Annotated in this window: 42 protein-coding genes (2 of these 42 cut by a window edge); 26 read left to right on the top strand and 16 right to left on the bottom strand. The window is 75.6% G+C overall.

From position 1 onward, the window contains the following. Both ACFWP2_RS18845 and ACFWP2_RS18840 read right to left on the bottom strand, forming a co-directional pair. On the bottom strand, positions 1-189 hold the beginning of the coding sequence (locus ACFWP2_RS18845; RefSeq protein ID WP_380452625.1) for a protein phosphatase. 267 nt of this gene lie to the left of the window's left edge; only the first 189 of its 456 coding nucleotides appear in the window; the start codon lies at positions 187-189; the stop codon falls past the left edge of the window. Between the two features lie 23 nt (positions 190-212). After that, positions 213-1,691 (bottom strand): LuxR C-terminal-related transcriptional regulator, encoded by a 1,479-nt coding sequence (locus ACFWP2_RS18840; RefSeq protein WP_380452623.1) that lies wholly within the window; start codon positions 1,689-1,691, stop codon positions 213-215. A 149-nt stretch (positions 1,692-1,840) separates the two neighbouring features. Between ACFWP2_RS18840 and ACFWP2_RS18835 the strand changes: the two genes are divergently transcribed. The 5 genes from ACFWP2_RS18835 (at position 1,841) to ACFWP2_RS18815 (ending at position 6,833) form a co-directional block, all read left to right on the top strand. Then, positions 1,841-2,773, top strand: coding sequence for an NADP-dependent oxidoreductase (locus ACFWP2_RS18835; RefSeq protein WP_380452621.1), 933 nt, complete (start codon positions 1,841-1,843; stop codon positions 2,771-2,773). A 228-nt stretch (positions 2,774-3,001) separates the two neighbouring features. Then, complete coding sequence (locus tag ACFWP2_RS18830; protein WP_380452619.1) at positions 3,002-3,733, top strand: MIP family channel protein; 732 nt, start codon at positions 3,002-3,004, stop codon at positions 3,731-3,733. A 323-nt stretch (positions 3,734-4,056) separates the two neighbouring features. Beyond that, positions 4,057-4,845 carry an SDR family NAD(P)-dependent oxidoreductase gene (locus tag ACFWP2_RS18825; protein WP_380452617.1) on the top strand — a complete coding sequence of 263 codons (789 nt, stop codon included), beginning with the start codon at positions 4,057-4,059 and terminating at the stop codon, positions 4,843-4,845. Between the two features lie 676 nt (positions 4,846-5,521). Then, entirely contained in the window at positions 5,522-6,295 is a 774-nt protein-coding gene (locus ACFWP2_RS18820; RefSeq protein ID WP_380452614.1) for a GNAT family N-acetyltransferase, read from the top strand. A gap of 109 nt (positions 6,296-6,404) precedes the next feature. After that, positions 6,405-6,833 (top strand): hypothetical protein, encoded by a 429-nt coding sequence (locus ACFWP2_RS18815; protein WP_380452612.1) that lies wholly within the window; start codon positions 6,405-6,407, stop codon positions 6,831-6,833. 330 nt (positions 6,834-7,163) lie between these two features. Here ACFWP2_RS18815 and ACFWP2_RS18810 read toward each other — a convergent pair whose 3' ends face one another. From ACFWP2_RS18810 to ACFWP2_RS18795, 4 genes are all read right to left on the bottom strand, one after another. After that, a complete protein-coding gene (locus tag ACFWP2_RS18810) occupies positions 7,164-7,835 on the bottom strand; it encodes an ABC transporter ATP-binding protein (protein ID WP_380452610.1) in 672 nt (223 codons plus the stop codon). A gap of 31 nt (positions 7,836-7,866) precedes the next feature. Further along, positions 7,867-8,604 carry an ABC transporter ATP-binding protein gene (locus tag ACFWP2_RS18805; protein WP_380452608.1) on the bottom strand — a complete coding sequence of 246 codons (738 nt, stop codon included), beginning with the start codon at positions 8,602-8,604 and terminating at the stop codon, positions 7,867-7,869. A 468-nt stretch (positions 8,605-9,072) separates the two neighbouring features. Continuing rightward, positions 9,073-11,214 (bottom strand): ABC transporter permease, encoded by a 2,142-nt coding sequence (locus tag ACFWP2_RS18800; protein WP_380452606.1) that lies wholly within the window; start codon positions 11,212-11,214, stop codon positions 9,073-9,075. Between the two features lie 6 nt (positions 11,215-11,220). After that, positions 11,221-11,919, bottom strand: coding sequence for a hypothetical protein (locus tag ACFWP2_RS18795; RefSeq protein WP_380452604.1), 699 nt, complete (start codon positions 11,917-11,919; stop codon positions 11,221-11,223). Between the two features lie 39 nt (positions 11,920-11,958). Here ACFWP2_RS18795 and ACFWP2_RS18790 point away from each other — a divergent pair, with 39 nt between their 5' ends. Further along, complete coding sequence (locus ACFWP2_RS18790) at positions 11,959-12,627, top strand: hypothetical protein (RefSeq protein ID WP_380452602.1); 669 nt, start codon at positions 11,959-11,961, stop codon at positions 12,625-12,627. Positions 12,628-12,733: 106 nt separating this feature from the next. Next, entirely contained in the window at positions 12,734-14,125 is a 1,392-nt protein-coding gene (locus tag ACFWP2_RS18785) for an ABC transporter substrate-binding protein (protein ID WP_380452600.1), read from the top strand. A gap of 133 nt (positions 14,126-14,258) precedes the next feature. Here the strand turns inward: ACFWP2_RS18785 and ACFWP2_RS18780 are convergent, their stop codons facing one another. The 4 genes from ACFWP2_RS18780 to ACFWP2_RS18765 form a co-directional block, all read right to left on the bottom strand. Continuing rightward, on the bottom strand, positions 14,259-15,410 hold the full coding sequence (locus tag ACFWP2_RS18780) for a PP2C family protein-serine/threonine phosphatase (protein ID WP_380452738.1): 1,152 nt from the start codon (positions 15,408-15,410) through the stop codon (positions 14,259-14,261). A 246-nt stretch (positions 15,411-15,656) separates the two neighbouring features. Beyond that, a complete protein-coding gene (locus ACFWP2_RS18775; RefSeq protein ID WP_049651037.1) occupies positions 15,657-16,079 on the bottom strand; it encodes a MarR family winged helix-turn-helix transcriptional regulator in 423 nt (140 codons plus the stop codon). 30 nt (positions 16,080-16,109) lie between these two features. Beyond that, positions 16,110-17,348 carry a M48 family metalloprotease gene (locus ACFWP2_RS18770; RefSeq protein WP_380452597.1) on the bottom strand — a complete coding sequence of 413 codons (1,239 nt, stop codon included), beginning with the start codon at positions 17,346-17,348 and terminating at the stop codon, positions 16,110-16,112. Positions 17,349-17,524: 176 nt separating this feature from the next. Next, positions 17,525-18,301, bottom strand: coding sequence for a universal stress protein (locus tag ACFWP2_RS18765; protein ID WP_380452595.1), 777 nt, complete (start codon positions 18,299-18,301; stop codon positions 17,525-17,527). A 418-nt stretch (positions 18,302-18,719) separates the two neighbouring features. Here ACFWP2_RS18765 and ACFWP2_RS18760 point away from each other — a divergent pair, with 418 nt between their 5' ends. The 8 genes from ACFWP2_RS18760 to ACFWP2_RS18725 all read left to right on the top strand — a co-directional run bounded on the left by ACFWP2_RS18760 (position 18,720) and on the right by ACFWP2_RS18725 (position 26,460). Then, complete coding sequence (locus ACFWP2_RS18760) at positions 18,720-19,970, top strand: CapA family protein (protein ID WP_380452593.1); 1,251 nt, start codon at positions 18,720-18,722, stop codon at positions 19,968-19,970. Between the two features lie 263 nt (positions 19,971-20,233). After that, on the top strand, positions 20,234-20,449 hold the full coding sequence (locus ACFWP2_RS18755; RefSeq protein ID WP_380452591.1) for an acetyltransferase: 216 nt from the start codon (positions 20,234-20,236) through the stop codon (positions 20,447-20,449). Between the two features lie 249 nt (positions 20,450-20,698). Further along, positions 20,699-21,481 (top strand): 2,3-dihydro-2,3-dihydroxybenzoate dehydrogenase, encoded by a 783-nt coding sequence (locus tag ACFWP2_RS18750; RefSeq protein WP_380452589.1) that lies wholly within the window; start codon positions 20,699-20,701, stop codon positions 21,479-21,481. Positions 21,482-21,655: 174 nt separating this feature from the next. Beyond that, on the top strand, positions 21,656-22,867 hold the full coding sequence (gene dhbC / locus ACFWP2_RS18745) for an isochorismate synthase DhbC (protein ID WP_380452736.1): 1,212 nt from the start codon (positions 21,656-21,658) through the stop codon (positions 22,865-22,867). Continuing rightward, positions 22,864-24,531, top strand: coding sequence for a (2,3-dihydroxybenzoyl)adenylate synthase (locus tag ACFWP2_RS18740; RefSeq protein WP_380452587.1), 1,668 nt, complete (start codon positions 22,864-22,866; stop codon positions 24,529-24,531). The genes dhbC and ACFWP2_RS18740 overlap by 4 nt, the downstream gene beginning before the upstream one ends. Before the next feature lie 137 nt (positions 24,532-24,668). Then, on the top strand, positions 24,669-25,400 hold the full coding sequence (locus ACFWP2_RS18735) for an isochorismatase family protein (protein ID WP_380452585.1): 732 nt from the start codon (positions 24,669-24,671) through the stop codon (positions 25,398-25,400). A gap of 5 nt (positions 25,401-25,405) precedes the next feature. Beyond that, the gene (locus ACFWP2_RS18730) at positions 25,406-25,630 is read left to right on the top strand and encodes a phosphopantetheine-binding protein (RefSeq protein WP_380452583.1); all 225 of its coding nucleotides are present in this window, start codon (positions 25,406-25,408) and stop codon (positions 25,628-25,630) included. Beyond that, positions 25,630-26,460, top strand: a complete 831-nt coding sequence (locus tag ACFWP2_RS18725) for an AMP-binding protein (protein ID WP_380452581.1) — start codon at positions 25,630-25,632, stop codon at positions 26,458-26,460. The genes ACFWP2_RS18730 and ACFWP2_RS18725 overlap by 1 nt, the downstream gene beginning before the upstream one ends. 58 nt (positions 26,461-26,518) lie before the next feature. Here the strand turns inward: ACFWP2_RS18725 and ACFWP2_RS18720 are convergent, their stop codons facing one another. Next, positions 26,519-27,715, bottom strand: coding sequence for an amidohydrolase (locus ACFWP2_RS18720; RefSeq protein ID WP_380452579.1), 1,197 nt, complete (start codon positions 27,713-27,715; stop codon positions 26,519-26,521). Between the two features lie 119 nt (positions 27,716-27,834). Here ACFWP2_RS18720 and ACFWP2_RS18715 point away from each other — a divergent pair, with 119 nt between their 5' ends. The 3 genes from ACFWP2_RS18715 to ACFWP2_RS18705 are packed head-to-tail and all read left to right on the top strand — an operon-like array spanning position 27,835 to position 36,712. Further along, on the top strand, positions 27,835-35,127 hold the full coding sequence (locus ACFWP2_RS18715; protein ID WP_380452577.1) for an amino acid adenylation domain-containing protein: 7,293 nt from the start codon (positions 27,835-27,837) through the stop codon (positions 35,125-35,127). Beyond that, the gene (locus ACFWP2_RS18710) at positions 35,124-35,309 is read left to right on the top strand and encodes an MbtH family protein (RefSeq protein WP_380452575.1); all 186 of its coding nucleotides are present in this window, start codon (positions 35,124-35,126) and stop codon (positions 35,307-35,309) included. The genes ACFWP2_RS18715 and ACFWP2_RS18710 overlap by 4 nt, the downstream gene beginning before the upstream one ends. Next, a complete protein-coding gene (locus ACFWP2_RS18705) occupies positions 35,306-36,712 on the top strand; it encodes a DHA2 family efflux MFS transporter permease subunit (protein ID WP_380452573.1) in 1,407 nt (468 codons plus the stop codon). The genes ACFWP2_RS18710 and ACFWP2_RS18705 overlap by 4 nt, the downstream gene beginning before the upstream one ends. Here the strand turns inward: ACFWP2_RS18705 and ACFWP2_RS18700 are convergent. From ACFWP2_RS18700 to fhuB, 5 genes are all read right to left on the bottom strand, one after another. Next, entirely contained in the window at positions 36,610-37,257 is a 648-nt protein-coding gene (locus ACFWP2_RS18700) for a hypothetical protein (RefSeq protein WP_380452571.1), read from the bottom strand. The two genes, ACFWP2_RS18705 and ACFWP2_RS18700, sit on opposite strands and share 103 nt — an antisense overlap. A 122-nt stretch (positions 37,258-37,379) precedes the next feature. Beyond that, positions 37,380-37,586 (bottom strand): DUF397 domain-containing protein, encoded by a 207-nt coding sequence (locus tag ACFWP2_RS18695; RefSeq protein ID WP_380452569.1) that lies wholly within the window; start codon positions 37,584-37,586, stop codon positions 37,380-37,382. After that, a complete protein-coding gene (locus ACFWP2_RS18690) occupies positions 37,583-38,398 on the bottom strand; it encodes a Scr1 family TA system antitoxin-like transcriptional regulator (protein WP_380452567.1) in 816 nt (271 codons plus the stop codon). Before ACFWP2_RS18690 ends, ACFWP2_RS18695 begins: the two co-directional genes overlap by 4 nt. A 67-nt stretch (positions 38,399-38,465) precedes the next feature. Continuing rightward, positions 38,466-39,590, bottom strand: coding sequence for an enterochelin esterase (gene fes, locus ACFWP2_RS18685; protein ID WP_380452565.1), 1,125 nt, complete (start codon positions 39,588-39,590; stop codon positions 38,466-38,468). 19 nt (positions 39,591-39,609) lie between these two features. Beyond that, entirely contained in the window at positions 39,610-41,787 is a 2,178-nt protein-coding gene (gene fhuB, locus ACFWP2_RS18680) for a Fe(3+)-hydroxamate ABC transporter permease FhuB (RefSeq protein WP_380452563.1), read from the bottom strand. Positions 41,788-41,893: 106 nt separating this feature from the next. On the opposite strand from fhuB, the gene ACFWP2_RS18675 reads away from it, so the two are divergent. The 8 genes from ACFWP2_RS18675 to ACFWP2_RS18640 all read left to right on the top strand — a co-directional run. Beyond that, on the top strand, positions 41,894-42,928 hold the full coding sequence (locus ACFWP2_RS18675; protein WP_380452561.1) for an ABC transporter substrate-binding protein: 1,035 nt from the start codon (positions 41,894-41,896) through the stop codon (positions 42,926-42,928). A gap of 27 nt (positions 42,929-42,955) precedes the next feature. Continuing rightward, positions 42,956-43,738 carry an ABC transporter ATP-binding protein gene (locus ACFWP2_RS18670; protein WP_380452559.1) on the top strand — a complete coding sequence of 261 codons (783 nt, stop codon included), beginning with the start codon at positions 42,956-42,958 and terminating at the stop codon, positions 43,736-43,738. 209 nt (positions 43,739-43,947) lie between these two features. Further along, positions 43,948-44,805 (top strand): DUF4132 domain-containing protein, encoded by an 858-nt coding sequence (locus tag ACFWP2_RS18665; protein ID WP_380452557.1) that lies wholly within the window; start codon positions 43,948-43,950, stop codon positions 44,803-44,805. Further along, on the top strand, positions 44,802-49,892 hold the full coding sequence (locus ACFWP2_RS18660) for a hypothetical protein (protein ID WP_380452555.1): 5,091 nt from the start codon (positions 44,802-44,804) through the stop codon (positions 49,890-49,892). The genes ACFWP2_RS18665 and ACFWP2_RS18660 overlap by 4 nt, the downstream gene beginning before the upstream one ends. Beyond that, positions 49,889-51,082 (top strand): AAA family ATPase, encoded by a 1,194-nt coding sequence (locus ACFWP2_RS18655; RefSeq protein ID WP_380452553.1) that lies wholly within the window; start codon positions 49,889-49,891, stop codon positions 51,080-51,082. Before ACFWP2_RS18660 ends, ACFWP2_RS18655 begins: the two co-directional genes overlap by 4 nt. Positions 51,083-51,086: 4 nt before the next feature. Further along, entirely contained in the window at positions 51,087-55,160 is a 4,074-nt protein-coding gene (locus ACFWP2_RS18650) for a DUF5682 family protein (protein WP_380452551.1), read from the top strand. Beyond that, positions 55,157-57,121: a hypothetical protein gene (locus ACFWP2_RS18645; RefSeq protein ID WP_380452549.1), complete on the top strand. Its 1,965-nt coding sequence runs from the start codon at positions 55,157-55,159 to the stop codon at positions 57,119-57,121. Before ACFWP2_RS18650 ends, ACFWP2_RS18645 begins: the two co-directional genes overlap by 4 nt. 198 nt (positions 57,122-57,319) lie before the next feature. Continuing rightward, positions 57,320-57,671, top strand: partial view of a MarR family winged helix-turn-helix transcriptional regulator gene (locus ACFWP2_RS18640; RefSeq protein ID WP_380452547.1) — the 5' portion only. Its footprint extends 107 nt past the window's final position; 352 of the gene's 459 nt are visible here — the first part of the coding sequence; its start codon is at positions 57,320-57,322; the stop codon falls past the right edge of the window.

The following is a 57,671-nucleotide window of genomic DNA, read 5'->3' as shown; positions in this document are numbered from 1 at the left end:
GATCGGCCAGGCGACGTGCGGCGGGCGGCCCAACAGGTAGAGGCCGAAGTCCGGTCGGGGGCCGGGCGGCAGCGGGCGGCTGAGGCCGCGGCCGCGCAGCAGGCGGCCGGAGGGCAGCCGCAGGATGCCGGGGGCGGTCGGGTCCCAGGTGGTGGGGGCGGTCGGGTCCCAGGCGGTGGGGGCGTTCACGGGATCTTCTTTCAGGAGGTTGCTCAGGACGCCGCGTGCAGCCCCACCGGCCCGCGCGGGTGGCCGGCGCGGTGGGCGAGGGCGGCGGCCTCGCCGCGCGAGGATACGTCGAGTTTGGCGAGGATGTTGGCGACGTGGAACTTCACCGTCGACTCGCTGATGTGCAGCGCCGCCGCGATGTCCCGGTTGCGGCGGCCGCGCGCGAGCTGGTCGAGGACCTCCCGCTCGCGCGGCTGGAGGCCGTCCAACGGGTCGGTGACGTGGGCGGGTTCGGGCAGGGCGAGCGGGAGGTCGACGGTCACCGTGGTGCCCCAGCCGGGGACGGCCTCGACGCCGTGGTGTCCGCCGAGGGCGGTGATGCGGTCGGCGGTGCGGTGGACGGTGAGGGCGTCGGCGGGGAGGGTGCCGAGGCCGTCGCCGCGCACGACGGCGCGCAGCAGGCCGTCCGCCGTGAGCTGCCAGCTCACGTGCAGCCGGGTCGGCTTCTCCCGGTCCAGCATCAGCAGCACGGCCACCCGGACGGCGTCGCGGGCGGTGTGCGCGGCGTCCGCCGGCACGGAGCGGTCGGCCTGCGCCGGGGGCGCCACGTCGAGGTGGACCCTGGTGTGCCGCAGCAGCGGGCGCAGCTCGCGCACCAGCCGGGCGAAGGCGGCGTCGGCGGGTTGTTCGCTGAGCGCGCGGTCGAGTTCGGCGCCCTGGCGCAGGTCGAGCAGGGCGGTGACGGCCAGCTCGGTGGCGCTGCGGCGGGCCGCGGCGTCGTCCAGGTCGGCCGAGCGCAGCGGCGCCAGGATCGCGGTGAGCGCGGCGCTGTGGGTGCCGGTGAACTCGGCGATGGCGCGGGCGCGGGCGTTGGCGGAGGCGCGGGAGGCGGCTGTCTGGGTGGGGGCGGCGTCGGTGGCGCGGTGGTCGGAGTGGGCGATCACCAGGTCCCACAGCTGTTGCAGGACGGCGAGTGCCCCGGGTGCCACCGGCTCGGTGCCCGCCCGGACGAGGACCAGGACGGCGCCGCCGTCGTCGCCCGGGGTGGTGGCGACGACCACCACCGGGCGGGACCGTCCGGCGAGTTCGGCCTCGCCCTGCCAGGGGCGGCCGGCCGGGGTGGTCGCGGCCGCGCGTTCGGCCAGCCGGGACAGGTCCCGGGTGCTGAGGGCCGCGGTGAGCTCGGGCGAGCCGTGGCTGTGCGCGGGGTTGAAGGTGCACACGCCGCTGAGCTGCGCGAGCGCCGTGTGCGGGACGAGGGTGTCGAGCACCTCGGACAGGCGGGGCAGGAGGTCCGGCCGGGGGGCGCGCAGCACCTCGACGGCCCGCGCCAGCGCGTCCTCGGGGCGGCCCCAGTGCTGCCGCCAGGCCTCGTCCGTTCCGGCGGCGTCCGCTGGGCCGTCCGATCCGCCAGCGTCCGCTGCGCCGTCCGATCCGGCGGCGTCCGCTGTGCCGTCCGCGCCCGCGGCGTCCGCTGCGCCGTCCTTGCCGGTCATCTCGCCCCTGCCGTCCGTGCGGTCCATGCGGTCCAGCCTAGTTCGGGTGCCGCCGCCGCGGCCTGGCCGTTCGGACAGGTCGAACCGTCCGAAGGGCCAGCCGGGCCGCCGCCGTCCCCGGCACAGGATGGAAGGCGTCGGGAGCGACCAGCTCCACTGGAACCGAAGGACCTTCCATGACCAAGGCGATCACCTTCTCCGAGTTCGGCGGCACGGACGTGCTGCGCCTGACCGACATCGAGCTGCCCGCACCCGGGCCCGGCCAGGTGCGGGTCGCGGTTCGCGCCGCCGGCGTCAACCCGGTGGACCGCAGGCTGCGCACCGGTGAGCTGGCGGGGCTCATCCCGGTCGTCTTCCCCTATGTGCCGGGTGTCGAGGTGTCCGGCGTGGTCGAGGCCGTCGGCGCCGGGGTGAGCGGCTTCGCGCCCGGCGACGAGGTGTTCGGCAGCATGATGGGCGGCGCCTACGCGGAACACGCGCTGGTGGACGCGGCGGCGCTGGCCCACAAGCCCGCCGGGCTGGGCTGGGAGGAGGCCGCCGCGCTCCCGACGGCGGCCGAGACCTCCGAGCGGGCCCTGGACCTCCTCGGTGCCCGGTCGGGCGAGACGCTGCTGGTGCACGGCGCCGCCGGCGGGGTGGGGACCCTGCTGCTCCAGTTCGCCCGGGCACGCGGGATCAGCGTGGTCGGCACCGCGAGCGAGGCGAACCATGACTACCTGCGGGAACTCGGCGCGATCCCGGTGACGTACGGCGAGGGCCTGGCCGAGCGGGTGCGGGCCGCCGCCCCGGGAGGGGTGGACCGGGCGCTGGACGCGGCCGGGCGGGGCGGGGTGCTGCCGCTGTCGATCGAGCTGACGGGCAGCGCGGACCGGGTGCTGACGATCGCCGACTTCGCGGGAGCGCAGGAGCACGGCGTGCGCTTCAACGGCGGTGTCGAGGGCGTGGAGCCGTACCACCGGCGCGCCTACGCGGCCGCGCTCGCCCTGCACGAGGCCGGCACCCTGCGGCTGCCGCTGCACCGGGTGTTCCCGCTGGCGGAGGCCGCCGAGGCGCAGAGGGTCAGTGAGGCCGGACACCTGCGCGGCAAGATCGTGCTGACGGTCCGATAGGCGTGGGAAGCCCGTCCTGTCCGCGTCTGCCCGTTTTGCCTCCGTTTTGCATTGGGCTTGCCATTTTCGTACGGTTTCATCCGTTCGGAGTAATTCGGCAGGCGGACGCGCCGTGAACACGGTGGTAGGCCGTTCGGCCGACATGCGGTCCCTCGAACGGTCGACCAGGGTTGGCCGGGCGTGGGCGGCACCGGACCGCCTGCCCTGACGGTCAGGAGGACCAGGCGCATGGGTGGAACGGACAGGCGGGCGGTGATCGGCGAGTTCCTCGGGACCCTGCTGCTGGTGCTGCTGGCGGTGGGCGCGGCGGTGCTCGCGGGGGAGGCGATCGGTCCGGTGGGCATCGCGTTCGCGTTCGGCTTCGTGCTGCTCGCGCTGGCGTACGCGCTCGGCCCGATCTCCGGCTGCCACGTCAACCCGGCGGTGACGCTCGGCTTCCTGCTGGCCCGCCGGATCGACGGCCGCACGGCGGTGTCGTACTGGGTGGCGCAGGTGCTCGGCGGCATCGCGGGCGCGGCGCTCGTCCTGCTGCTGGCGAAGCAGATACCGGGGCTGGAGACCCACGGCAAGCTCGGCACCAACGGCTGGGGCGAGCGCTCCCAGATGCACATCAACGCCGGCGGCGCGTTCCTGACCGAGGTCGTCCTCACCTTCCTGCTGGTGTACGTCGTGCTGGCGGTCACCCACCGGCTGGCCGCGGTCGGCTTCGACGGGCTGCCGATCGGCGTCGCGCTGGTGGTCGTCCACCTGGTCGGCATCCCGCTGACCGGCACCTCGGTCAACCCGGCGCGCAGCCTCGGCCCGGCGCTGTTCGCGGGCGGCGACGCGCTGTCGCAGCTGTGGCTGTTCCTGCTCGCCCCGCTGGTCGGCGGCGCGCTGGCGGCGGGCGTGCACCTGCTGACCCACCCGCAGCCCAACCTCCCGGTGGCGCAGGCCCTGGCCACCGACGCGCGGGCGTAGTCCCCGCAGTCGATCCGGCGCGGCGGCCGGGGCCGTACCGACGGTCCCGGCCGCCGTCGTCGTTGCCGTCGTCGTCCTTGGTGGTGTCGCGGCCCGGGCCCGCCTGCTCGGGGCGCCTCGGCTTCCCTCCGCGCCGGTTGAGGTCTGCTCCGCGCCGGTTGGGTTCTGCTCCGCGCCGCTTCGGATGCCTTCCGTGCCGCTTCCGGTCCCTTCCGCGTCGCTTCGCGTCCCCTTCGGACCGCTTTTGCGTCACCGACCGCCCGGATCCGGCGCACTGGCCGAAGAGTCCCGGCCCCCGCCCGCCGGCTGGGTAGAGTCCCGCCATGGTGACTGAGAACGCGGGGAGTCCGGCGGGCGGGCGGCTGGCCGGCCGCTCCTGTGTGGTGACGGGCGCGGCCAACGGCATCGGGCGGTCCGTCGCCGAACGCTTCGTCCGGGAGGGCGCGTCGGTGGTCGCCACCGATGTGGACGCGGCCGGGCTGGACCGGCTGGTCGAGCAATTCCCGGGCGCCGTCAGCGCGGTGGTCGGAGACGTGGCCAGGGACGAGGACGCCCACCGGATGGTGGCGGCCGCCGTCGAGCGGCACGGGCGACTGGACGTCCTGGTGGCCAACGCCGGGATCATCCCGCTGATGGAGATCACCGAGGCCACCGTCGAGGACTGGGACCACGTGATGGCGGTGGACGGTCGCGGCATGTTCCTCACCTGCAAGTACGCGATCGAGGCGATGACGGCGCAGGACCGGCCCGGCGGCTCGATCGTCTGCCTGTCCTCCATCTCCGGCGAGGCCGGCCAGCGCGGCCAAGCGGTGTACGGGCCCGCCAAGTTCGTCGCCTCCGGCCTCACCAAGCACCTCGCCGTCGAATGGGCCGACCGCGGCATCCGGGTCAACGCCGTCGCCCCCGGCACCATCACCACCGCGCGCGTCGCCCGGCTCTACGACGAGCCCGGCGGCCCCGAATACCTCGAGGCGATCGAGAAGCGGCACCCGATGGGACGGCTCGGCGCCCCGGCCGAGGTCGCGGCGGCCGTCCTCTTCCTCGCCTCCGACGACGCGTCCTTCGTCACGGGGGTCGTGCTGCCGGTGGACGGCGGGTACATGGCGCAGTAGGGCCGCGGGGCGTCGGCGAGCGGCTCGACCGGCATCGACACCCCGTCCGCGCCGCGCCTGGACGAGTGGTTCCGAAGCCGGCCGGGTTCGCGGATCCCGCTCCGGTCATGCGGGAAGGGTGTCCAGCAGCGGGTTGTGACGACCGAAGCGCTGGACACCCTCGTGACGGCACTCTACGGGCGATCGGTGATCAACCGCCCCGGACACGCTGGTTGGGGCGCCCGCAGCGGCTGACGGACTCCGGTCCGGTCCGCCCGGCCGCGGCGCAGGTCCTGCCGGGCGGACCGGACCGAAGCACGCCGGGGCCGCCTCGCCCGTGCTCACCCGCGCGGCCTGCTCCCGGGCCTGCCGGACCGGCCCGCCGACAACGAGCGCCCGCGCGCCGCCCGGTGGCAACGAGCGCCCGCGCGCCGCCCGGCTGCTGCTGCAATCGGCGATCCGCGATCCGGCCAACGCACCGACCGCCCCGGCTCGGCCCGCGCCGAGCTGCGCGCCGGCCTGGCCGGTGAGCGCGCTGGGGCGCCCGGAGGATGCGCGAACTCTCCGAGCCCCGAGGCCTGTTGGGTGCCACCACGGGCACGGAGGCGCCGCGCGCGGGGATCCGGTCCGGCCGGTTCGTGGTCGGGGGCGCGGAAACCCGATGGCGTTCGGTCCCGGGCCGTGCTGGAGTGAGCGGATGAACCATGACGAGGTGCTCGCCCTGTTCGACGACCGGCTCCGGCGCACCGCACCGCCCGACCCCGGCTGCCGCGTCGAACGCGACGGTGCCGTGGTTCGACAGGTGGGCCCGGAGCACAGCTGGAACGGTGTGGTCTGGTCGGGCCTGGACGAGGCCGGGGCGGACGCGGCGATCGCCGCGCAGGTGCGCCACTTCGCCGGACTGGGGCTGGAGTTCGAGTGGAAGGCGTACTCCCACGACCGTCCCGCGGACCTCGGCGCCAGGCTGCTGGCGGCCGGCTTCACCCCGGAGCCGGACGAGGCGCTGATGCTCGCCAGGATCGCGGACCTGCCCACCGACGACGCCCTGCCCGAGGGCGTCCGGCTGCTCCCGGTGACCGACCCGGCCGGGGTGGACCTGCTGATGGAGGCCCACGAACAGGCCTTCGGCTCCGAGCACCCCGGCCTGCGCGCGCGGATGCTCGACCACCTGCGGCACGGCGCCGAGACGGTCAGCATGGTCGTCGCGATGGCCGGCGACCGCCCGGTCAGCGGTGCCCGGATGGAGCTGATCCCGGGCACCGGGTTCGCCGGCCTCTGGGGCGGCGGCACCGCACCGGACTGGCGCGGCCGGGGCATCTACCGCGCCCTCGTCGCCCACCGGGCCCGCCTCGCGGCCGAACTCGGTTACGAGTACCTCCAGGTCGACGCGAGCGACCAGAGCCGGCCCATCCTCCAGCGGCTCGGCTTCGCCTGGGTGAGCACGACGACTCCGTACGTCCACCAGCCGTAGGCCCCGCCGAGGAGCGGGCCAGGCCGAGAGGCCCTGCCGGCGCCGGCGTGTCGGGGCGGGCGTGTCGGAGCGGGCGTGTCGGGGCGGGCGTGTCGGGGCGGACGTCTCGGTGCCCTTCGCGGACGGCCCGCGAACCCTCACCCTGGAGGTCGAGACGGCAGGCCCGGCTCGCGTCGGCAGGGAGACGACGGTCGAGTACGCGCCCGGTGCCCCGGCCTTGGGGGCCCAGCCGCACGCATACGCCACGGTCGACGGTCTCGCGCTGCCGTGGATCCTGGCCCTCGCCTTCGCCGGCCTGGTCTTCGTCCCGGTGGTGCTGGCCGACGGACGTCGCGGTGTGCACGCGTCGCGGCGGTTCCGACCGGCCGTGCACCTGCCGGCGGCCGCCGTCCTGCTGGTCGGCGCGGGACTCGCGGCGTACGTCGGGTTGGCCCTGCCGTCCCCGTCCGCCGGCTGGCCGCTGGCGGTGATCTCCTCGGCGACCCCGTGGCTGGCCCTCGGGCTGGGGGCGGCGCGGTCCGGCCGTGCCCGGTCCTGAAGGCCCCCGGGCGGCCGGTGCCGATGGCCGTCCGCCGCTGTCGCTCAGTCGCTTCGCTGCTCAGTCGCTTTGCGCCCCCTGCCGATCGGCAGGGGGCGCGCGGGGCGTAGCTGTTCAGGTTGTGCCGTTCGGTACATGTGCGGGAGGGGCGGCCGGGGTCATCGTTGAGGCACCACGAGCGGGGGCCGTCCGGGTCCCCGGGGAAGGAGCCTCGGCATGTTCGACCTCTGCCACCCGCGCGTCCTCGGAGCGACGGCCGTCGTCCCCGCGGCCCTCCTCGGCCTCGGCCTCGCTTGCGGCCTTGTTTTCTGTCTGACTGGGGGCCGCCCGTCATGGGGGGATCGTCAACCGTCCGGGGACGGTCTCCCCGGGCTCGCCGGAGAACACCACCTCGCCCCGGTGCAGCACGTGCACCACCGCCGCCCCGGCCAGGGTGCGCGGCAGCGACCGCGCGGCGAGCACGACGGTACGGCCGTCGGTGGCGCCCGCCAACAGGTGAGCGTGCAGCCGCGCGGCGACGGCGGGGGCCAGCCCGCGCTCGGGCTCGTCCAGCAGCAGCAGTGCAGGCCGCGAAGCCAAGGCCCGCCCGACGGCGACGAGTTGCTGCTGACCGCCGGACAGGAATCCGGCCCGGCGGTCCAGCAGGGAGATCAGCTCGGGGAACAGCTCCAGCACCTCGGCGCGGCCGGGCCCGCCCAGGGTCAGGTTCTCGGCCACGGTCAGCGAACCGAACACCCCGCGCTCGGCCGGGACCAGGGCCAGGCCCCGCCGCACCCGCTGGTGCACCGACAGCCCGCCGATGTCCCGGCCCCGCCAGAGCGCCCGCCCGCCCGCCAACGGCACCACCCCGGCCAGGGCGTGCAGCGCGCTGGTCCGCCCGGCCCCGTTGCGGCCGAGCAGGACCGTGACGGCGGCGGAGGGGAAGTCCAGGTCGACGCCGTGCAGCGCCTCCAGCGGGCCGTAGCGGACCCGGGCGGCCCGGAGGGAGGCTTCGACGGGCATCAACCCACCTCCGGGGTACGGCGGTTCGGCCTCACGTGGCGGCTCCCCAGGCCGCCGTGACCCGGGGATCGGCGAGAACGGCCGCGGCCGGTCCGGCGGTGACCACCCGGCCCTGCGCCATGGCGTAGACGGCGTCGGCGAGTTCGGCGACCAGCTCGGCGTCGTGCTCGACCAGCAGCAGCGCCATGCCGCGCTCGGCGAGTCCGCGCAGCACGGACACCAGTCGGGCCGTCTGCGCGGCATCGAGGCCCGCCGCCGGTTCGTCCAGCAGAAGCACCCGGGGCCCGCCCGCCAGTGCCCGCGCCAGCTCCACCAGCCGCAGCACCCCTGTGGGCTGCCCACCGGCCGGCTCGGCGGCCAGCTCCTGCAAGCCGAACAGCCGCAGCGCGCGGGCCGTCTGCTCGGCGGCCGTCCGGGCGTCCACCCGTCGGGCGTACTGCTCGGCGCCCACCCGGACGTTGTCGGCCACCGAGAGGGTCGGAAAGACGGCGATCTGCTGGAAGGTCCGCCCCAGCCCCAGCCGCACCCGCCGGTGCGCGGGCAACCCGGTGACGTCCCGGCCCCCGAGCAGCACCCGCCCGCCGTCGAGCCGCACCGTCCCGGCCAGACAGTCGAACAGGGTGCTCTTCCCCGCCCCGTTGGGTCCGATCAACGCGGTGATCCGCCCCGCCCGCGCCACCAGGTCCACCCCGCCCACCGCCTCGATGCCCCCGTACCGGCGCACGATTCCCCGTGCGGTGAGCCGGGCGGGGGGAGGGGTTGTGGTCACGGTCGGTCCTCGTGTGTGGGGGTGTCGCCGGGCGCGTGTCGTGGTCCGTGCCGGTCGTGTCGTCAGGTTCGCCTCGCGCATGGCTGTCCCTCGTGCGGTACGTGGCGGCCTGCTGTCGCGCTCGTTCGGCCCGGCGTTCTCGCGGTCGGCCCGTCCGCGGCACCACCCGCTGCATCTCGCGGCCGTGGCACTGCTGTTGCAGCGCACGGGGGCCACCACCGGCCGGTGGGTGTCGCTGGCCGGCCACGGCACAGCACACCTTGCCCGGTCTGGCCGTGGCCCGCTCCGGCGATCCGCGGACGGCCGTTGTCCGTGGCCGTGAGGGTGGGGCGGCTCGTGCCGTCTCGGGGTGCTGTGCGGGAGCCCGGCCGGCCGCACTTCCTCCCGCCGCTTCCGTGGGCAAGGCGATGTGCCCGGTCCGTGGCCGTGGCGGCTCGATGGTCCTCGCCGCGACAGGGGGCTTGGCGGTCATCGCTGTCCGTACCGTGCGATGAGGGTCTCCCGTAGACGGCGGCCCGTCGGGGTGAGGCGGGACGGCGGGAGAGGGGACGTCGGGGGTGGGCGGCGGCGGGGGAGGGGGAGGGCGGTGAGGCCGCCGGGCAGGCGGCCGATGGTGGCGGCGAGGAAGCCGACGGCGACGGCGGAGACTCCGGCGACGGTGCCCGCGTCGAGGCCGATGAGGAGGGCGGCGGCGAGGACGGCGGTGAGGGCGTTGTCGGCGCCGGCGACCACCACGGCGGCGAACCAGAGGAGGCCGCGCACCGGGTCGAAGGCGGTGGGGTCGAAGGCGCGTCCGGCGAGGCCCATCAGCCCGCCGCCGAGGGCCGCCAGCGCCGCTCCCGCGACGAAGGCGAGGAGCTTGAGACCGGGGACGTCCACACCGGACGCGACGGCGCCCGGTTCGTGGTCCCGCATGGCGGTCAGTGCCCGGCCGAGGCGGCCCCGGTGCAGGGCGCGGACGGTGAGCAGGCCGAGGCCGAGGAGAAGGAGTTCGGCGAGGTAGAAGACGCGGTCCCCGGCGAGGAAGGCGGGGCGGTCGAGCACGAGCCCGGTGGTGGCGTACGGCTGCTCGAAGACGAACCGGCTCATCGCCGTCCCCACCGCGAAGGTGACCAGCGCGAGGGCGAGTCCGCGTCGGCGGATCGCGGGCCAGCCGGTGAGCAGGCCGAGCGGGGCGGTGGCGAGGACGGCGAGCAGCAGCGCCGGTACGGCGGGCAGTGGCGGGAGGCCGGGGATCCGGCCGGACATCAGCAGTGCGGTGCCGAGCGCGCCGAGGCCCGCGTAGCCGGCCTGGCCGAGCGAGATCTGCCCGCCGTAGCCGGTGACCACGACGATGGACAGCAGGACGAGCGCGAGCGCGGGTACGAGCAGGGCGTCGCGCAGGTCGTTGCCCCGGAAGCCGAGCGGCAGCAGGAGCAGTACCAGGCAGACGGCGCCCGCCAGTCGTCCGCCGCCTTCTCCTGCTCCTGCTCCCGTTCCGACTCCCGTTCCCGCTCCCGCCCTGGCTCCGGCTCGGCCACTGCCCCGGCCTCCGGCTCCGCCTGCGCCGCGTCCTCCGCCCGCGTGCCCCGTACGGCGGGTGGCCGGCGTGGCCCCGGCCCTTACCCCGACCCCGGACCCGGTCCGTTCCCCGGTGATGCCCGGCCCGGCGAGCAGGGCGGTGGCGAGCAGCGCGATCACGAACAGGTTGGACTGCACGGCCTGGACCAGCGGCAGCAGTTGCCCGGACGGCCGCAGCCGGGTGAGCTCGGCCTGGGCGATGCCGAGCGCGAGCCCGGTGGCGACCGCGACCGGGATGCTGCGCAGCCGGGCGGCGACCGCGACGGCCATGGTCTCCATCACCAGCAGCGGCAGACCGTACGGGTCGAGCAGCAGGTACGGCGCGAGGGCGACGCCGACCAGCCCGGCGGTGAAGGTGCCGAAGGCCCAGCCGGCGGCGGAGACCCGGTCGGCGTCGACCCCGGTGAGGGCGGCGAGGCGGCGGTCGTCGACGACGGCGCGCAGCCGGAGACCGAAGCCGGTCCACCGGGTGGCGGCGAGGACGGCGACGCCGAGCACGAGGATGGCGGCGAGCTGGGCGACGGTGTCCGGCCGCAGGCTGTGCCCGCCGGGCAGCCGGATCGGGGCGCCGCCGAGCGGGGAGGGCGCGCCGGCCAGTGGCGCCGAGCCCCACAGCAGGACGGCCAGGCCGATGAGCAGCACGAACACGCCGATCCCGGCGACCATGGTCTCGGCCGGGCCGGCTCCACGCCGTTGCAGCGGGCGGTAGACCAGGAGGTCGAGCAGCACCCCGAGCGCGGGGGCCACGACCAGCAGGCAGCAGGCGACGGCGGGCCACACCGGCCAGTGCCGCACCACGACGAGGTCGCGCAGCAGGTAGGCGATGGCCATGGCCTGGGCGCCCTGGGCGATGTTGAGCACGCCGGTGGCGCGGTAGCAGACGACCAGGCCGATACCGCTGAGCGCGGCGGCGGCGCCGACGGTGAGCCCGGCGAGCGCGAGGTCGACGGTGAGGTCGAACGAGCCGGGGGACGCGAACGAGCCGGGGGACGCGAACCAGCCGGGGGAGGACGTGAGGGCGCTGATGGCACCGAGGGGCGAGGAGCTCATGGGCGGTCAGCCGCTCGCCGGGGAGGATCCGCCCGGCCGGGTGGGGCCCGGTCCGGCGGCGGAAGGTGAGCAGAGCGGGCAGGGCGTCAGCCCCCGGGCCCGGACGGCGTTCGCGTCCACCGGTGCGGCCCGCTCCTTGCCGGTGACCAGTGAGCAGTCCGGCCGGTGGTAGCGGGTGCCCTCGGGGACGGCCAGCCACCCGGCGTCACCGGCGTCACCGGCGTCACCGGAGCCATCCGCGTCATCCGCGATGCCGGTCTCGCCGGCTTGTCCGGGCGGGTGGGCCGCGTCCGGCGGAGCGGGCCCGGCGTCCGGTTCGACCAGCAGGTCGTACAGCCGCTCCACCCGTCGGTCGGTCAGGTCCGCGCGCTCCGGCGGGGACGACGGCGGCCGCAGCGCGACCAGGAGGGTCCCGGACACGATCAGCGCCGCGCCGGGGATGGTGGACGAGGCCAGGTAGGGGACCTGCTGCTCGACGAAGCGCTCACCGGAGGTCCCGTACCAGCCGAGCACGCACAACACGGCGCCGGCCGCGGCGAGCAGCCAGCCCGCCCACTCCCGGCCGGTCCGGAGCGGCCGGGACCGACGGAGCCCGTCCCGACGGAGCCCGTCCCGGACGTCCCGCAGCGCCCGGCCGGCGCGCCGGACGGGCGAACCCTCCAGGGCGTTACGGGTGATTTCTCCGTCTGATTGCGATTCGTCCATGGATCCGCCTTCATGGTGTCACTTGAGACGTTTCCAGGAATGGCCTGGAACAGCATCCGGGACACCGAGAGCGGGGCCCGGGCGGCGCAGTCGAGAGGGAAGACCACCATGCACGTGACGCGAAGCGGCACCCCCGAGGACGGCGGACGGGCCCGGCGGGCGGCGAGCGTGCTGCTCGCCCTGCTGCTCGCGGGTACGGCGGCCGCGTGCGGCAGCAACGGCAAGTCCGGCTCCGCGGCCACGTCCCCGGCGGCGACGGGCGCCACCGCCACGGCAACCGCCACCGAATCCGCCCCCGCGACGGTCACCGCCACTGCCACCGCCACCGGTACGGCCCCCGCCGACCCGGCCGCCGCCAAGGCGGAGATCACCACCAACTGGGAGAAGTTCTTCGACCCCAACACCCCGATCGCCGACAAGGCCAAGCTGCTCCAGGGCGGCGAGGAGCTGCTCCCGGTGCTCGAGGGCTTCGCCCAGGACCCGCGGGTCGGCCAGGTGCAGGCGAAGGTCGACGACGTCACGTTCACCGACGCGAGCGACGCGACCGTCACCTACGCGCTCTCGCTCCAGGGCAACGTGGTGGAGCCGAGCGCGACCGGCCAGTCCGTCCTCGACAACGGCACCTGGAAGGTGTCCCGCTCGACCCTGTGCGGTCTGCTCACCCAGGCCGGTGGCGCCACCGCCACCCCGATCCCCGGCTGCAGCTGACCGGATGCGGCCGACCGCCCCGCCGCGCTGCCGGGCCGGTGACGCGCTCCCGCGTCGCCGGCCCGGCCGTGTCCAGCCGTCGGCCCGTTCGAACCGTTCGAGCCGTTTGAACCCTTCCCTCGGCGCCCTCACCGTCCGCTCCACCGTCCTCCTGCTGTCCCTCGCCGCGCTGCTCCCCGGCTGCGGCACCCGGCTGCCCGGCGAGGCCTTCACGGTCCGCCCCACTCTCGCCTCCCCTGCCGCCGGTGCGACCAGTGCGGCCGGTACGACCGGGAACGGCAACCCCGCCTCCGACACCGGGGTCACCGCAACCGAGATCAGGATCGGCGTCGTCACCTCGGTCACCAGCCCGGTCGGCAGCGAGGTGTTCAGCGGCCCGCGCTACGGCGCCCAGGCCTTCTTTCAGGCCCTCAACGACCGCGGCGGCCTGCACGGGCGCACCGTCCGGCTGGTGACCTGCGACGACGGCGGCAGCGGGGTCGGCAACCAGGACTGCGTGCACCGGCTGATCGACCAGGCACACGTCTTCGCCTTCGTCAGCGGCAGCGTCCTCGACTACGCGGGCGCCCCGTACGTGAGCGGCAAGGCGGTGCCGGACATCGGCGGCCAGCCGATCGGCACGGAGTACGACCGGTGGCCGCACCTGTACGGGATCTACGGCAGCGCGGCCCCGCGCGACGGGCGGTCGGTCGGCTGGAACGGGACGCTCTACCAGAGCACCGAGGTGTTCCGGTTCTTCAAACAGCGACTGAGCGCGACCAGCGCCGCCGTGGTCGCCTACAACCAGGCCGACTCGACCCGTTACGCCGGACAGCTGAAGGCCGGGCTGGAGGCCGAGGGATACCGGGTGCTGCTCCAGACGGTGGACTTCGCGCTGCCGAACTTCCAGGCGGTGGCCGCGGCGGTGCGCGCCGACGGCTCGCAGCTGCTGTTCGACGCGATGGACTCCCGGGGCAACGCGGCGCTGTGCAGGGCGCTGGACGAGGCCGGGGTGACGGTGGCGGCGAAGGTCACCAACGTGCAGAACTGGTCGGAGACGGTGCGTACCGACTACGCCTCCTCGCCGAACTGCCGCAACGCGCTGTGGGCGACCTCGTCGAGCCTGAACTACGAGGACGAGCAGTACCCGGCGGTGCACGACTTCCGGACGGCGATGGCCCGTTACTACCCGGACCGGGCCGCGCGGATGTCCGCCTGGGAGCTGGAGGGCTGGGCGGGCGCACAGTGGCTGACCGACGCGCTGGACTCCTGCGGCGCCGCGCCGACCCGCTCCTGCGTCGAGGCGTTCATGAACCGCGCCGAGCCGTACGACGCGCACGGCCTGATCCTGCCCGCCTCCTTCGTCCCGCAGCCGCCGCCGACCGGACCGACCCGGGCCTGCCTGAACGCCGCCCGCTGGCAGGACTCGGCCCAGGGCGGGCAGGGTGGCTGGGTCACCCAGGTGTCGTCGATGACCACGACCTGCTTCGACGTACCGCAACTGCCGTACAAGCCGTAGCGCAGGGTCCGGGCGACAGCCGACAGCTGACCGGTAACAGATTTCAGATAACAGAGTTCGAAATCTGTCATCTGAAATCTGTCATCTGTTACTTGTCGGCTGTCCGGTGCCCGTTGTCCGTCGCCCGCCCTCCTCACGGCAGCCGCTCGACCACGACCATGGCCGCGTCGTCGTCCAGCCTGCCGCCGACGTGCGCGAGCAGGTCGCGGCGCAGGTGCTGGAGCAGGGTGGTGGGGCGCTCGGCCCGCCAGGCGGTGACGCGTTCGGTGAGCGGGTAGAAGCGCCGCTGGGCGTCGCGGGCCTCGATCACGCCGTCGGTGTAGATCAGCAGCCGGTCGCCGGGTCGGAACGGGAAGGTCTCCGTCTCGTACCGCACCGGCGCGAGCTCGCCGAGGCCCAGCGGCGGGGAGGGGTGGCGGGCGGCGAGGGTGGTGATGCCGCCGGGGCGCAGCAGCAGCGGGGGCGGGTGGCCGCAGTCGATCAGGCGGACCGGGGAGCCGTCGTCGGGGATGTCGAGCAGGACGGCGGTGATGAAGGATTCGCCGGCCTCGCCGCTCTCCTCGGGGGGTTCCTCGGGCGAGGGGAGGGGCAGCGCGGACAGCGCCTGTCGGAGCTGGCGGTCACGCCGGTCCCGGCGGGACTGTTCGGCGAGCTGGGCGAGGTCCCAGCTGACGCTGCCGTCCAGGTAGGCGGCCAGGTCGGGCAGTTCGGCGTGCAGGTGGGCGGCGGCCCGGAAGGCGCCGAGCAGCAGCGCCGCGTCGCCGAGCGAGGACAGGCCCTTGCCGCGTACGTCGCCGACCAGCAGCCGGGTGCCGGTGGCGGTGCGGGCGGCCGCGTACAGGTCGCCGCCGACCTGCGCCTCGGCCTCGGCGGCCAGGTAGACGGAGGCCAGGTGCAGTGGTCCGATCCGCTCCGGCAGCGGGCGCAGCAGTACCCGCTGGGCGGCCTCGGACACCGAGCGCACCCGGGCCAGCTCGCGCTCGTGCCGCTCGCGCAGCACCCGCAGGCCGACGATCAGCACCGAGACGATCAGCTGCGCGCTCAGCTGGGTCTCGATGTTCGCGCTGGTCAGGCTGTCGCGGACGGCGCCGATGACGGTCAGCGCGGCGAACGCGAGTGCGGCGACCCCGGCCGTGGCCCGGGGGCCGGCGAAGGAGGCGGTGAGGGCGGGGGCGACGATCAACAGCGGGCCGAGGTGGATCTCCGGCGGGGAGAGGACGTCGACCACGGCGATCAGCACGATCAGCGCGAGGGTGAGCGCCGTCAGCACCCGGCGGTCGGGCAGCCAGGTGCGGCGGCGGTCGGGGGGATGCGGCGCGGTCGGCGGGCGCGGCGCATCGGGGCGCTGCCGGAGGGGCACTCCTCCTCTGTACACCGTGGAGGCGGCGGGGCGCACCCGGAAGGGCTCGACCGGTTCTGTGGCCGACTCTGCGGCCGGTTCTCTGGCCGGTTCTGCGGCCGACTCTCCGGTCGGCTCTCCGACGGGCCCTGTGGCCGGCTCTCCGGCTGCCCCCGCCGTCGGTCGACCCGGTCAGCCCTCCTGGCCGTAGCGGGCCAGGTAGTCGGCGAAGCGGGCGACGTCCTCGTCGGACCAGTCGGTGAAGCGCGCGGTGAACGAGAGCCGCCGCTGCTCGTTGGCGTCCCGCAGCAGGGTGAGGCCGGCCTCGGTGGCGCGCAGGATCTGGCCGCGCTGGTCGTCCGGGTCGGTCTCGCGGGCCAGCAGGCCGAGCTTCTCCAGGGCGGTGACCTGGCGGCTGACGGTGGACTTGTCGAGCATGAAGTACGCGGCCACGTCGGCGGCCCGGCAGCCGCCGCGCTCGGTGATCAGGTCGAGGATGCTGTAGGTGACCAGGGAGAGGTCGGGGTGCAGCTGGGAGGCCTTGTGCCGGGCGCGGCGGGCGAAGGCGGTCAGCTCGCGCTGGATGGTCTCGATGGACGACTGGCGGCCGGGCACGGCGTTCCTATCTCCTCGAATTTTGTTGCACTATACAACGGATTCGCCCGGGGTTGCGCGTCGCTCCGGTCCCCGCTGCTCCGGCGCGGCCTGCCAGGCGCGGGCGGCGGCGATCCGCCTGGTCGCACTCGGGTGAGTGGCGAACAGTAGCTCAAGCACCCTCGGCGGGTCGACATCGGAGACGTTCGCCACCGCCAGTCTGCGCTGCATGGCCACGAACTGCTCGACGTCCCCGGTCAGTTCGAGCGCGTGCCGGTCCGCCCTGGCCTCGATCCGGCGGCTCACCGCGCACTGCGGCGGCCCCGACAGCGCGCCCAGCAGCGCCGCGAGCGCCGCCAGCAGCGGCAGCGCCCGGGGGTCCGCCGGGTCCGTCGCCCCGGCGGCGTCCAGCAGCGGCCGCCAGGCCGCGAGCAGGCCGAGGACGGCCACCGCGACGGCCGCGCCGACCGCGCCCAGCGCGGTGCCGACCGGCACGTCCCGGTGCTTGACGTGGCCCAGCTCGTGCGCGACCACCAGCTCCACCTCGCGCGGTTCGGCGGTGGTCAGCAGCGTGTCGTACGCGACGATCCGGCGCGTCGCCCCGAACCCGGAGACGTACGCGTTGAGCGCGGTGGTGCGGCGGGAGGCGTCCGCGACCAGGACGTCCCGTACCCGGACGCCGTCCCGATCGGCCAGCGCGAGCAGTGCGGAGCGCAGCTCCCCCGGAGGCATCGGGGAGAAGCGGTTGAAGACCGGCTCGATCAGCAGCGGATGGAGGAAGGAGAGCGCGGCCGTCAGCAGCGCCGCCGCGCCCGCCGCCGGCAGCCACCAGTACTGCGGCGACCAGGCGGTCAGCACGAACAGGCCGAGCGCGATCGGGAGGACGAGGGTGAGGGTCAGCGCGAGGCCGCGTACGGCGTCCAGCGCCCAGCCGGCCCACCCCTGGGTCACCAGCCCGTACCGGGCCCGGACGGTCCGCGCCCCGGCGCCGAACGGCAGTTGCAGCGCCTGGCCGAGCAGCACCAGGGCCGCCGCCCCGGCCAGCACCCCGGCCGTCCGGGAGCCGCCGAACCAGCCGCCGACGGCGGTCACCAGAGCGGCGCCGATCGGGGTGAGTCCGAGCAGCAGGGTCAGGGCCAGGCCCGCCAGCCGCCCGCCCAGTGCCCACGGCAGCTGGGCGCGGCGCAGCGCGCGGCCCCGGGCGCGCTCGGCAGGGGTGAAGGGGGTGAAGTCGGGAGTGACGTCCGGAGACCGGGGGGCCGGGGTGTCGGGGGCAGGCGTGGCGTCCATGGCGAGGTGCGGCTCTCCCGGTCGGGTCGCGGGGCGGGGTCGGTACGCGGTTCAGCGGGGTTCAGTGCGGTTCGGCGGGGTTCAGCGGTGATCCAGCATGGCGCACCCGACCGGCCGGTGCCCACGCCACGGCCAGGGGCTCACGCTGCGGACCGGTGCCCGCCCGTGGGTGGGGCTCACTCCTCGGTGGGCCCGGTGGCGCCGTGGACGCCGGCGCGCAGCAGCTGGTGGCCGAGGTCCACCAGGGCGCGGCCGACCGCGAACTCGTCACCGACGGCAGGGGCCGGGGCGTCGCGCGGGTTGCGGCGGGCGCGGGCGTCACTGTGCAGCACGTTGCCGTCGGCGTCCAGCACGGCGTGCACCCGGGTGGTGTCCTCGTCCTCGACCACGTGCAGGCTGAGTTGCCAGTCCTTGGTGCGCACGGCGTCGGCGGCCTGCTGGTCGGCGCCTTCGGCCACGGCTGCCGACGGGGCGGCCGCCGTTCCGTCGGCGCGGACGATCACCACCGGGCAGGCGCCGTGCACCGCGCAGCGGGTGGACACCGAGCCGAGCAGCGTCCGGGCGAAGGTGCCCCGGCCCCGGCTGCCCAGCACCAGCAGGTCGGCCCCCTCGGCCGCCTCCAGCAGCACCTCGGCGGCGTGGCCGAGCACCAGGCTCTCCTGGACCTCCACCGGGCGGTCCGGGCCGAGGATCTCGTTGATCTCGGCGGTCAGCGTGCGGCGGGCGGTCCGCTCGAAGCCGTCGTCCACCATCGGCGCGAACCACCCGTACAGCGAGGGGTACTCCCAGGCCGCCACCGCGTGCACCGTCGCACCGGTCAGCACGGCCTGGTCGACCGCCCAGCGCAGCGCTGCCTTCGACGGCCCGGAGCCGTCGATCCCGACCACGATCCGGCGCTCCCGGGCGGGGGAGGGTCGACTGCCGCCCACGGAAGAGAGCTGGTTGCTGTCCATCACGTCACACCTCCCGGCCCTTCGGCGCGGAACTCCGCCCATCGGCACGGAACCCGCTCCCTCTCCACCACGCTGCGCGCCCCGCCCGCCCCGCGCCAGGGACGCGGTGGCCGGGTCGGCGGGGGCGATTGGGACGGGCGGGCCAGGGGCGCCGTCCGGCGACCGGCCGTCGCTGCTCGGCCGTTGATGCCTTGATGCCGTGATGCCGTGATGCCTTGATGCGTTGATGTGGTGATGCCGTTGATGCCCGGCTTGTTCAGGCCCGGCCGTCGATGCCCGCCTGCCTGCCCGCGTGTCGCCGCCCGGCCGGGTCCGGAGGTGCCCTTCGTGGCCGGAATGTTGCGGACTCGCGTCCGGGCGGTGGTGATTCGGTGGCGTAGGCTGACCGTTCTCGCATCATCCTCGGGGGGATCCACTCATGCGCCGTGTCGCGGCCGCCGTCGCGCTGCTCGTCGGAATGACCGCCGTCGCCGCCTGCGGGCCGGACGACCCCGACCCGGCCCCGGCCTCGGCCGCCCCCGCCCCGCCGTCCTCCGCGCCGGACGGCTCGCCCTCCGGCACGGCCCCGGGCAAGAGCGCCCCGCCCCGGCCCGACGGCACCATCACCGTCGCCTTCGCCGGGGACGTCCACTTCGAGGGCCGTACCGAGGCGCGGCTGGCCGTCCAGACGCCCGAGCCCGCGCTCGGCCCGATCTCCCGCACCCTCGCCGACGCCGACCTGTCCGTCCTCAACCTGGAGACCGCGATCACCGGGCGCGGCGCCCCGGAACCGAAGACGTACACCTTCCGCACCTCGCCCAAGGCGCTGTCGGTGCTCAAGGACTCGGGCGTCGACGTCGTCTCGATGGCCAACAACCACGCCGTGGACTTCGGCGCCGACGGGCTCACCGACACCCTCGCCGCCAAGGACTCCTCGCCGATCCCGGTGGTCGGTGTCGGGCGCAACGCCAAGGAGGCGTACGCCCCGTACGTCACCACCGTGCGCGGGGTGAAGGTCGCCGTGGTCGCCGCCAGCCAGGTCGAGGACCTCACCAACCAGAAGTGGCGGGCCGGCGCCGACAAGCCGGGAATCGCCTCGGCCCTGGACGTTCCGGCGCTGGTCAAGGCGGTGGAGACGGCCAAGCAGCAGGCCCCGGTGGTGCTCGTGTACCTGCACTGGGGCGACGAGGGCAAGGCCTGCCCGACCGGGCCGCAGACCACCATCGCCAAGAAGCTCGCCACCGCGGGCGCCACCGCCGTGGTCGGCACCCACGCCCACACCATGGTCGGCTCGGGCATGCTCGGCAACACCTACATCGGCTACGGCTTCGGCAACTTCCTCTGGTACGGAACCTCCAACTATCCCAACTCCAACGAGACCGGCGTCACCACCCTCACCCTCACCGCCGACGGCAAGGTGACCGGCGAGGCCTTCACCCCGGCCACCATCGACGACAAGGGCGTCCCGGAGCCGGTCAGCGGCGCCACCGCCGAGGCCGCCCTCAAGCGCCGCGACGGCCTGCGCGGCTGCACCGGCCTCTCCCCGGCACCGGCCGCCCCGGGCGGCGCCCCCGCTCCCGCCGCTCCCGCCCCCACCGCTCCCGCTTCCGCCACTCCCGGTTCCACGCCTCCCGCCAAGGCTCCTTCGGGCTCCACGAAGGCGTCGACCACCCCTGCCGCACCGCGTTAGGGTGCCCGCCACGGGCGGACACGAGGAACTGCCGACCGACTCTCCCTGCTGCGCCGACCGAGGGCGACGTCGACGCCATCCTCGCCATCCACCGCGACCCGACCACCTTCGTCCACAACCCCTCGGACGCCCTCGCCACCTGTGCCGAGGCCGAGGAGCTGTACGGCCGCTGGAACGCGGTCCGGGAGCGCCACGGTTGCGGGAACTGGACCGTCCGCGAGCACAACTCCCCGGCGGCGCCGGGCTTCTGCGGCGTCAAGCCGATGGCGCCGGCGGGTCTGCCGGTCCTCAACCTCTTCTACCGGCTCGCCCCCGCCGTCACCGCCTGGGCGTCCGCCCGCGTTGCCGACCTCCCTCTGACCGCCCGGGTCCGCCCGGAGAACCTCGCCTCCCGGCGCGTCGCCCTGCACCGCGCGGAGCACCTCGACGGTGAGGGCTGCGACGGCTTCGCCCCGATCTTCGCGAGCCGCCTGCCGTAGCGGCCCGCCGGACGCACCACCACTGCCGACAGGCCGTCGACGCGGTCGAGGCCGCCCATGCCGTTGAGGCTGCCGAGGCCGCCCACCCCAACCGGGGTCGGGCGGCCTTGTCGTGTCCGGGCGCCGCTCTGGTGGCGGGGTGTCCGGCGGGGGCAGTGGGGCGAGTTGACGTTCGCACAGGCTCTCGGTGTAGGCGAACAGCTGTGTTAGGTTAGGCTTGCCTAATCTTGCTGGTCGGAGGGATGTCCTGTGCAGCAACAGTCCGAATTCGCCGGTGCCGTCGCGATGGTCACCGGGGCCGGGCAGGGCATCGGCGCGGCCGTGGTGCGGGCGCTGGTGGCCGAGGGGGCCGTCGTCGCGGCGGCGGACCGCAGGCGCGGCGGGCTCGATGCCCTGGCGGCCGAGCTGCCGGGCGTGCGGCCGTACGTGCTGGACGTCTCCGACGGCCAGGCCGTGGACGGTGCCGTCGAGTTGATCGAGCGTCAACTCGGGCCGATCGGCGTGCTGGTGAACGTCGCGGGAATCCTGCGCACCGCTCCGGTCGTCGAACTCACCGACGGGGACTGGGCGGACACCTTCGCCGTCAACACCACCGGCGTCTTCCACACCGGCCGTGCCGTCGGTCGCCGGATGGCGGCGCGCGGGCGCGGGGCGATCGTGACCGTAGGATCCAACGCCGCCGGAGTGCCGCGGGCCGGGATGGCCGCCTACGCGGCCTCCAAGGCGGCGGCCACCATGTTCACCCGCTGCCTGGGGCTGGAGCTCGCCCGGTCCGGGGTGCGGTGCAACGTGGTGTCGCCCGGTTCGACCGACACCGAGATGCAGCGCGCACTGTGGGGCGAGGACGCCGAGGCGGCCGAACGCCGGGTGATCGAGGGCGACTTGGGTGCCTGGCGGGTCGGCATCCCGCTCGGGCGGATCGCCGCGCCCGCCGACATCGCGGAGGCGGTGGTGTTCCTGGCCTCCGACCGTGCGCGACACATCACCATGCACGACCTGTACGTCGACGGCGGCGCGACCCTGCGCGCCTGAGCGGCGCGGGGTGGTGCCGGGTGACGCCGGGCGGTGCCGATCGGCGCTCCGCCCGTCGTTCCGCCGTGCCCTCCCGCTCCCTCCTCCTCCTCCCGTTGCTCCTCGTCCCCCGTAGAACCGTCCCAGACTGGAGAAACCGCCGTGACCACGGTGCACCACGCCCCTGCCGGGCCGATACCCGCCGGGGCCGACGCCTCGGCGACCGCCCTCGTCGAGGGACCGGACCACGCCGTCATCGGCGCGGCCAGCGGACTGCTCGGCCAGTACCGGGCCGGCTCCGACGAGGCGTTCCTCGCCTCGCCGACCCGCACCCTGCTCGGCTCCGGCGTGCACGCCCGGGTGCCGCAGGACGGTCGGCCGCTGCCGGTGCGGGTCGCCGAGACGCTGGCCGAGGCGGGCCGGGCCGGGGTCGAACGGCCGCTGGTGGTCGGCGCGGTGGCGTTCGACCGGGACAGCCGGGTCGAGCTCGCCGTGCCCGCCCGGGTCCGGACCGCCGGACCGCTGCGCGACGACCCGCTGGTCGCCCTGCCCGCGCCGGCCGCCGAGCGGACCGACTGGCGGATCGCCCAGGTGCCCGCGCCGGAGGCGTACGGCGCCGGCGTCGCGGCGGCCGTCGAGCGGCTGCGCGGCGGGGAGTTGAGCAAGGTGGTGCTGGCCCGGACGCTGGAGCTGAGCGCCGCCGAGCCGCTCGACCTGCCCGCCATCCTGCAGCGCCTCGCCCGGCGCGACCCGGGCGGCTACACCTTCGCCGTCCCGTCCGGCGGTGGCCGCACCCTGATCGGCGCCAGCCCCGAACTCCTGCTCTCCCGGCGGGGAACGGCCGTGCTGGCCAACCCGCTGGCCGGCTCGGTCCCGCGCAGCGAGGACCTCGGCGAGGACGTCCGGCGCGCCGCCGCGCTGCTGGAGTCGCCCAAGGACCTGCACGAGCACGCCGTCGTGGTGGACGCGATCCGCGAGGCGCTGGCGCCGTACTGCCGCACCCTGGAGGTGCCCGAACGGCCCACCCTGGTACGGACGGCCGCGATGTGGCACCTGGCCACCACGATCCGCGGCGAGCTGGCCGACCCCGCGGTCTCCGCCCTGGAGCTCGCCTGCGCACTGCACCCCACCCCGGCGGTCTGCGGCACGCCGACGGACGTCGCGCGCCGGGTGATCGGCGAGGTCGAGCCCTTCGACCGCGGCCTCTACACCGGCATGGTCGGCTGGGAGGACGCGACCGGCGACGGCGAGTGGGTGGTCACCATCCGCTGCGCCGAGGCGGAGGAGCGGACGTTGCGGGTGTACGCCGGTGCGGGCGTGGTCGAGCAGTCCCGGCCGGAGGCCGAACTCGCCGAGACCAGCGCCAAGTTCCGCACCTTCCTGGACGCCGCGGGGGTGGCCCGGTGACGCCGCGGGACGGGTTCACCCCGTACCCCGCCGAGTTCGCCGAGCGCTACCGGGCCGCCGGGTACTGGCGCGGCGAGACCTTCGGGCGGATGCTGCGCGAACGCGCCGCCGCGCACGGCGAGCGGACCGCCGTCGTCGACCCGGGCGGCCACTCGGTGGCGGCCGTCGAGCGGCGCTGGACGTACGCCGAACTCGACCGCCGGGCCGACCGGATGGCCGCCGGGCTGCTCGCCCGTGGCATCCGGGCCGGGGACCGGGTCGTGGTCCAACTGCCCAACGCCGCCGAGTTCTTCGAGGTCGTCTTCGCGCTGTTCCGGATCGGCGCGCTGCCGGTCTTCGCGCTGCCCGCCCACCGGTACGCCGAGATCGGGTACTTCTGCTCCTTCACCGAGGCCTCCGCCTACGTGGTGCCGGCCGTCGAGGGCGGCTTCGACTACCGCGAACTCGCCGGCCGGGTCCAGGCGGAGAACCCGGCGCTGCGGCTGGTGCTGGTGGCCGGCGACGACCCGGGGGAGCACATCCGGCTCGCGGACGTGCCCTGCGACGGGCCCGGCCCGGAGGCCTTCGACGGGGAGCCCCGGCCCGGGGACGTCGCCTTCCTCCAGCTCTCCGGCGGCAGCACCGGCGTGCCGAAGCTGATCCCGCGCACCCACGACGACTACATCTACTCACTGCGCGGTTCGGTCGAGCTCTGCGGGCAGGACCGGGACAGCGTGTACCTGTGCGTGCTGCCCGCCGCCCACAACTTCCCGCTCAGCTCACCGGGTTCGCTCGGCACGCTGTACGCCGGCGGCCGGGTGGTGCTCTGCCCGCAGCCCGCCCCGGAGACGGCCTTCCCGCTGATCGAGCGCGAGGGCGTGACCATCACCGGGCTGGTGCCGCCGCTCGCCCTGCTCTGGCTGGACGCCGCCGAGCGCGGCGCCCGCGGGTACGAGAGCCTGGAGGTGCTGCTGGTCGGCGGCGCCAAGTTCAGCGAGGAAGCGGCCCGCAGGGTGGGACCGGTGCTGGGCTGCACGCTCCAGCAGGCGTTCGGGATGGCCGAGGGACTGGTCAACTACACCCGACTGGACGACCCGGAGGAGCTGATCACCACCACCCAGGGCCGGCCGATCTCGCCGGACGACGAGGTCCGGGTGGTGGACGACCAGGACCGGGACCTGCCCGACGGCACCACCGGCCACCTGCTGACCCGGGGCCCGTACACCATCCGCGGCTACTGGAACGCGCCCGAGCACAACGCCCACTCCTTCACCGCGGACGGGTTCTACCGCACCGGCGACCTGGTCCGGCGCACCCCGACCGGCCACCTGGTGGTCGAGGGGCGGGCCAAGGACCAGATCAACCGCGGCGGCGAGAAGGTCGCCGCGGAGGAGATCGAGAACCACCTGCTCGCACACCCGGCGGTGCACGACGCGGCGGTGGTGTCGATGCCCGACCCGTACCTGGGCGAGCGCACCTGCGCCTACGTGGTGCTGCGCGCCGGGCATCGCGAAGACCCCCCGAAGAGCGTCGAGTTGAAGAGGTTCGTGCGGCAGCGCGGGCTCGCCGAGTACAAGGTGCCGGACCGCGTCGAGTTCGTCGCCGCCTTCCCGGCCACCGGGATCGGGAAGGTCAGCAAGAAGGACCTGCGCGCCGCGATCGCGGCTTCGCTGAACGGGCGCTGAGCGCACGCCGATCGGCGATCGCCGGCCGCCCGCCCGCCTCCCGATCCCGCGTACCGCCAGAGCGCCAGACCGCCACACCGCCACACCGCCACACCGCCACACCGCCACACCGCCACATCGAGTTAAGGAACACCGCCGTGGGCCTGCCCCGCATTCCCCGCTATCCCATGCCCGCCGCCGAGGAGCTGCCCGCCAACCGGGTCTCCTGGACCGTGGACCCGGCGCGCGCCGTGCTGCTGGTGCACGACCTGCAGAACCACTTCCTGGACGCCTTCGACGCCGAGGCCGCGCCGGTGCCCGAACTCCTCGGCAACGTCTCGGCGTTGGCCGGGGCGGCGCGCGCCGCCGGCGTCCCCGTCGTGTACTCGGCGCAGCTCGGCGGGCAGAGCCCGGCCGAACGCGGTCTGCAGCAGGACTTCTGGGGGCCGGGCATCCCGAACGACCCGCGGGCCACCGCGATCGCCGAGGCCGTCGCCCCGGAGCCGGCCGACACCGTGCTCACCAAGTGGAAGTACAGCGCCTTCGTGCGCACCGAGTTGGAGCGGCTGCTGCGCGAGCAGGGGCGGGACCAGCTGGTGATCACCGGCGTCTACGCGCACATCGGCGTGCAGGCCACCGCCTGTGACGCCTGGATGCGGGACGTGCAGGCCTTCGTGGTGGCCGACGCGGTCGCCGACTTCGGCCCGGCGGAGCACCGTGGCGCGCTGGCCTGGGTGGCCGGGCGCTGCGGGGTGGTCACGACGGCGGAGGCCGTGCTCGGGGCGCTGGGTTCGACCGCGCGGTCGGCGGCCGCCCCCGGCCTCGTGGGTGCTTCGGACGCCGCGGGCGTGCCGGATGCCGCGGTACTCGAAGGGGTGAGCGGGAAGTGACGGGCATGGGCTTCACCGTGGAGCGGATCCGGGCCGAGGTCGCCGACCTGCTCGGCGAGGACCCGGCGGAGATCCCGCTGGACGAGAACCTGGTCGACTGGGGACTGGACTCCATCCGGCTGATGGCCCTGGCCGCGCGCTGGCAGGAGGCGGGCGCCGAGGTGGCGTTCGTCCAGCTGGCGGAGCGCCCGGCGATCGAGGCCTGGGCCGAGCTGCTGGGCGTGGAGTGATGGCGCCGGAGCTGATGGCGCCGGAGCTGCGGACGGCGGGGGTGCGGACAGCGGGGGTGGGCGTGGCGGTCCGGGACGCGGCCCGCGGGGCGGTGCTGCCCGCGGTGCCCGAACTGCCCGCGCTGCCTCGCCGCGAGGTGCGGTACCCGGCGACCACCGTGGTGGGTCCGGTCGAGGCGCAGGCGGCCCGGACGCCGGACGCGCCGGCTCTGGTGCTCGCGGGCGGGGAGACCGTCGGCTACCGGGAGTTGAACGCCTCGGCCAACCGGTTGGCGCGCGCCCTGGCCGCCCGCGGGGCCCGCCCGGGCGCGGTGGTCGGCCTGGCGGGCCTGAGACGTCCGGTGGAGCTGCTGACGGCGCTGCTGGCGGTGGTGAAGTCGGGTGCGGCGTACCTCCCGCTGGACCCGGCGGACACGCCCGGGCGGCGGGAGCGGCTGCTCGCGGAGAACGCTCCGGTCTGCGTGTTGGGGGAGGGGGTGCCGGGGGCGCTGGCCGGGCTGGAGACGGACGGCGAGCTGTCGACCGACCCGCCCCGGGCCCTGACCCCGCAGCACCCGCTCTGCCTCGGGTACGGACCGGGCGGGCGCCCGACCGCCGTCCGGCTCACCCATGCCGAGGCGGACCGCCGGGTGCGCGAGCTACAGGCGGAGCACCCGCTCGGGCCGGGCGACCGGGTGCTGCACCTGGGCCTGCCGCTCTGGGAGTACCTGTGGCCGCTGCGGACGGGTGCCGCCGTGGTGCTCGCCGACCCGTGGCAGGAGGGCGAGGTCGGGGCGCTGGTGCGGAACCTGGGCGTGACGGCGGTGCGGGTGGCGCCGGGGGTCGGGTGACAGAGGACAACTTTCAGCGAACAGATTTCGTTATCTGTTCGCTGAACGTTGTCGGCTGTCATTCGTTCGCCGCCTCCGACCCCGCTTCCGTCGCCAGGTCCCCCGCCGCCCACCCCGCCGCCAGGTCCGCCGCCGTCCAGGCCATCGCCACCGCGCCGTCCAGCACCGCCCGCTCCGCCTCCACGCCCAGTGCCGCCTCGGCGAACGCCGCCTCGTGCGGGGCGCAGGCGCCGCCCGTGATGTCCAGCACCGGATGGATCGACGGCACCGCGTGCGACACGTTCCCCATGTCCGTACAGGCGAAGGGTCCGCTCTCGACCGGTCCCGGTCGGCCGAGTGCCGCCGCGTTGGCCCGCCACAGCGTCAGCAGTCGGGGGTCGGAGCGCATGTCCAGGTAGTCCGGCTCCGGCCGGGTCAGCTCCACCTCGCAGCCGGTGGCGAGCGCGCCGGCACGGAAGCAGTCCTCGACCCGGGAGCGCAGCTCGGCGAGGTCCTCGGCGACCGAGGCCCGGATCTCGTACTCGGCGCTCGCGCTGTCCGGTATCAGGTTCGGCGCCGTCCCGGCCGCCGTGGTGATGCCGTGCACCCGCCACTGCGGCGGGAGTTGCTGGCGCAGCAGTCCGATCGCGACCTGGGCGACGGTGAGCGCGTCGGCGGCGTTGCGCCCCCGGTGGGGGTCGAGGCTCGGGTGGGCGGCGCGGCCGGTGTAGCGGACGGACAGCGTGCCGAGCGCGAAGGAGTGGAAGTCGGCGACCTCGATGGGGCAGGGGTGGACCATCATCGCCGCGTCCACCCCGTCGAACGCCCCGGCCTCCAGGAGCAGCGCCTTGCCGGCCCCGCGCTCCTCGGCCGGCGCGCCGATCACCCGGACGGTGAGCCCGAGTTCGTCCGCGTACGGGGCGAGCCCGATCGCCGCGCCGATCCCGGCGGCGGCGATCAGGTTGTGCCCGCAGGCGTGGCCGAGTCCGGGCAGTGCGTCGTACTCGCAGACCAGCGCGACGGTGACCGGTCCGCTGCCGAGGCGTGCGTCCAACGCGGTGGCCAGTCCGTGGGCGGGTGCCGTGACCGAGTAGCCGTGCGCGCGCAGGAGTTCGGAGCACCAGGCGGCCGCGAGGTGCTCCTCGAAGGCGGTCTCGGGGTGGGCGTGGATGCGGTGGCTGAGTGCGAGCAGCTCAGCCCGGTGGGCGTGAACGCGGTCGCGCACGGCCTGCCTGGCCTCGGTGTGGAGAGTGGTCGGCGGCTCGGTCGGGGGCATGGGCGGCGTCTCCGGGGTGTCAGGGGTCCAGCCGTACGGGGCCGTTGACCAGTTCCTGTGAAGTTAGATTAGGCTAACCTAAGTAAGGCGTTCCGGATCCCCGAGGAGCTCTCCACCCCATGCCCGCCGTCGAAACCCAGATCGCCGACAGCCCGGTCGCCGAAATCCAGACCTCCGACATCCCCCTGCTCGCCGCCCAGGCCGCCATCTGGTACGCCCAGGCCCTCGACCCCGCGAGCCCGGTCTACAACACCGGCGACGCCGTCGAGATCACCGGTCCGCTCGACGAGGACCGGTTCGAACAGGTGCTGCGGCAGGCGGTCGACGAGGCGCAGGCGCTCAGCGCCGTCGTCGTCACCGGCCCGGACGGCACGCCCCGCCAACACCTGTGCCCCGACGGGAGCTGGCCGCTGCACCGGCTCGACCTGCGCGCCGCCGCCGACCCGGCCGCCGAGGCCGAGGCCTGGATGCGCGCCGACCTCGCCCGCCCGGCCGACCTCGCCGAGGGCCCGCTGTTCACCCACGCGCTGATCCGGACCGCCGAGGACCGCCGGCTCTGGTACCGCCGCATCCACCACCTCGCCGTCGACGCCTACGCGTTGACCCTCCTCGGCGAGCGGATCGCCGCCCTCTACGCCGCCCGCACCACCGGCGCCGAACCCGCCCCGAACCCCTTCGCCGAACTCGCCGAGGTCGCCGCCGAGGAGGCCGCGTACCGCGAGAGCGCCGAGTACGAGGCCGACCGCGCCCACTGGTCCGCCCGGATGGCCGACGCCGACACCCCGGCCGCCCTCCCGGCCGCCCCCGAGCCCGTCGCGCCCGCCGAGCTCCCCGAGCCCGCCGAGCTCCCCGCGCCCGCCGCGCCCGGCGAAACGATCCGCCTCGCCGCCGACCTGCCCGCCGGCACCCGCGACCGCCTGGAACGCGCCGCCGGCGCCGTCCGCGCCACCTGGGCCGAACTGCTGCTCGCCGCCGCGGCCGGATACCTGCACCGCCTGACCGGCACCCAGGACGTCGTCCTCGGCCTGCCGCTCGCCAACCGCCGCGGCCCCGCTGCCCTGCGCACCCCCGTCGCCGCCGCCAACGTGCTCCCGCTGCGCCTCGCCGTCCGCCCCGCCGACAGCGCCGAGACCCTGCTGCGCGCCGTGGTCCGCGAGCTGCGCGCCGTCCGCCGCCACCAGCGCTACCCGCTGGAGGAGCTGCGCCGCGACCTCGGCCGCACCGGCGACCGCCGTGCCCTGTTCGGCCCGATGGTCAACATCAAGGCCTTCGAGAGCGATCTCGATCTGGCCGGCCTGCCGGGCACCGTCCGCAACCTCGCCGCCGGCCCGGTCGACGATCTCGCCCTGAACGTCTCGCCCGGTCCGGACGGCGCACTGCGCCTGGTCATCGACGCCGACCCGGCCCGCTACGGGGCCGCCTCGCTCGCCGCCCACCGCGACGGCCTGCTGCGCTACCTCGACGCCCTCGCCGACCTGCTGCTCGCCGACCCGAGCACGCCGATCGCCCGGATCGACCTGCTCGACCCGGAGGGCCTGCGCCGCGCCACCGAGGGCCGCACCGAGCCCCCGGCCGAGCGGACCGTGCCCGAGCTGTTCGCCGTCCAGGCCGCCCGCACCCCGGACGCCGTCGCCGTCCGCTCCGGCTCGACCGCGCTGACCTACCGGCAGCTCGACGCCGCCGCCAACCGGCTCGCCCACCGCCTGACCGGCCGGGGCGTGCGGGCCGGGGCGCCGGTCGCGATCGCCCTGCCGCGCGGCACCGACACCCTGGTCGCGATGCTCGCCGTCCTCAAGGCGGGCGGCGCCTGCGTCTCGCTCGACCTCGCCCACCCCGCGCAGCGCCTGGCCGCCGTCCTGGCCGACGCCCGCCCGGTCTGCGTGGTCGGCTCCGCCGAGGCCCTCGCCGGGCTCGACCTGCCCGCCGACCTGCCCAACCTCCACCCGGAACCGGCCGGTGCCAAGGCCGGTGCCGAGTCCGGTGCCAAGGCCGGCGCCGAGCCCGACAGCGAGCCCGGAACAGCCGCCCCGCCCGCCCCGCGACTCCACCAGCCCGCCTACATCCTGCACACCTCGGGCTCCACCGGCCGCCCCAAGGGCGTCGTCGTCACCCACGCCTCGCTGGCCAACCTGCACGCCGGCCTCGGCGAGGACCACATCGCCCCCGCCCTGCGCCGCACCGGCCGGGACCGGCTGCGCGTCGCCCACAGCGCCTCGTTCGCCTTCGACGCCTCCTGGGACCCGGTGCTCTGGATGGTCCACGGCCATGAGCTCCACCTGCTGGACGACGCCACCTACCGCGACCCGGCCGCGCTCGCCGCCCACCTCGACCGCGAGCGCGTCGACTACCTCGACCTCACCCCCTCCTACCTCGAAGTCCTGCTCGCCGAAGGCATCCTGGACGAGGGCCGGCACCGCCCGTCCGTCCTCGTGGTCGGCGGCGAGGCCACCCCGCCCGCCCTCTGGCAGCGGCTGACCGCCGTCTCCGGCCTGCACCCGGTCGATCTCTACGGCCCGACCGAGACCACCGTCGACGCCTACGCCTGGACCCCTGGGCCGGACGGCGCCCCGCGCGGCCGGGTGGTGCGCGGCTCCCGCGCCTACGTCCTGGACGGCTCGCTGCGCCCCGCGCCCGACGGCGTCACCGGCGAGCTGTACGTGGCCGGCGCCTGCCTGGCCCGCGGCTACCTCGGCCGTCCCGACCTCACCGCCGAACGCTTCCTCGCCGACCCGTTCGGCCCGCCCGGCAGCCGGATGTACCGCACCGGCGACCTCGCCCGGCGCCGCCCCGACAGCACCCTGGAGTTCCTCGGCCGGGCCGACGACCAGGTGAAGATCCGCGGCTTCCGGATCGAACCCGGCGAGATCGCCGCCGTCCTCGCCGAACTGCCCGGCGTCGCCCAGGCCGTGGTGATCGCCCGCCCCGGCCCGCAGGGCAAGCGGCTGCTCGGCTACGCCGTCCCGGAGGACGGCAGCACCCCCGACCCGGACGGGCTGCGCGCCGCGCTCGCCGCCCGGCTGCCCGCGCACATGGTCCCGGCGGCGGTCCTGCTGCTGGACGAACTGCCGCGCACCGCCCACGACAAGCTCGACCACCGCGCCCTGCCCGATCCGGTGGCCGTCGCCACCGATGGCGCCGCTGCGGCCACGCCCCAGGAGGCGCTGGTCTGCGGCCTGTTCGCCGAGGTCCTCGGCCTGCCGCGGGCGCCCGGCCGGGACGCCTCCTTCTTCGACCTCGGCGGCCACTCGCTGCTGGCCGGCCGCCTGGCCGCCCGGCTGCGCGACACCTTCGCCGTCCCGGTCGGCTTCGCCGACGTGTTCCGGCAGTCGACCCCGGCCGGCCTCGCGGCCTTGATCGCGGAGGCGCCCGGCGGGGGAGCGCAGGCCCCGGCGCGCCGCGACGCCCCCGTGGCCGTACCGCGCGCCGAGCGGATGCCGCTCTCGCCCGCCCAGCGAGGACTCTGGTTCCTGCACCGCCTCGAAGGCCCCAGCCCCACCTACAACATCCCGCTGGCGCTCACCCTCACCGGCCCGCTCGACCGGCACGCCCTCACCCTCGCCCTCGGCGACCTCGTCGCCCGGCACGAGGTCCTGCGCACCGTCTACGGGGAGGAGCCGGACGGCACGCCGTACCAGCGCATCCTTTCCCCGTCGACGATCGAACTGCGCGACAGAACCGGCGAGTTGGACGAGGCGGTCCGGTACGCCTTCGACCTGACCGCCGAACCTCCGCTGCGCGCCACGCTGTTCGGCGAGGGACCCGAGCGGCACACCCTGCTCCTGCTGCTCCACCACATCGCGGGCGACGGCGCCTCCACCACCCCGCTGCTGCGCGACCTGGCCGCCGCCTACACCGCCAGGAGCGCCGACCGGGCACCCGAACTCCCGCAACTCACCGTCCAGTTCGCCGACCACGCGGCCTGGCAGCGGGAGCGGCTCGGCACCGCCGAGGCGCCCAGCCCGCTCGCCGTCCGACAGGCGGAGCACTGGCGCGCCGCGCTCGCCGGGCTGCCCGACCAGCTGGAGCTGCCCCTCGACCGCCCCCGCCCGGCCGTCGCGGGCCACCAGGGTGCCACCGCGCCCTTCGCGCTCGGCGCGGAGGCGCACAGCGCCCTGGCCGGGCTCGCCCGGGCCGCCGACAGCACCGTCTTCATGGCCGTCCAGGCCGGGCTCGCCGCCCTGCTCACCCGGCACGGCGCCGGCACCGACATCCCGGTCGGCACCCCGGTGGCCGGTCGCGAGGACGAGGACACCGCCGCCCTGGTCGGCTACTTCGTCAACTCGGTGGTGCTGCGCACCGACACGTCCGGCGACCCCACCTTCCGCGAACTGCTGGCCCGGGTCCGCGCCACCGTGCTCGCCGCGCACGAGCACGCCGAACTGCCCTTCGACCGGCTGGTCGAGGATCTCAACCCGGCCCGCTCGCTCGCCCGCCACCCGCTGTTCCAGGTGATGCTCGCCTGGCAGAGCCGCCCGGACGAGCGGATCGCCCTGGGCGGCGGCCTCACCGCCGACATCGCCGCGATCCCCAGCGGGACGGCCAAGTTCGACCTCACCCTCAACGCCGGCGAGCTGCCCGGCGGCGGCATCGGCGGCTTCCTCGAGTACCGCACCGACCTGTTCGACGCCGCCACCGCGGCGGCCCTCGGGGAGCGCCTCGCCAGGCTGCTCACCGCCGCCGCGAGCGCCCCCGACACCCCGATCGGCCTGCTGCCGCTGATCAGTGAGGAGGAGCGGCAGCGCGCCCTGGTCGAGTGGAACGGGGACTCCGTCACCTCCGCCCCGGGCGCGACCCTGCCCGAGCTCTTCGAGGCGGCCGCCGCCACCAATCCGACCTCCGTCGCGGTCAGTTACCGGGACGAGCAGCTCGACTACACCGAACTCTCCGCCCGCGCCGACCGGCTGGCCCGGCTGCTGGCCGCCGAGGGCATCGGCCCCGGCACCATCGTCGCGCTCGCCCTGCCGCGCTCGCTCGAACTCGTCGTCGCGCTGCTGGCGGTGGCCAAGTCCGGCGCCGCGTACCTGCCGCTCGACCCCGACTACCCGGCCGACCGGCTCGCCTACATGCTGGCCGACGCCGCCCCCGCCGCCCTGCTCACCGACCGGGCCACCGCACCCCGGATGCCCGCCCACGAGGTGCGCCAACTCCTGGTCGACGGACCGGAGTCCGCCGCCTTCCCCGCCACCCCGCTGAAGCAGCACGAACGCACCCGCCCGCTGCGCGCCGAGGACACCGCGTACGTCATCTACACCTCGGGCTCCACCGGCCGGCCCAAGGGCGTGCCCGTCACCCACCACAACGTGGTCCGGCTGTTCGGCTCCACCGACCACTGGTTCGGCTTCGGCGCCGAGGACGTCTGGACACTGTTCCACTCCTACGCCTTCGACTTCTCGGTCTGGGAGCTGTGGGGCGCCCTGCTGCACGGCGGCCGGCTGGTCGTGGTCCCGCACCTGGTCAGCCGCGACCCGGCGGCCTTCCTGGAGCTGCTCGCCCGCGAGCGGGTCACCGTGCTCAACCAGACGCCGTCCGCCTTCTACCAGCTCAGCGCCGCCGACCGGGACCACCCCGGCAGCGAACTCGCCCTGCGCTACGTGGTGTTCGGCGGTGAGGCGCTCGAACTCGCCCGGCTGGACGACTGGTACGACCGGCACGCCGAGGACGCCCCCACGCTGGTCAACATGTACGGCATCACCGAGACCACCGTGCACGTCTCGTACATCGCCCTCGACCGGGCGAGCGCCGCCGCCGGGAGCAGCAGCACCATCGGCGTCAACATCCCCGACCTGCGGGTCTACGTCCTCGACCGGCACCTCCAGCCCGTCCCGCCCGGCGTCACCGGCGAGATGTACGTGGCCGGGGCGGGCCTGGCCCGCGGCTACCTCGGCCGCCCCGAGCTGACCGCCACCCGCTTCGTCGCCGACCCGTACGCCGAGCTGTTCGGCGAGCGCGGCACCCGGATGTACCGCTCCGGGGACCTCGCCCGCCGCCGCGCCGACGGCGTGCTGGAGTACTTCGGCCGGGCCGACCAGCAGGTCAAGCTGCGCGGCTTCCGGATCGAACTCGGCGAGATCGAGGCGGTGTTGGCAGCCCACCCGGCCGTCGCCGACGCCGCCGTGGTGGTCCGGGAGGACGTGCCGGGGGACAAGCGCCTGGTCGGCTACGCGGTGGCCGCCGGCACCACCCCGGACGAGCTGCGCGCCCACGCCGCCGCCGGACTTCCCGGCCACATGGTGCCCTCCGCCGTCGTCCTGCTCGACCGCCTCCCACTGACCGCCAACGGCAAGCTCGACCGCCGGGCCCTGCCCGCCCCCGAGGCCCCGGCGGCGGGAGCCGGCCGCCCGCCGCGCACCCCGCGCGAGCAGCAGCTGTGCGAACTGTTCGCCGAGGTGCTGGGCGTGGCCTCGGTCGGCGTCGAGGACGACTTCTTCGCGCTCGGCGGGCACTCGCTGCTGGTCGTGCGCCTCGCCGGGCGGATCCGCGAGGTGCTCGGACTGGAGGTCGGCATCGGCGCCCTGTTCCAGGCGTCCACCGTGGCCGCCCTGGACGCCGCCCTCGCGGCGGGCGCGCCCGCCGCCGACGCCCTGGACGTGCTGCTCCCGCTGCGGCCCGTCACCCCCGGCCGGCAGCGCCCGCTGTTCGCCGTCCACCCGGCCGGCGGCCTCAGCTGGTGCTACACCGGACTGATCCGCAACCTGCCCGGCGACGTGCCGATCTACGGTCTCCAGGCCCAGGGCGTCGGCGCCGCCACCGCCGAACTCCCCCTGCCCGCAACGCTGGAGGAGCTGGCCGCGCACTACGCCGACCGGCTTCGCGAGGTCCAGCCCGAGGGCCCGTACCGGCTGCTCGGCTGGTCCACCGGCGGGATCATCGCCCACGCGGTGGCCGTCCGGCTCCAGGAGCTCGGCCAGGACGTCGAGTTGCTCGCCATCCTGGACGCCTACCCCGCTGAGGGCTTCCGTGAGCTGCCCGTCCCCGACCAGGCCGAAGCGATGGAGGCGCTGCTCACCATGGGTGGCTTCGGACCCGAGGACCTCGACGGCCGCCCCCTCGAACTCGGTGCCGTCACCGAGCTGTTGCGCCGCGAGGGCAGCCCGCTCGCCGGACTCGACGAGGCCACCCTGGCCGCGCTGAACGAGATCTACCTCAACACCAACCACCTGGTGCGCGGCTACGACCACCGCCGGTACGAGGGCGACGTGCTGTTCTTCCGCGCCACCGTCGACACCATCGACGACACCCTGGTGCCCGAACTCTGGGAACCGTACGTGTCCGGCCGGATAGCCAACACCGACGTGGCCTGCTCCCACAAGGACATGACCCTGCCCACCCCGATCGCGCACATCGCGAGCGTGATCGCCGACCACCTCGCCGGCCTCCCGGCGGGGACCGACGACGGAGAGAACCACCGATGAGCGACGCCCCCGCCAACCCCTTCGACGCCGACGGCGAGTTCCTCGCGCTCGTCAACCCCGAGGGACAGCACTCCCTGTGGCCCGCGTTCGCGGCCGTCCCGGCCGGCTGGAGCATCGCGCACGGCCCGTGTGAGCGAGCAGCCACGCTGGAGTGGATCGCCGCGAACTGGACCACCCTGTGACCCCTCCCGCCCCGTCCGGCGCCGAGGCCCCGGCGCGCCCCCTACTCGCGGGGCGCGCCGCGGTGGTCGTCGTCTACACGGCCGCGATGTGCATGAACGGCCTGGACTCGACCATCGTCAACCCGGCGCTGTTCAGCATCGCCGAGGACTTCGGCCGGCCCGTCACGGCGGCCAACGCCGTGGAGACGGCCTTCCTGGTCGGCCTCGCCCTCGGCCTGCCGGTGGCCGGCTGGCTCGGCGACCGGTACGGCGTCAAGCGGGTCTTCCTCGGCTCGCTCGCCGCCTTCACCCTCGCCTCCGCGCTCTGCGCGGCGGCACCCGGCCTGGGCACGCTGTCGGCCGCCCGGGCCGTCCAGGGCGTGGCCGGCGGACTGCTCACCCCGGTCGGGATGACGCTGCTGTTCCGGGCCTTCGCCCCGCACGAGCGGGCCGGCCTCGGCCGCATCCTGATCGTCCCGACCGCGCTGATGCCCGCCCTCGGGCCGCCGCTCGGCGGCTTCCTCACCGAACACCTCTCCTGGCACTGGCTGTTCCTGGTCAACGTGCCGATCGGGGCGGCCGCCGTGCTCATCGGGCTGACCGGCCTGCGCGGCGCGGAGGAGGAGCCACCGGCCGGTCGCTTCGACACCACCGGCTTCCTGCTCGCCACCCCCGGCCTCGGCCTGCTGACCTACGCCCTCGGCTTCGGCCCGGCGCACGGCTGGACCTCGCCCGCGGTGGCGCTCGGCGGGGTGCTCGGCCTTGCACTGCTGGGCGCCGCCGTCCGGCACCAACTGCGGGCCGCCGAACCGCTGGTGGACCTGCGGCTGCTCGCCGACCGCACCTTCGGCGCGGCGAGCTGGCTCGCCCTGCTGACCTCGGCCGGACTGATGGGCGCACTGTTCGTGCTGCCGCTGCTCTACCAGGCGGCGCGCGGTGCCACCGCCCTGGACGCCGGACTGAGCGTCTTCCCGGAGGCGATCGGCCTGATGGCCGCCTCGCAGGTGGTGGACCGCCTGCTGCCCCGCCTCGGCCCCCGCCGGCTTGCCCTGCCCGGACTGCTGCTGGCGGCGGCCGTGCTGGCCGCCCTCGGCTTCGCGGAGAACCCGTGGGCCGTCCGGGCGTTGATGTTCGGCGTCGGCCTGATCCTGGGCACCGCCGTCCTCACCGTCCAGATCGCCGGCTTCGCCGACGTCCCCGGCTCCGCCATGGGCCGCGCGATGGGCCTGTTCACCATCCTGCGCACCCTCGGCGGCGCCCTCGGCATCGCGGCCACCGCCGCGCTGATCGGCGCCCTCGGCGACGACGCGGGCGCCGGACCCTACCGGCTCGCCCTCCTGCTCACCGCCGCCCTGGTCGCCGCCGGCAGCCTCCTGGCCCTCCGCCTCCCCGCTGAGGCCCCGGGCCCACCCCCGGAGGGCTGAGCCTTCAGGTGGTGGTGCGCCCCGGCCTCGCGCCGCGGCCGGGCGGACCACCACCACACCGTGCCCAGCAGCAGCGCCCCCGGCACGATCCCCGCGGCCGTGCCGACGGCCGCCGCCGAAGCGCCCCCGAAGGCCAGCACCAGCCCGGCCACCGCGCACAGCGCCATCGCCCCGCCGAGCAGGCGAAGGGCGGGCCGCTCCCAGAGCGCGGCGAGGACGAAGAGGTACGCGCCCACCACGACGGCGACCCACGGGCCGGCGGCCTGCGGGGTGTGCAGCAGCTGGTCGGCCGCCCAGGCCCCGAGGAGGGCCGCGGCTCCCGCGGAACCCGCGAGGTACCAGTGGTTCCGTCCCAAGTCGCGCTTCGGCGGGGTCTCCTCCCGGCCGCCCCACCGCCTCCCGACCCCGACCAGCGCGAGGAACGCGGCCACCGAGACCACGCGCAGCGGTATCTCGGCGGTCGTTGGCATGGTGCCCGCGCCGGTCTGGACGAACACGAGCCCGAGGCCGGCCACGAGAAGCCGAGCGGTCCGATCATCTGCCATAGGGACAAGTCTGATGGCCACCTGGACAGCGGACAAGCCACCTGGTCACGGGGCGTCAGACCGGCGAGGAGGTCCGCAGCTCCGCCGTTCGATCCCGAGGTGGACAGCGTCGGGCCGGTGCCCTACCGGGACCGGCCCGCGTCGGGGCCGCCGTCGTGGGAGAAGCCGATGAAGTCGGCCCAGGCCTCGGTGGTGAAGGTGAGTTGGGGGCCGGCCTTGTCCTTGGAGTCCCGGACGTGGACTGCGCCTGGAGCGAGGGCGACCTCCACGCAGGCGCCGCCCTCGCTCCCGCTGTGACTGGACTTGAACCAGACCAATTCGCGATTCACTGATCCTCCACCAGCTTGCTGATAAACCCGGCCGACTTCTCCGGAGTGAGAGCCTGTCGGAGGATCCTTTCATGGCGGTGGCTGAGGAGCTGTACCTTGTCGACGTCCGAGTACAGCCGCCCGCCAGCCTGGCCCTCTTCATAGGCGATCCGTTGGTGTTCGGGCAAGTCGAGGAGGATGAGCTGTCCTTCCAAGCCAGGGTGGAAACCCTTCGAGGGAACGACCTGGATGACGACGTTGCGTTGCTTGCCGACCGTGAGGAGGTGTAGCAGCTGCTCGGCATGGGCTTCTTCCGTGCTGAGGCGGCGGCGTAGGACGGCCTCTTCGATCACAAAGTTGAACGCCTTGGTCTGAATGTTCAGCAACGCCCGACGTTCGAGACGAGCGGCCACTCGCGCCGCGACGGTCTCGTCGTCCAGTGGCGGCCAACGACCATCGATGATGGTTCTGGCCGTCGCTTCGGTCTGGAGCAGGCCGGGAACGAGCTGGTTCTCATACCAGTTGATCACCAGCGCCTCTTCCTCGTTCCGGATGTACTCCTCCGCGAACTGCGGAAACTTCTCCGGCACCAGGAACTGAGCTCCCGCCAGCAGAATCCCCTTCGCGTCGCAGAGATTGTCTGCGACCTGCAACAAGTGCTGCGAAGGCTTCCGCCGTCCCGCTTCCATCGACCGCAGGCTCTCGATGTTGTACCCGGCCTCTTCGGCCAGGTCCTCGCGGCTGACGCCGGCGCGGGTCCGCCACAGCTTGATCTGGTTGCCGCAGTACCGCCACGACATCGGCGGCGGCGTTGCGGGCGATGACGTCTTCATGGGGTACCTCCAGGCCGATCGGTGCGAAGTTCGACGCTAGACGCCCGATGGCCTGGAGGTATGCGAATCAGTCCGAAACCATCCCCCAGGGTGATCCGAGCAGGTGCGCCAGCCCGTCCGCCAGGCCGCCGCGCCAGCAGGCGTAGTCGTGGCCGCCGTTGAACTCGCGGTAGGCGAGGTCGTAGCCGCGGGCCGTCAGCACGTCGCGCAGGTGGCGGTTCTGGGCGAGGAGCATCCACTCCTGCGAACCGACCTCGATCCAGAAGCGGGCCGGGCGCCGCTCCTCGGCGGCGTAGCGGCGGGTGAGCCATTCGCTGCCGGCGTCGAACTCGGTCTCGTCGGGCCACCAGAAGGATCCGGACTGGGAGAGCGCGTTGCCGAAGCGGTCCGGGCGCTGGTAGGCGGCGTAGGCGGCGGTCAGGCCGCCCGCGCTCTGGCCGGCGATCACGGTGGCACGAGGATCGGTCGTCACGCCGAACTCCTTTGCGGCCCACGGCAGCAGGCGGTCGGCGAGGAGGTCGACGAAGGCCGGGTTGCAGCTCAGGTCGTCCGGCCGCTGCGGCCCCATGGTGTGCACCAGCAGGGCGACGGTGGGTGGGATCGCGCCGTCGGCCGTCAGGTTGTCGAGGGTGTCGCCGACGGACAGCACCTCGCCCCACATCTCGCCGTCCAGCAGCACCGCGACCGGGTACGGCCCGCCCTCCGCCCGGTGCCCGGCCGGGAGGTGGACGTCCACCCGCCGCCCGGCCACCGTGTGCGCGAGCGCCCGTCCGCGTGGCACGTCGTCGCGCCGAGCCACGTACGGCTGCGCGGGGGCGGCGGGCAGGCTGAGCACCGAGGACGGGTGGCGGCCGTCGCGGGCGGGCAGCCGGGGTTCGGTGTCGTACGGGTCGGGGCGGGCGTGGTCGAGGACGCGCAGCCAGTCGGGGCGGGTGGTGCCGGGGGCCTCGCCGCGGAACGGGTACAGCTGGTAGGAGGCGCGGTGGTCCTCGCGCAGCCGGTAGGTGATCGACCACGTGCCATCGGTCTGACGTGTCATCAGATGTGGTGTCAGGTCACCGGAGTGGCGGTCCTTGTCGGTGACGGTGTGCACCAGTGCGAGCACGCCGTCGCAGTTGCCCTCCCCGTGGGTGAAGGTGACCAGGCGGTAGGCGGGGTCGTCGGGGTCGGGGGCGACGAGCGGGGTTTCCACAGCGGTGTCTCCAAATGGCTTAAGCGGGGCTGCCCTTGCGGCCGAGCAGCACCCAGAGCAGGAAGGGGCCGCCGAGGACGGTGGTGACGATGCCGACGGGGATCTCCACCCCGGCGAACAGCACCCGTCCCAGGGTGTCGGCGAGTACGACGAGCAGCGCGCCGGTGAGCGCCGAGCCGAGCACCGGCACCCGGGCGGGCCCGGCCAGGCGCCCGGCGATCACGGGTGCGGCCAGGGCGACGAAGCCGACCGGCCCGCAGACGCCGACGGCCAGTCCGGCCAGCGCGACGGCCAGCAGCAGGCAGGTGAGTCGGACCCGACCCGGGTCGACGCCCAGGGCGGAGGCGACGCTGTCGTCGAAGCGCAGCACCGCCAGCCGCCTGGCCACCGCCAGGGCGAGCGGCACCAGTACGGCCAGTCCGAGCAGTACGGGGGTGGCGATGGCGAGGTCCCGTCCGTTGAGGCTGCCGTTGGTCCAGATGTACAGCGAGCCCGCCGAGTTGAGCGAGCGACGGGCCATCGCGACCTGGATGACCGCGGAGGCGAGCGCCGACATGGCGAGCCCGACCACCAGGACCCGGTAGCCGCGGGCGCCGAGTCCGCCGGAGGCGAGGGTGACGACCAGGACGGCGACCAGTGCGCCGAGCGGTCCGGCCCACCAGGCGCCGAAGGTGCCCGCGGTGCTGGCGGAGATCAGTACGGCGGCCGTGGCTCCGTCGTTGACGCCGAGGAGTTCGGGGGTGGCCAGGCGGTTGCGGGCGAGGGTCTGGGTGAGACAGCCGGCCAGGCCGAGGGCGGCCCCGGCGGCGAGCCCGGCGACGATCCGGCCGAGCCGGAACTTCTGCACCAGCAGCACGTCCAGCCGGTCGCCGTACCCGAACACGGCCTGGAAGGTGCGGGCGAGGTCGAGTTCGCTCTGTCCGGCGTGCGCCGAGACCACCACGGCGGCCAGCAGTGCGGTGGCCAGGCCGAGCGAGGCCAGGAGCGCCCGGCGCGGCAGCAGCAGCGACCAGGCGCCGTACCGCAGGGTCAAGTCCCGCTTGGGCGGGGCGGGTTCGCCGCTTCGTGCGGCCGGTGCGGACTCGGCGGGGTCGGCCATGGCCAGGGCGGCGGAGCGCCGGGAGCGGACGATCGCGATCAGCGCCGGGGCGCCGATCAGCGCGACGATCACCGACACCGGCGCCTCGAAGGGCCGGGCCACCACCCGGGCGAGCACGTCCGACCCGGTCAGCACGACGGCGCCGAACAGCGCGGCGAGCAGAGTGAGTCGGCCGATCCGGGGGCCCGCGACGGTGCGGGCGAGGAAGCCGGCGAGCAGCCCGAGGAACGCGACCGGCCCGGCCAGTGCGACGGCCGAGGCGGTCAGCAGGGTGACGGCGACGGCGACGGCGGCCCGGGTGGCACCGGGCCGGTGGCCGAGGCCGCGGGCGAGGTCGTCGCCGAGGGCGAGGGCGGTCAGCGGCCGGGTGGTGAGGGCGGCGAGCAGGAAGCCGGCGCCGAGCACCGGGGCGAGCTGGCGCAGTGTCGTCCAGCCCTCCACTCCGGCCAGTGAGCCGAGCACCCACACCCGGTACCGCTCGTACGCCTCGGGGGAGTTGACGATGAGCACGTCGGTGAGTCCGCGGAAGATCGCCGCGACGGCGGAGCCGGCGAGCACCAGCCGCATCGGCGATCCGCCGCCCCGGGTGCTGGCGACCAGCAGCACCACCGTGCTGGCGAGCACCGCGCCGCCGAAGGCGAGGGCGAGGTAGCCGAAGGAGGTCTGCACGCCGAGCACGGCGATGCCGAACACGACGCCCAGCGAGGCGCCGGCGTTGACGCCGAGCAGGCCGGTCTCGGCCAGCGGGTTGCGGGTGACGGACTGCAGTTGTGCCCCGGCGACGCCGAGCGCGGCGCCGACCAGCAGGGCGGCGAGGGTGCGTGGCAGCCGCAGGTCGCCGACGACCAGGGCGAGCCGGCCGTCGGCGCGGGCGCCGTCGCGGTTCAGCAGGTAGTCGAGCACTCGCCCGGGGCCGACCTCGCCGGCGCCGACCGACAGCGAGAGCGCGGCCAGGGCGAGCAGGAGCAGCACCGTCGCGGTGACGGCCGGCCAGGTGGGGCGGGCACCCTCGGGCCGACGGCTCCGCCGGCCCGGTGGCGGCGAGTCCGGCGCGGTGGCGGGGGGCGCCGTGGGGACGCCGACTTGCGACAATGTCATAAGGTAAGGCTAACCTAATGACCGAGCCCGTCCCGCGGGGCACCCCCGTCCGCCCGGCTGTCCGGACGCCGCTCAACTCCCGTACCACCGTTGCCCGGAGGCACCCATGCCGTTCGCCCGTCGCCCGCTCAGCCCCGTCCGCCGCCGTGCGGCCCAGGCGCTGGCCGTCACCGGGGCGGCCGCGCTCCTGCTCACCGGCTGCGGTTCCTCCGGCTCCTCGTCCTCGGGTTCGTCCGCCTCCGGCTCCCCGGCGGCGGACGCGGCGGGCGGCAGCGCGGGCGGCGCCGGCAACGGCGGCAAGCGGACCGTCAAGGACGCCACCGGCAAGGCCGTCGAGGTCCCCGCCGAGCCCCAGCGGATCGTCACCCTCACCCAGGAGGACCTGGATGCGGTGCTCGCCCTGGGCGTCAAGCCGGTCGGCATCACCAACGGCCAGGGGCTGGCCGAGCCGCCCGCGTACCTCAAGGACAAGGTGCAGGGCGTCCCGGTGGTCGGGAACCTGCTCCAGCCCGTGATGGACAAGGTGATCGCCGCCAAGCCCGACCTGATCCTGGCCGGCGACATGCAGGACGAGCAGGTGCTCAAGCAGCTGCGCGAGATCACCCCCGCCACGCTGGTCACCATGGCGCCCACGGACGACTGGAAGCTCGCCTTCCGCGGCATCGGCAACGCCGTCAACAAGCTCGACCAGGCCAACAAGGTGATCGGCGACTACGAGGCCAAGGCCGCCAAGGCGGGCGGCGAGCTCACCAAGAACAAGGGCGCCGCCGTCTCCATCGTGCGCTGGAACCCCACCGGCCCGAGCTGGATGGAGAAGAAGCAGTTCGCCAGTGGCGTCGCCCTGGACATGGGCCTGACCCGCCCGGCCGCGCAGGACAAGGACGGCAACGCGCACAGCCCGGCGCTCAGCCTGGAGAAGCTCAACGAGATCGACGGCGACTGGCTGTTCCTGTCCACCCTGACCGACGACGGCAAGGCCGCGCTCAAGGACGTCCAGTCCAAGCCCGCCTACCAGGAGCTGGGCGCGGTGAAGAACAACCACGCCGTCACCGTGGACGGTTCGGTCTGGTCCACCCGGGGCGGCCCGCTCGCCGCCGACGTGGTCATCGGCGACTTCACCAAGGCACTCGGCGGCAACTGAGCGCACGTCGAACCAGGGGGAGCTGCCATGGAGTTGACCATCCAAGGGCTCAGTGCCGGCTACGGGCCGGGGCGCCCGGTGCTCGGCGGCGTCGACCTCACCGTCCCGGCCGGGCAGGTGGTGGCGGTGGTCGGCCCGAACGGCTGCGGGAAGTCCACCCTGCTGCGGTCCGTCGCGCGGCTGCACCGTCCGGACGGCGGGCGGGTCCTGGTCGGCGGCGAGGACGTGTGGCGACTGCGCCCGCGCCAGGCGGCCCACCGGGTCGCGCTGCTGCCGCAGAGCCCCCAGGCCCCGGAGGCGGTCACCGTCGCCGGGCTGGTCCGCTACGGCCGCCACCCGCACCAGGGGCTGTTCCGCCAGTGGTCGGCGCAGGACGAGCGGCTGACCGCCGAGGCCCTGCGCGCCACCGGGGTGGAGGACCTCGCCGACCGCCGCCTCGACCGGCTCTCCGGCGGCCAGCGCCAGCGCTGCTGGCTCGCCATGGTGCTCGCCCAGGACACCCCGGTGGTCCTGCTCGACGAGCCGACCAGTGCGCTCGACCTGGGGCACGCGGTGGAGGTGCTGGAGCTGGTCCGCCGGGTCGCGGCGGGCGGGCGCACGGTGGTCATGGTGCTGCACGACCTCGCGGCGGCCGCCCGCTACGCGGACCTGCTGGTCGCGCTGCGCGACGGCGAGGTGGTGGCCTGCGGGCCGCCGCGCGAAGTGGTGGACGCGCCGCTGGTGCGGGCGCTGTACGACATCGACAGCCATGTGCTCGCGGCGCCGGGCGACGGCGCGCCGGTGATCGTGCCCCGGGCGCCGTCGGTCTGACGCGCTTCGTCGGTCTGACGGGGTGGCTGCTTGCGAGCAGCCGCCCCGTTTTCTCATGCCTTCGATCACTCGTTCGAGTGGTTTGAACTCTCCATGTCAGGGCCCGTGCTCACCCCGCCCGTCGCGTTGTCAGTGGGCCTCGCTACGTTCCTCGCATCGCTGGTCAGCAGGCGATCGACAGGTGTTTCCCTGGTGGGAGGAGTACGGCCGTGGCATGGGTGGAGACGGGCGCGGGAGGGTACCGCGTCGCGCTCGACGGGGAGGGCAGGGTGGTGTGCCGCAACGCGGCGGGCCGCGACCTCAAGTCCGTACCGTCGAAGCTCGGTGACGACCCGGTGGTCACCCAGCTCAAGCAGCTCACGGAGTGGCTGGCCGCGCACGAGCGCGGCTGCCTGGAGGACGTCGAGCGCTGGATGGTCCGCTCGCTGCCGGTGCCCGCCGCCGTGCTCACCGCCGTCTGGCCGGACGAGGCCTGGCAGGGCGTCCTGAAGGACCTCGTGGTCACCACCACGGACGGCTCCGTGGCCGGCTTCCTGCGCGGCGTCGACGCCGAGCGCGGCCTCGGCCTGGTCGACCTGGACGGCGACACCGTGCGCCTCACCGACGGCGAGGTGCTGATACCGCACCCGGTCCTGCTCCAGGACCTCGACGAACTGCGCGAGTTCGCCGTCGAACTCGGCGTCTCCCAGCGCGTCCAGCAGCTCTACCGCGAGGTCTGGCACCGGCCCGCGGAGCCGACGGCCGGCACCGAGGTCACCACCTACGCCGGCGGCCGCTACCGGGAGCTGCGCGAGCTGCTCGGACGCTCCACCCGGCTCGGCTGCCGGGTCCGCGGCGGCTTCGCCGTCCAGCCGGTCACCGAGGGCGGCCGCACCGTCGAGGCCCGGGTCTGGGCCGGCGAGTACTACGAGTACGCCGAGTGCGAGACCGGCGCGCTCAGCTGGGCCGGTCCCGACGGCCGGGCCCTGCCGCTCACCGAGGTCGGACCGGTCGCCTGGTCCGAGGGCATGCGGATGGCCGCCGCCCTGTACGCCGGCCGCACGATCCAGGGGGAGGAAGCCGCATGACCACCACCGCGCACTCGACCACCGCGCACTCGACCACCGTGGAGCCGACCACCGCGACGCCCGAGGCGCTGCTCGACGCCGGGGCCGTGCTCCCGTCCGGCACGCTGCCCGACGCCGGCCGCCCCGACAGTGCCGCCGACGTCCTCACCGCCCGCACCTACACCCATCCCGCGCTCGACGGGCGCCGGATCGTCCGCCTCGTCCCCGGCGCGCTCGGGCCGGCCGAGGACCTCGCCCTCGACTTCCTCGGGCTGGCCCCGGAGGCCGCGCCCGCCGAGGTCGGGCAGGTCCGCCAGGAGGCCCTCGGCTTCCCCGCCTGGGCCCTGGTCCACGACCCGGCCAACGGCCACCACGCGCTCGCCCTGGTCAAGGAGATGGAGCGGCTAGGCCGCCAGACCGCCTCCAAGCCCGGCGCCGCCAAGGACGGCTTCGACGCGCTGGCCGTCCGCCTCGGCCGGGCCGTCCCGCACTTCCTGCCCACCTTCTGCGAGGAGGTCGGCCGGATCTTCCTCCGCCACGAGAACCAGACCTACGCCGCCGCCTGGTTCGGCAAGGCCCGCGAGGCCGAGCGGACCCACGGCCTCGCGGTGGACGAGGAGCGGCTGCGCGCCGTCTTCCTGGAGTTCGCCCTGGCCGGCGCGCTCACCGTCAAGTCCCTGCGCCAGTACGTCAAGGAGCTCGCCCAGCGGCTCGACCCGGTGACGGCCTGGCAGCGCTTCCGCCAGCTGTGCACCGAGCGCTCCGCGGCCGGCATGGCCCCGTACGCCGGGGTCGCCGAGGACGCCCGCGCCCTGATCAAGGCCGCCGGGCTGGACCGCGCCGAGCACGAACGGGCGCTGCTCGCCGAGCTGCTGGACTCCCCGGCCGTCAACCGGGCGCCCGCCGCGTTCTGGAAGTCCTGGCACGGCGCGCTGGTCGAGCTCGGCCGCGGTGACGCGGCCGTGCGTACCCGCCTGCTGGAGCTGATGCCCGACCCGGCCTCCTCCGAGCCGGCCCCGCACGACGCCGCCTGGCTGGGGGTCCTCGCCGAGACCGGCGCCGAGGAGCTGCTCACCGGGCCCCGGGCCGAGGGCGCCGAGCCCGCCGCGGCCTGGCTCCAGCGCTGGTGCAACCACCACGGCCGCGGCTGGCGCAGCCGGCCCAGCTGCCCCGACACCATCGCGCTGGCCGGCCGGATGGTCGAGCGGCTCAAGGCCGACGCCGTCCCGGTGGACCTCCACACCGGCATCCGCGCCAGCCGGACCAGGATCGACCTGCTGGACCTGCTGCTCACCGCGGGCGTGCCGGTGGCCGGCCCGCCGGACGGCCTCGGCATCGAGCTGCACGACTGGGTCTCGGAGTGCGGCCCCGGCAGCCCCACCCTCGCCGCCGTCGGCGCCGACGAGCGCTACCGGCCGCTGCTGCGCCGAGCCGCCCCGGCCGCCTGGAAGACGGCTGCCGAGCGCGAGGTGCCCGCCCTGCCGCTGCTGAACGAGCTGTTCGCCGAGTGGGCCGAGGAGCGCTCCGAGGAGCTGTTCGCCGCCCGCGGCCTGGCCGCCGCCGCCGACCTGGTCCGCGCGTTCGGCCAGCACCGCACCGCCGTCCGGACGGTCGCGCCGGCCGTCGCCGACCGGGTCGCCGCCCTCGACGTCGCCGGGCTGCTCACCGACGCCCTCCGGGCCGGCATCCTGGACGAACTCGGCTGGCCCGCCCTGGAGGAGGCACTCGGCAAGCTCGCCGACCCGCCCGCCGCCGACGCCCCGCAGCACCCCGTCCCCAGCCTGGGCGGCGCCGGCCTGAGCGGCCTGGTCATCGAGGACGCCTGGCCGCACCTGATCCTCGCCCGCCTCGACCGGGCCGTCGTGGTCGGCCCGGAGGGCGTCGTGCTGGAGCACACCCTCCGGCTGCCCGGGGAACTGCGCCAGCGCAACCGGATCCGGCTGCGCCTGGTCGACGGCGAACTGCTGGTCGTCTGGTCCCACGAGGGCAAGCAGCTCGCCTACTGGTCGAGCCGCCCGGACGAGCGGTTCGAGCTGGAGGGCGAGACCATCGCCGGCTACTACTACGGCGACCGCGAGCCCGAGCTGCCCTCGCTCCGACTGCCCGGCGGCGGCCGCACCACCGGCGAGCGCCCGCTGCACGCCGGCGACACCCGGATGCCCGAGGAGCACCCCGTCCTCGGCGACGGCACCGGCTACTGGACGGTGCGCCACGCCTCCGACGGCGAGGCCGTCCTGCGCGAACTCGACCCGGCCACCGGCGCTCTGGGCCGCGCCGCCGAACCGCCGGTGATCGCCGCCACCGCCCAGGCCGGCCGGCTCGTCCGGAAGAGCACCTGGCTGCTGCCGCTGCAGCCCGGCCTCGAGCGGACCCCGCTCGGCACCGACGGCACCGTGCTCGGCAGCTGGGTCAGGATCGAGCCCCACAAGGCCGTCACCACCTTCACGGCCGACGGGCAGCGCATCGTGCTGCCGCTGACCGGATACCGGTCGGACACCGTCCCGGTCGGCCGGCTCGCCCTGCCGGGCGCGGCCGACCCGGTGGTCAGCCACACCTCCGGCGAGCACTTCTCGCTCAACCTGCCCGACCTCACCGGCCGCGCCGACCGCACCGTCGACCTGCGCCCCTGCCACGCCGGCGAGCTCTCCGCCGCAGGTACCCCGCTCGTCCCGCCGTTCCCGCACTGGCACGCCCTGCGCCCGCGCGACGAGGCCGGCTCCACGGTGCTGCGCGGCGTCACCGCCGAGCAGGCCGCCCGGCTGATCGACGCCGCCTGGCCGACCGACACCGAGCCCGTCCCCGAGGACGAGCGGTGCTGGCTCACCGTCCAGGGCGTGCGCCGTCCGCTCGCCCGGCGCACCCCGCGCACCCTGCCCGTCCCGGAGGTCGGCGCGATCCTGCCCGGCATCGCGGACCAGCGGCTGCTCGCCGGCGTCGCCGGGCTCGCCCGCCTCGCCGCCGACCTGCTGGACCGGATCGCCCGGTTCGTCCCGCAGCCGGAGGCCGAGCGCCCGAGCACGAAGCAGAACACCGAGTGGCAGCCCGAGCACGGGCGCGACCACGAACTGCGCGACGCCGTGCGCGCCGTGCTGCCCGAGATCGGTGGCTTCGGCAACAACTGGGGCTCCGCCGAGCACTGGTGGGTGCTCAACAACCTGCGTGCCGTCACCGGGGTGCTGGCCGCCCCGCCCGCCGCCGACGGCGAGGGCTGGAGCAGCCCCGCCACCGTCGCCCTGCGCCACGGCGACGTCAGCCACGGCTGGCTGCACCTGCTCGGCCGGGTCCACGCGCTGGCCCACGCGGTGGCCTCGCCGTTCACCGAGCCCGCCCACCGCTCCTCGCTGGTCCTGCTGCTCGGCGAGCTGACCAAGGGCCCGCTGGCCGACCGCGGCACCACCCTGCGCGAGATCGTCCTCGCCGAGCAGGTTCCGGTGGCCGTGAACGCCACCGGCGGTCGGCCGGTCGCCCAGCGCCAGGGCGAGGTGCTGCGGCACGGCGGGCGCACCGTCGTCATCCTCGGCCACCAGCGGCAGTACACCGACGGCACCGTGCACTGGCTCGCCGTCGACCACGACCCGAGCGGGGAGTTCGGCCCCGTCGCGCACTACACCACGATCGAGGAGCGCGGCACCGAGGAACTGGTCGGCGCCGCCTGGGTCGCCAAGTTCTGGCGGGTCGCCGCGCTGCGCGGCGTCGTCCCGTACGACCAGGCCAGGGCCGAGGCCTTCAGCGAGCTCACCGGCATCGGCACCGCCCGCTCCGCCCTGCTGCTCAGCCCGCCGTCCGGCCTGCTCCACTGGAGCGACATCGCCGCGCCCGCCGAACTCGGGCTCAAGGCAGCCGACTTCAAGGCAGCCAGGAAATGGCTGCGGGGGCGCGACCACAACGGCCTCGCCGACGTCTGGGGCGCCCTGCTGCCCGCCGACCCGAAGACGCTGTGGACCGAGGGGCCGGACATCGCCGCCGGAGCCGAGGCGTGGATCCGGCGCTTCGGACGGCTGGTCACCCTCCCCGAGGAGGCGCTGGCCACCGTCCAGGGGGTGTCCATCGACACCGTCGAAGCGGTGCTCAACCCCGCCCACACCCCGTGGCTGACCGGCCGCACCGGCTTCCGGTTCATCGACGCGGGCGGAGCCGGCCCGCGGCTGGCCCCCGAGGACGAGTCCGCCGTCCCCGAGAGGGGGGCGCTGAGCTCCACCATCTCCGCGCTGCGCTGGCTCGCCTACCACCTGCCCGCCGACAGTCCGCTGCGGCCGCTGCTGCCCACGGCCGCCGAAGCGCTGCGCGACCGCCTGGCCGACCCGGAGCTGCTGCTCGACCTCGACCTGGTGCGCACCCCCAAGGGCACCTCGCTGTCCGCCGTCCTGCGCACCCACTTCGGCCTGCCCGCCGAGGGCGGCGCCGACCGGGACGGCCTGGTCCGCTGCGGACCGGCACTCGTCCTGACGCCGTACCACGAGGAGACCGAGCGGGTCTGGCTGCGCCCGGCCGCCCTCACCGGACCGGACGACCCGCTGCTCGAACTGCTCGAAGGGCTCTCCGGCAACTACTGGTACCCGGCCGAGCGGCGGGCCATCGAGACCGTGCTGCGCGGCGAGCCGGAGCGACTGGCCGCCTCCGCCGCCGCGGTGCCGGCCGTCGGCGAGGGCCCCGCCTGGCTGCAGGACCCGCGGCTGTCCGTACCCGAGCTGGTCGCCGAGGCGTCCCGCACCCACGGCCTGGGCGAGGACGCGGCCACGCTCTACCTCCAACTGCTCGCCCTGCCCGACCCGACCGACCGCAACACCGCCCGTTGGACGGGCTGGAAGCCCGCCCGGCTGAAGAAGGCCCGCGCCGAACTCGCCGCCACCGGCCTGGTGCTGGAGGCCAAGCGCGCCCGGGCCGGCCGCGGCCTCTTCCTGCCCGGCGGCTGGCAGGAGGCCAAGGCCCCCGCCCTGCCGGCCGAGACCTGGAAGGCCGACCTGTACGAACTGCCCACCCACCGGCCCGTGCTGGTCACCCTGCCCGTCCCCGAGCTGTTCGCCCGGGCCTGGCAGCGGACCGTCGACGGCGACGTGCCCGGCTACGAAGAGCTCCAGACCAGCAAGCGCAGGAAGGCCCGCCGATGACCGCCACCGAGACCACCCCCGGCACGACCAGCGTCGGCACGACCGCCCCCGGCACGGCCACCGTCGCCGCCGCGGACCGGCAGACCGTCCCGCCCGAGGAGAAGTACGCCGCCGAGCTGGAGTTCCTGGCCGCCCACGACAGCGGTCCGCGCCCGCCCGGCTGGCGCCTGACCCCGCGCGCCGTGGTCACCTTCGTGATGGGCAGCGGCGGCGAGAAGCTCAAGGCCGGGCGCAAGGGCCTGGTCATCGAGCCGAAGTTCGTCGGTGAGCGCGCCCTGGTCGAGCGCTGCGTCGTCACCCTCGCCGGAGAGCGCGGCCTGCTGCTCGTCGGCGAGCCCGGCACCGCCAAGTCCATGCTCTCCGAGCTGCTCGCCGCCGCCCTCTGCGGCACCAGCGCGCTCACCGTCCAGGGCACCGCCGGCACCACCGAGGACCAGCTCAAGTACGGCTGGAACTACGCCCTGCTGCTCGCCAAGGGGCCCAGCCGCGAGGCCCTCGTCCCCTCGCCGGTGCTCACCGCGATGACCACCGGCGCGGTCGCCCGGGTCGAGGAGGTCACCCGCTGCCTGCCCGAGGTGCAGGACGCCCTGGTCTCGCTGCTCTCGGAGCGGCGCATCGCCGTCCCCGAGCTGGCCGGCACCCCGGACGGGCAGCTGCACGCCGCGGCCGGCTTCACCCTGATCGCCACCGCCAACCTGCGGGACAAGGGCGTCAGCGAGATGTCCGCGGCGCTCAAGCGGCGGTTCAACTTCGAGACGGTCGGCCCGATCGGCAGCCTCGCCGCCGAGGTCGACCTGGTCCGCCGCCAGTCCACCGTCGCCGTGGCCCGGGCCGGCGCCGCCTACGCGGTGGACGACGCCGTGCTGGAGGCCCTGGTCACCGCCTTCCGCGACCTGCGCACCGGCCGCTCCACCGAGGGCTGGGAGGTCGAACGCCCGTCCACCGTGATGAGCACCGCCGAGGCGGTCTCCGTCGCCACCTCGCTCGGCGTCAGCGCCGCCTACCTGCCCGACGGCGGGGACCTGCTCGGCCGGCTGCCCGGCCAGCTCCTCGGCGTGGTCCGCAAGGACGAGCCGGCCGACGCGGCCCGGCTGCTCGGCTACTGGGACGGCCCGGTCCGCCGCCGCGCCGAACAGGGCGCCGCCACCTGGCGCACCCTCTGGGACCTCCGCTCGGCACTGGAGGCCTGATCCGATGAGCAGCGCGGAGACCCCCCTCCCGGACGACGCGGACCGGGCGGTCCGGGCCGAGGCCCGCCGCCTGGCCGCCTCCGGCACCGGCCGCCCCGGGCCCTACCTGATCGGCGTGCGTCACCACGCGCCGTCCCTCAGCGCGGCCGTCCCCGCGCTGCTCGACGCCGCCCGGCCGGACGCCGTCCTGGTCGAGCTGCCCGCCGAGTTCCAGCCCTGGCTCGGATGGCTCGCCGACGAGGCCACCCTGGCCCCGGTCGCCCTCGCGGCGGCCCCGGCCGGGCCCGAGGAGGCGGCCGGGCCCGCCTTCTACCCGTTCGCCGACTTCTCCCCGGAGCTCGCCGCCCTGCGCTGGGCCCGGCGCAACGGGGTGGAGGCCGTCGCCTGCGACCTCCCGCTCGCCCACCGCGCCGCCGCGCGCGCCGGGGAGCGCAGGCGCACCGACGGGCGCCCGGACGCACCCGGCGTCGCCGACGCGCTGCGCCACCGCCTCACCGGCCGGGACTCCGACGAGGACCTGTGGGACCGTCTGGTCGAAACGGCCGCCCCGGGCTCCACCCCGGAGGCCGTCCGGCGCGCCGCCCTGCTCGTCGGCTGGGCACTGCGCCAGGACGCCGAGACCGGCCCCGGCGTCGACCCGTACGACCTGCGCCGCGAGGCCTGGATGCGGGCCCGCATCCAGGCCGCCTCGGCCGGCGGACGGCGGGTCGCCGCCGTGATCGGCGCCTTCCACGCCCCCGCGCTGCTGGACGGACCCGTCGCCGACGAGGAGCCGCCGCACCCGGACGAGCCCGGGTACGTCCTGTCCCTGATCCCGTACACCTACCCGCTGCTCGACGCCCGCTCCGGCTACCCGGCGGGCATCCGCGACCCGGAGTGGCAGCACGCCGTCCTGGACGCCGGCGGCGACCCCGAACGCCTCGCCGAGGCGCTCACCACCACCGCCGTCCGGATCTGCGCCGCCCTGCGCACCCAGGACCACCCCAGCGGCCCGGCCGACGCCCGCGAGATCGTCCGCCTGGCCGGCGACCTCGCCCGGCTGCGCGGCCACGCCGCCCCCGGCCGCGGCGAACTCGTCGAAGCGGTGCAGACCGTCCTCGCCCAGGGCGAACCCCTCGGCCGCGGCCGGGCCGTCGCCCGCGCCCTCGAACAGGTCCTGGTCGGCATCCGCACCGGCCGTCCCACGCCCGCCGCCCCGCGCAGCGGACTCGCCCCCGCCGTCGAGACGCTCCTCGCGGACCTCGGTCTGCCCGGCCCGGCCGACCCCGGCCCGCGCGACCTGCGCCTCGACCCGCTGCGCAGCGGCCTCGACCGCCGCCGCGAGATCCTCCTGCACCGGCTCACCGTCTGCGAGATCCCCTACGCCGAGCCCGTCGCCACCACCGGCGCCGGCGGCACCGAAACCCTCGGCACCCGCTGGCGCCTGCACTGGACGCCCGCCACCGCCGCCATGCTGACCGTCGCCGGCACCCGCGGCGTCACCCCCGCGCAGGCCGCCGAGGGCGCCCTGCGCGCCCGCCTCACCGACCAGCCGGCCCCGCGCGAGATCATCGACGGCCTCACCGCCGCCGCCTCCTGCGCCCTCCCCGCCCTCGCCGAGACCCGCCTCGCCCAACTCACCACCGTTCTCCCCACCTCCGCCACCCTCCCCGACCTCCTCGACGCGCTGGCGCTCGTCGACCGGCTGACCGCGGGCCACTTCCCCGGGTACACCCCGGCGGGAGGGCAGGAGGCCGTCGTCGGTGATGGCGCTTCGGGAGGAGACGGGGAGGCCGGCGCCGTCGCGTCCGGCGGTGCGGCCCCGGTCGTCGGCGGCGCTGCGCCCGTCGTCGGTGGTGGTGTCTCGGGCGGAGACGGGGAGGTTGTCGTCGCCCTGTCCGGCGGTGCGGCCCCGTCCGTTGGCGAAGCCGTGACCGCCGCCTCCGGGCGTGCCGTCCCGGCCGGAGAGGGCAGGGCGGTTGCCGCTTCTGCCCCCGATGGCGCCGACCGTGCGGACGTTTTGGGGAAGGCCGTCGAAGCGGGCGGCGACACCGGAGCCGCGGCGGTGGGTGCGCCGACCGCCGACGGTCTCCCGGGCGCTCGCGCCACCGTTCCGCGTGGCACGGCTGCGGCGCCCACCGGGGCTCCGGCCGACGAGGATCACCTCGTGGCGCCCCCCTCCCAGGTCGGCGGCGGGGCGCCCGAGGGGCCGGCTGCCGGCGGCCGCCACGCCTCCACCGGCGGCGTTCCGGCGGGCCCATCCGTGCTCGCCGCGGCCGGGGAGGTGCTCACCGTTGCCGCCGTGCGGCAGCTGGAGGGCGTGGGCGGGTCGGACGATCCGCAGGACGCGCGGGCGCTGGTGGAGCTGGTGCGGCGGGCGGACCGGCTCGGCGGAGTGCGGCTGGCCTACGTGCTGGCCGAACTCGCCGAGCAGGGGAGCCCGTTGGTGCGGGGCGCGGCCGGTGCGGTCCGGGTGCTGCTCGGGCAGGAACCGGCCGGGGTGCTGGGCGGTCGGGCCGCCTCGTGGGTCGACGGTGCGACCGGTCCGGAGGCGCGACGGGCGCTCGGGCGGGCGCTGGTCGGCCTGCTGACGGCGGCGGAGGGGCTGTTCGACTCCGCGCCGCAGGCGCTGGAACCGGTGCTGGAGCGGGTCACCTCGCTGCCCGACGACGCCTTCCTGGACCGGCTGCCCGCACTGCGCGGCGGGTTCGACACGCTCAGCCCGGCCGCCCGCGACCGGCTGCTGGCCCTGGTCGAGGAGCGCCTGGGCACCCGGCTCGCCACGCTGCCCGAGGAGGCCGGCCCAGCCGTGCTCGCCGGCTGGGTACGGGCGGACCTCGCGGCGCGTGCGGCACTCGCCCGCCGCGGCCTCCTGCCCCCAACGGCCGTGGACACCCCGGCGGTTGCGCCGCCGCCCACGGCCTCGGAACAGCTCCCCACCCGCTCCTCCTCCACGATCACCACGACCACCGCGACCTCCCCACCCCAGGCCCTCGCCCCCACCGAGCGCTGGCGGCTGCTCCTCGGCCGCCCCGGCAGCGGCGGCCTGACCGGTCGCGGTGCCCGACTCGCCACCGCTCTGGACGAGTTGTACGGAACCGGCCACGGCGAGGGCTCGGGCCCGGGCCTGGACAGCCGGGCCGGCAGGGGCGGGCGCGAGGCCCCGTACCCCGGTGTGCGGGAGTGGGCCGAGGAGCTGGAGTCGTTGTTCGGCCCCGGCGTGCGCGAGGAGGTGCTGGCCGCCGCCGTCGCGCAGGGCCGCACCGACGTCCTGGAGACGATCGACCCCGCCGCCGTCCGCCCGTCCGTCGACCTGCTGCGCACGGTGCTGGACCACGCGGGTGGTCTGCCCGAGGCCCGAGTGGCCCGGCTGCGCCCGCTGGTGCGGCGGCTGGTGGACGAGCTGAGCCGGGAGCTGGCCACCAGGCTGCGCCCGGCGCTGACCGGGATCGCCGTGCCGCGCCCGTCCCGCCGTCCGGGCGGCGGGCTGGACCTGGACCGGACCATCCGGGCCAACCTCGCCACCGCCCGGCCCGCGCCGGACGGCGGCACCCTGATCGTGCCCGAGCGCCCGGTCTTCCGGACCAGGGCGCGGCAGGCCAACGACTGGCGGCTGATCCTGGTCGTGGACGTCTCCGGGTCGATGGAGGCCTCCACGGTGTGGGCCGCACTGACGGCGTCGATCCTGGCCGGGGTGCCCTCGCTGAGCACCCACTTCGTGGCGTTCTCCACCGAGGTCCTGGACCTCACGGCGCGGGTGGACGATCCGCTGAGCCTGCTGCTGGAGGTGAGGGTCGGCGGCGGCACCAGCATCGCGAGCGGGCTGCGCTACGCGCGGGAGCTGGTGACGGTGCCGTCCCGCACGCTGATCGCGGTGGTCAGCGACTTCGAGGAGGGCGGGCCGGTCGGCGGGCTGCTGGCCCAGACCCGGGCACTGGTGGACTCCGGCGTGCACCTGCTCGGCTGCGCGGCGCTGGACGACACCGGGACGGCCCGCTACTCGAAGGCGGTCGCGGGCCAACTGGTCGCGGCCGGAATGCCCGTGGCGGCGTTGAGCCCGCTGGAACTGGCCCGCTGGGTGGGGGAGAAGGTGCGATGAGTGTGACGGCGCGGACGAGCGACTGGCCGGGCGTACGGCCCGAGGTGGTCGCCGAGGTGGTGGCCGGGCTGAGCGCCCGGTTGCAGAAGCGGCTGGACGGCGCGGCGGCGAAGCTGGCGGAGCGGCCGGTGGCCCGGGAGGGCGACGAGTGGCGGGTGGAGGTGGACGAGGAGACGGTGCTCGTGCTGCACGCCCCGGGCGGGGTGGTCGCGGTGGAGGCCGATGTCCGCTGTGGCTGTCTGCTCGCCCCGGCCTGCGTGCACCGGGCCGCCGCCGTCTCCCTCTGCCCGCTCGCCGAGCTCGAGCCCGGGCCCGGGCCTGCGTCCGAGCCCGGGCCCGCACCCGAGGGCGGCACCGGCGCGGCGGCCGTGGAAGCGCCCGAGGCACCGGCCGGTGAGACGGAGCCCGCCCCGCTCACCGCCGCCGAACTCGCCGCCGTCCGCCACCTCCACGCGGCCGCGTCCGCCGTCCTGGCCGCCGGGGTGAGCGGGGCGGGCGCCGTCTCCCAGGCCGAGCTGCTGCGCGCCGCCCACCGGGCGCGCGTCGCGGGCCTGCACCGCCCGGCCGCGGCGGCCGTCACCGTCGTGACGAGGGTGCGGGCGGCGCGTTCCGGCGCGCCCGACCACCGCCTGGCGGACCTGGTGGCCGGCCTGCGCGAACTGCTCGGCCTCACCACCGCCCTGGCCGCGGGCGCCGCCCCGGTCGCCGAGCTGCGCGGCACCGCGCGCCAGGCCTACCGGGACGAGGGCAGCCTGCGGCTCTACGGGCTGTTCGCCGAGCCGGTGTTGACCGCCACGCACGCGGGCGCGGTCAGCTGGGCGGTCGACGCCAACGGGCGCCTCAGCACGATCGCCGAGGTGATGCCGCACGACGACGCGGCGGCCGCCGCCCCGCAGGCGGTCGGGGCGGGCAACCGCACGGTCCGGCTGGGCGACGCCGCGCTCAGCCACCGTGAGTTCAGCCGGGCCGGGCTGGCCGTCCAGGGCGCGACCAGGTCCACCGGCGGCCGGCTGGGCGCCGGCGCCTCGGTCCGGGCGGTCCGGGCGGCGGGCACGGCCTGGACGGCGGAGCCGGCCGCCCGGCTCTGGTCCGAACCGGCGCCCGCCCAGGTGGCCCGGGCGCTCGCGGCGCAGGAACTGCCGTACGAGAGCCGACCGGCCGGGAGCGACCTGCTGTTCCTGGACGTCACCCTGCTGGGCACCGCCCCCTGCGGCCCCGGCGGGACGCCGCGGCTGCTGGCACGCTGCACGGCGAGTGGGGCGGCGGGCGCCGAGAGCGGTCCGGACTGCCCGGGCGCTCCGGTGATCGTCCTGCGCCCGGCGCACGAACACCCCGGCCTGCCGTTCCGGGCGAACCTCGCGCTGCTCGCCACCGTGCCCGGCCTGCGGCTGCGGGTGATCGGCCGCCTGGGGCGCGCGGACCGCCCGGAGCTGAGCCTGCTCGCGATCGGCACGCCCCCGGACGCGCCCGATCCGCTCACCCTGCCCGCGGACCGGGCGGGCCGGGCCAACCTCGGCCTCGAACGCCTCCAGGCCGCCGACCTCGCAGGGCCCGCCACCGCCGACCTCGCGGGGCCCGCCACTGTCCCCGCGCCCAGCCCGGCGGACGAGCCGGGGCAGGAGTCGGCCGTCGAGCCGGAGGTCCCGGCGCCGTACGGCCCGCCCGTGCACGTGCTCGGGCGCCGGATCGAGCAGACGGTCACCACCGGTCGGAACGCCCTCGCCCCGAGCGAGGCCTCGGCGGCGGCCGACCGCGCTCTGCTGCGCGCCGCCGGGCTGGTCACGGCCGCCGAAATCCTCGACGCCCTGCGGGCCACCGCGGCCAACCGGCAGCGCGACGTCTTCGGCCGGGTCGTCACGGACGACCACGAGGCCTTCGCCACCGCCTGGCTGACCGCGGCCTCCTACACCGAGGAGCTGGCCACGGCGCTGTGCACGGCGGCCTGGTCCGGGGAGGGGTGAAAGGACCTTCACGACGGGTGGGGGAGGAGCCGGCGGGGTATAAGTCGAACTATTTGCACACACCGGTATCCCGCGCAAACTGGCATACTTGTCGTAGGAAGACACGGGACGAGACCTCGTACGAGAGCCGGCACGAGACCTCGCACAGGGCTCGTCCGGCACACGGAACGAGCAGCGCGACGGAAGGGTGGGCGAGTCATGGGAATCCGCGACGATGCGGCCGAGATCCGAGCCCGCGGCTGGCGGACGCTCGCCGCGCTGCACGGGATGATCGACACCGCGCTGGAGAAGGCGCTCCAGGCCGAGTTCAAGCTCTCGGTGGTCGAGTACACGGTGCTGGAGGCGCTCTCCCGCCAGGACGGCTGGCACATGCGGATGCAGCAGCTGGCGCGGGCGGCGGCGCTGAGCAGCAGCGCGACGACCCGACTGGTGAGCCGTCTGGAGGACCGGGGCCTGCTCAGCCGCTTCCTCTGCGCGGACGACCGTCGCGGCATCTACACCGAGCTGACGCCCGAGGGCCGTGACCTGCTGACGGCCGCCCGCCCGGTGC

The sequence above is a fragment of the Kitasatospora sp. NPDC058444 genome (assembly GCF_042721415.1).
Taxonomy (GTDB): Bacteria; Actinomycetota; Actinomycetes; order Streptomycetales; family Streptomycetaceae; genus Kitasatospora.
This window is presented reverse-complemented; position numbering and strand designations above follow the sequence as displayed.

Excerpts from the sequence above, each read along its gene's own strand:
- ACFWP2_RS18760 (WP_380452593.1), top strand. The coding sequence starts at position 18,720 with ATGCGCCGTGTCGCGGCCGCCGTCGCGCTGCTCGTCGGAATGACCGCC.
- ACFWP2_RS18645 (WP_380452549.1), top strand. The coding sequence starts at position 55,157 with ATGAGTGTGACGGCGCGGACGAGCGACTGGCCGGGCGTACGGCCCGAG.
- ACFWP2_RS18710 (WP_380452575.1), top strand. The coding sequence starts at position 35,124 with ATGAGCGACGCCCCCGCCAACCCCTTCGACGCCGACGGCGAGTTCCTC.
- ACFWP2_RS18835 (WP_380452621.1), top strand. The coding sequence starts at position 1,841 with ATGACCAAGGCGATCACCTTCTCCGAGTTCGGCGGCACGGACGTGCTG.
- ACFWP2_RS18700 (WP_380452571.1), bottom strand. The coding sequence starts at position 37,257 with ATGGCAGATGATCGGACCGCTCGGCTTCTCGTGGCCGGCCTCGGGCTC.
- ACFWP2_RS18830 (WP_380452619.1), top strand. The coding sequence starts at position 3,002 with ATGGGTGGAACGGACAGGCGGGCGGTGATCGGCGAGTTCCTCGGGACC.
- ACFWP2_RS18810 (WP_380452610.1), bottom strand. The coding sequence starts at position 7,835 with ATGCCCGTCGAAGCCTCCCTCCGGGCCGCCCGGGTCCGCTACGGCCCG.
- fhuB (WP_380452563.1), bottom strand. The coding sequence starts at position 41,787 with ATGACATTGTCGCAAGTCGGCGTCCCCACGGCGCCCCCCGCCACCGCG.
- ACFWP2_RS18690 (WP_380452567.1), bottom strand. The coding sequence starts at position 38,398 with ATGAAGACGTCATCGCCCGCAACGCCGCCGCCGATGTCGTGGCGGTAC.
- ACFWP2_RS18840 (WP_380452623.1), bottom strand. The coding sequence starts at position 1,691 with ATGGACCGCACGGACGGCAGGGGCGAGATGACCGGCAAGGACGGCGCA.
- ACFWP2_RS18650 (WP_380452551.1), top strand. The coding sequence starts at position 51,087 with ATGAGCAGCGCGGAGACCCCCCTCCCGGACGACGCGGACCGGGCGGTC.
- ACFWP2_RS18770 (WP_380452597.1), bottom strand. The coding sequence starts at position 17,348 with ATGGACGCCACGCCTGCCCCCGACACCCCGGCCCCCCGGTCTCCGGAC.
- ACFWP2_RS18825 (WP_380452617.1), top strand. The coding sequence starts at position 4,057 with ATGGTGACTGAGAACGCGGGGAGTCCGGCGGGCGGGCGGCTGGCCGGC.
- ACFWP2_RS18725 (WP_380452581.1), top strand. The coding sequence starts at position 25,630 with ATGGCGCCGGAGCTGATGGCGCCGGAGCTGCGGACGGCGGGGGTGCGG.
- ACFWP2_RS18670 (WP_380452559.1), top strand. The coding sequence starts at position 42,956 with ATGGAGTTGACCATCCAAGGGCTCAGTGCCGGCTACGGGCCGGGGCGC.
- ACFWP2_RS18790 (WP_380452602.1), top strand. The coding sequence starts at position 11,959 with ATGGCCTGGAACAGCATCCGGGACACCGAGAGCGGGGCCCGGGCGGCG.
- ACFWP2_RS18755 (WP_380452591.1), top strand. The coding sequence starts at position 20,234 with ATGGCGCCGGCGGGTCTGCCGGTCCTCAACCTCTTCTACCGGCTCGCC.
- ACFWP2_RS18820 (WP_380452614.1), top strand. The coding sequence starts at position 5,522 with ATGAACCATGACGAGGTGCTCGCCCTGTTCGACGACCGGCTCCGGCGC.
- ACFWP2_RS18660 (WP_380452555.1), top strand. The coding sequence starts at position 44,802 with ATGACCACCACCGCGCACTCGACCACCGCGCACTCGACCACCGTGGAG.
- ACFWP2_RS18655 (WP_380452553.1), top strand. The coding sequence starts at position 49,889 with ATGACCGCCACCGAGACCACCCCCGGCACGACCAGCGTCGGCACGACC.
- ACFWP2_RS18800 (WP_380452606.1), bottom strand. The coding sequence starts at position 11,214 with ATGAGCTCCTCGCCCCTCGGTGCCATCAGCGCCCTCACGTCCTCCCCC.
- ACFWP2_RS18675 (WP_380452561.1), top strand. The coding sequence starts at position 41,894 with ATGCCGTTCGCCCGTCGCCCGCTCAGCCCCGTCCGCCGCCGTGCGGCC.
- ACFWP2_RS18765 (WP_380452595.1), bottom strand. The coding sequence starts at position 18,301 with ATGGACAGCAACCAGCTCTCTTCCGTGGGCGGCAGTCGACCCTCCCCC.
- ACFWP2_RS18730 (WP_380452583.1), top strand. The coding sequence starts at position 25,406 with ATGGGCTTCACCGTGGAGCGGATCCGGGCCGAGGTCGCCGACCTGCTC.
- ACFWP2_RS18715 (WP_380452577.1), top strand. The coding sequence starts at position 27,835 with ATGCCCGCCGTCGAAACCCAGATCGCCGACAGCCCGGTCGCCGAAATC.
- ACFWP2_RS18720 (WP_380452579.1), bottom strand. The coding sequence starts at position 27,715 with ATGCCCCCGACCGAGCCGCCGACCACTCTCCACACCGAGGCCAGGCAG.
- ACFWP2_RS18795 (WP_380452604.1), bottom strand. The coding sequence starts at position 11,919 with ATGGACGAATCGCAATCAGACGGAGAAATCACCCGTAACGCCCTGGAG.